Source organism: Embleya sp. NPDC025285 (genome assembly GCF_055558835.1).
Map to the genome: position 1 here is coordinate 1 of NZ_JBVHLU010000065.1, position 56,716 is coordinate 56,716.

General features: G+C 72.6%; 49 protein-coding genes (1 of these 49 cut by a window edge). 25 read left to right on the top strand and 24 right to left on the bottom strand.

Annotated features, from left to right (window positions below; all coding sequences use genetic code 11):
• Positions 1 to 301 precede the first annotated feature (301 nt).
• Entirely contained in the window at positions 302 to 1,885 is a 1,584-nt protein-coding gene (locus tag ACZ4FV_RS33895) for an MBL fold metallo-hydrolase (RefSeq protein WP_402230274.1), read from the bottom strand.
• A gap of 466 nt (positions 1,886 to 2,351) precedes the next feature.
• Between ACZ4FV_RS33895 and ACZ4FV_RS33900 the strand changes: the two genes are divergently transcribed.
• The gene (locus tag ACZ4FV_RS33900) at positions 2,352 to 4,091 is read left to right on the top strand and encodes a fatty acyl-AMP ligase (protein WP_465324056.1); all 1,740 of its coding nucleotides are present in this window, start codon (positions 2,352 to 2,354) and stop codon (positions 4,089 to 4,091) included.
• Between the two features lie 74 nt (positions 4,092 to 4,165).
• Positions 4,166 to 4,462 carry an acyl carrier protein gene (locus tag ACZ4FV_RS33905; protein WP_465324058.1) on the top strand — a complete coding sequence of 99 codons (297 nt, stop codon included), beginning with the start codon at positions 4,166 to 4,168 and terminating at the stop codon, positions 4,460 to 4,462.
• Positions 4,463 to 4,602: 140 nt separating this feature from the next.
• Here ACZ4FV_RS33905 and ACZ4FV_RS33910 read toward each other — a convergent pair whose 3' ends face one another.
• The 4 genes from ACZ4FV_RS33910 to ACZ4FV_RS33925 form a co-directional block, all read right to left on the bottom strand.
• The gene (locus tag ACZ4FV_RS33910) at positions 4,603 to 6,720 is read right to left on the bottom strand and encodes a radical SAM protein (protein ID WP_465324060.1); all 2,118 of its coding nucleotides are present in this window, start codon (positions 6,718 to 6,720) and stop codon (positions 4,603 to 4,605) included.
• A gap of 52 nt (positions 6,721 to 6,772) precedes the next feature.
• Complete coding sequence (locus tag ACZ4FV_RS33915; RefSeq protein WP_402230264.1) at positions 6,773 to 7,879, bottom strand: DUF8094 domain-containing protein; 1,107 nt, start codon at positions 7,877 to 7,879, stop codon at positions 6,773 to 6,775.
• Between the two features lie 210 nt (positions 7,880 to 8,089).
• Entirely contained in the window at positions 8,090 to 8,449 is a 360-nt protein-coding gene (locus ACZ4FV_RS33920) for a hypothetical protein (RefSeq protein ID WP_395868007.1), read from the bottom strand.
• A gap of 42 nt (positions 8,450 to 8,491) precedes the next feature.
• On the bottom strand, positions 8,492 to 8,881 hold the full coding sequence (locus tag ACZ4FV_RS33925) for a hypothetical protein (protein WP_395868009.1): 390 nt from the start codon (positions 8,879 to 8,881) through the stop codon (positions 8,492 to 8,494).
• A 469-nt stretch (positions 8,882 to 9,350) separates the two neighbouring features.
• On the opposite strand from ACZ4FV_RS33925, the gene ACZ4FV_RS33930 reads away from it, so the two are divergent.
• The 7 genes from ACZ4FV_RS33930 to ACZ4FV_RS33960 all read left to right on the top strand — a co-directional run bounded on the left by ACZ4FV_RS33930 (position 9,351) and on the right by ACZ4FV_RS33960 (position 21,907).
• Positions 9,351 to 11,654: a TOMM precursor leader peptide-binding protein gene (locus ACZ4FV_RS33930; RefSeq protein ID WP_395868011.1), complete on the top strand. Its 2,304-nt coding sequence runs from the start codon at positions 9,351 to 9,353 to the stop codon at positions 11,652 to 11,654.
• A 133-nt stretch (positions 11,655 to 11,787) separates the two neighbouring features.
• A complete protein-coding gene (locus ACZ4FV_RS33935) occupies positions 11,788 to 13,347 on the top strand; it encodes a SagB family peptide dehydrogenase (RefSeq protein ID WP_465324064.1) in 1,560 nt (519 codons plus the stop codon).
• Positions 13,331 to 14,146 (top strand): HlyD family efflux transporter periplasmic adaptor subunit, encoded by an 816-nt coding sequence (locus tag ACZ4FV_RS33940; RefSeq protein WP_395868014.1) that lies wholly within the window; start codon positions 13,331 to 13,333, stop codon positions 14,144 to 14,146. The genes ACZ4FV_RS33935 and ACZ4FV_RS33940 overlap by 17 nt, the downstream gene beginning before the upstream one ends.
• On the top strand, positions 14,143 to 16,413 hold the full coding sequence (locus ACZ4FV_RS33945; protein ID WP_395868016.1) for an NHLP family bacteriocin export ABC transporter peptidase/permease/ATPase subunit: 2,271 nt from the start codon (positions 14,143 to 14,145) through the stop codon (positions 16,411 to 16,413). The genes ACZ4FV_RS33940 and ACZ4FV_RS33945 overlap by 4 nt, the downstream gene beginning before the upstream one ends.
• Positions 16,414 to 16,566: 153 nt before the next feature.
• Complete coding sequence (locus ACZ4FV_RS33950; protein WP_465324067.1) at positions 16,567 to 19,593, top strand: NHLP bacteriocin export ABC transporter permease/ATPase subunit; 3,027 nt, start codon at positions 16,567 to 16,569, stop codon at positions 19,591 to 19,593.
• A gap of 59 nt (positions 19,594 to 19,652) precedes the next feature.
• Entirely contained in the window at positions 19,653 to 21,038 is a 1,386-nt protein-coding gene (locus ACZ4FV_RS33955) for a cytochrome P450 (RefSeq protein WP_402230257.1), read from the top strand.
• Positions 21,035 to 21,907, top strand: coding sequence for a class I SAM-dependent methyltransferase (locus ACZ4FV_RS33960; RefSeq protein WP_402230255.1), 873 nt, complete (start codon positions 21,035 to 21,037; stop codon positions 21,905 to 21,907). The genes ACZ4FV_RS33955 and ACZ4FV_RS33960 overlap by 4 nt, the downstream gene beginning before the upstream one ends.
• A gap of 56 nt (positions 21,908 to 21,963) precedes the next feature.
• Here the strand turns inward: ACZ4FV_RS33960 and ACZ4FV_RS33965 are convergent, their stop codons facing one another.
• Positions 21,964 to 24,870, bottom strand: a complete 2,907-nt coding sequence (locus tag ACZ4FV_RS33965) for a helix-turn-helix transcriptional regulator (protein WP_465324070.1) — start codon at positions 24,868 to 24,870, stop codon at positions 21,964 to 21,966.
• Positions 24,871 to 25,527: 657 nt separating this feature from the next.
• Here ACZ4FV_RS33965 and ACZ4FV_RS33970 point away from each other — a divergent pair.
• Together ACZ4FV_RS33970 and ACZ4FV_RS33975 are read left to right on the top strand one after the other, a co-directional pair.
• Entirely contained in the window at positions 25,528 to 25,761 is a 234-nt protein-coding gene (locus ACZ4FV_RS33970; protein ID WP_465324072.1) for a DUF397 domain-containing protein, read from the top strand.
• Positions 25,762 to 25,905: 144 nt separating this feature from the next.
• Positions 25,906 to 26,832 (top strand): Scr1 family TA system antitoxin-like transcriptional regulator, encoded by a 927-nt coding sequence (locus tag ACZ4FV_RS33975; protein ID WP_395868026.1) that lies wholly within the window; start codon positions 25,906 to 25,908, stop codon positions 26,830 to 26,832.
• 45 nt (positions 26,833 to 26,877) lie between these two features.
• Here ACZ4FV_RS33975 and ACZ4FV_RS33980 read toward each other — a convergent pair whose 3' ends face one another.
• The 3 genes from ACZ4FV_RS33980 to ACZ4FV_RS33990 form a co-directional block, all read right to left on the bottom strand.
• Positions 26,878 to 27,690: an SAM-dependent methyltransferase gene (locus ACZ4FV_RS33980; protein WP_395868028.1), complete on the bottom strand. Its 813-nt coding sequence runs from the start codon at positions 27,688 to 27,690 to the stop codon at positions 26,878 to 26,880.
• Between the two features lie 223 nt (positions 27,691 to 27,913).
• Complete coding sequence (locus tag ACZ4FV_RS33985) at positions 27,914 to 28,375, bottom strand: hypothetical protein (RefSeq protein ID WP_395868030.1); 462 nt, start codon at positions 28,373 to 28,375, stop codon at positions 27,914 to 27,916.
• A 61-nt stretch (positions 28,376 to 28,436) separates the two neighbouring features.
• Positions 28,437 to 29,573, bottom strand: coding sequence for a helix-turn-helix domain-containing protein (locus ACZ4FV_RS33990; RefSeq protein WP_465324075.1), 1,137 nt, complete (start codon positions 29,571 to 29,573; stop codon positions 28,437 to 28,439).
• A gap of 1,705 nt (positions 29,574 to 31,278) precedes the next feature.
• On the opposite strand from ACZ4FV_RS33990, the gene ACZ4FV_RS33995 reads away from it, so the two are divergent.
• Entirely contained in the window at positions 31,279 to 32,064 is a 786-nt protein-coding gene (locus tag ACZ4FV_RS33995) for an SAM-dependent methyltransferase (RefSeq protein WP_395868431.1), read from the top strand.
• Between the two features lie 72 nt (positions 32,065 to 32,136).
• Here ACZ4FV_RS33995 and ACZ4FV_RS34000 read toward each other — a convergent pair whose 3' ends face one another.
• The 7 genes from ACZ4FV_RS34000 to ACZ4FV_RS34030 form a co-directional block, all read right to left on the bottom strand.
• Positions 32,137 to 32,436 carry a hypothetical protein gene (locus tag ACZ4FV_RS34000; protein ID WP_402230243.1) on the bottom strand — a complete coding sequence of 100 codons (300 nt, stop codon included), beginning with the start codon at positions 32,434 to 32,436 and terminating at the stop codon, positions 32,137 to 32,139.
• A 189-nt stretch (positions 32,437 to 32,625) separates the two neighbouring features.
• Positions 32,626 to 34,920 (bottom strand): FtsX-like permease family protein, encoded by a 2,295-nt coding sequence (locus tag ACZ4FV_RS34005; protein WP_465324109.1) that lies wholly within the window; start codon positions 34,918 to 34,920, stop codon positions 32,626 to 32,628.
• 20 nt (positions 34,921 to 34,940) lie between these two features.
• Entirely contained in the window at positions 34,941 to 35,621 is a 681-nt protein-coding gene (locus tag ACZ4FV_RS34010; RefSeq protein WP_395868036.1) for an ABC transporter ATP-binding protein, read from the bottom strand.
• Complete coding sequence (locus tag ACZ4FV_RS34015) at positions 35,618 to 36,142, bottom strand: PadR family transcriptional regulator (protein ID WP_395868038.1); 525 nt, start codon at positions 36,140 to 36,142, stop codon at positions 35,618 to 35,620. The genes ACZ4FV_RS34010 and ACZ4FV_RS34015 overlap by 4 nt, the downstream gene beginning before the upstream one ends.
• A gap of 232 nt (positions 36,143 to 36,374) precedes the next feature.
• Positions 36,375 to 37,166: a S1 family peptidase gene (locus ACZ4FV_RS34020; protein WP_465324078.1), complete on the bottom strand. Its 792-nt coding sequence runs from the start codon at positions 37,164 to 37,166 to the stop codon at positions 36,375 to 36,377.
• 267 nt (positions 37,167 to 37,433) lie between these two features.
• The gene (locus tag ACZ4FV_RS34025; protein WP_395868042.1) at positions 37,434 to 37,751 is read right to left on the bottom strand and encodes a peptidylprolyl isomerase; all 318 of its coding nucleotides are present in this window, start codon (positions 37,749 to 37,751) and stop codon (positions 37,434 to 37,436) included.
• A gap of 148 nt (positions 37,752 to 37,899) precedes the next feature.
• Positions 37,900 to 38,856: an oxidoreductase gene (locus tag ACZ4FV_RS34030; protein ID WP_465324080.1), complete on the bottom strand. Its 957-nt coding sequence runs from the start codon at positions 38,854 to 38,856 to the stop codon at positions 37,900 to 37,902.
• Between the two features lie 64 nt (positions 38,857 to 38,920).
• On the opposite strand from ACZ4FV_RS34030, the gene ACZ4FV_RS34035 reads away from it, so the two are divergent.
• Positions 38,921 to 39,358, top strand: a complete 438-nt coding sequence (locus tag ACZ4FV_RS34035) for a MerR family transcriptional regulator (protein WP_465324082.1) — start codon at positions 38,921 to 38,923, stop codon at positions 39,356 to 39,358.
• A 66-nt stretch (positions 39,359 to 39,424) separates the two neighbouring features.
• On the opposite strand, the gene ACZ4FV_RS34040 is transcribed toward ACZ4FV_RS34035, so the two are convergent.
• Positions 39,425 to 40,120: a GntR family transcriptional regulator gene (locus ACZ4FV_RS34040; RefSeq protein ID WP_395868047.1), complete on the bottom strand. Its 696-nt coding sequence runs from the start codon at positions 40,118 to 40,120 to the stop codon at positions 39,425 to 39,427.
• Positions 40,121 to 40,313: 193 nt separating this feature from the next.
• On the opposite strand from ACZ4FV_RS34040, the gene ACZ4FV_RS34045 reads away from it, so the two are divergent.
• The 5 genes from ACZ4FV_RS34045 (at position 40,314) to ACZ4FV_RS34065 (ending at position 45,292) form a co-directional block, all read left to right on the top strand.
• The gene (locus ACZ4FV_RS34045) at positions 40,314 to 41,516 is read left to right on the top strand and encodes an amidohydrolase family protein (RefSeq protein WP_465324084.1); all 1,203 of its coding nucleotides are present in this window, start codon (positions 40,314 to 40,316) and stop codon (positions 41,514 to 41,516) included.
• A 190-nt stretch (positions 41,517 to 41,706) separates the two neighbouring features.
• The gene (locus ACZ4FV_RS34050; RefSeq protein WP_465324086.1) at positions 41,707 to 43,182 is read left to right on the top strand and encodes an APC family permease; all 1,476 of its coding nucleotides are present in this window, start codon (positions 41,707 to 41,709) and stop codon (positions 43,180 to 43,182) included.
• Between the two features lie 288 nt (positions 43,183 to 43,470).
• On the top strand, positions 43,471 to 43,929 hold the full coding sequence (locus ACZ4FV_RS34055) for a hypothetical protein (protein WP_402230229.1): 459 nt from the start codon (positions 43,471 to 43,473) through the stop codon (positions 43,927 to 43,929).
• Positions 43,930 to 43,934: 5 nt separating this feature from the next.
• Positions 43,935 to 44,495: a thiol-disulfide oxidoreductase DCC family protein gene (locus tag ACZ4FV_RS34060; RefSeq protein ID WP_395868055.1), complete on the top strand. Its 561-nt coding sequence runs from the start codon at positions 43,935 to 43,937 to the stop codon at positions 44,493 to 44,495.
• An 11-nt stretch (positions 44,496 to 44,506) separates the two neighbouring features.
• Positions 44,507 to 45,292 (top strand): TetR/AcrR family transcriptional regulator, encoded by a 786-nt coding sequence (locus tag ACZ4FV_RS34065; protein ID WP_395868057.1) that lies wholly within the window; start codon positions 44,507 to 44,509, stop codon positions 45,290 to 45,292.
• Here the strand turns inward: ACZ4FV_RS34065 and ACZ4FV_RS34070 are convergent.
• Positions 45,220 to 46,251: a GlxA family transcriptional regulator gene (locus ACZ4FV_RS34070; protein WP_395868059.1), complete on the bottom strand. Its 1,032-nt coding sequence runs from the start codon at positions 46,249 to 46,251 to the stop codon at positions 45,220 to 45,222. The two genes, ACZ4FV_RS34065 and ACZ4FV_RS34070, sit on opposite strands and share 73 nt — an antisense overlap.
• Before the next feature lie 91 nt (positions 46,252 to 46,342).
• Here ACZ4FV_RS34070 and ACZ4FV_RS34075 point away from each other — a divergent pair, with 91 nt between their 5' ends.
• The 4 genes from ACZ4FV_RS34075 to ACZ4FV_RS34090 all read left to right on the top strand — a co-directional run bounded on the left by ACZ4FV_RS34075 (position 46,343) and on the right by ACZ4FV_RS34090 (position 49,890).
• Entirely contained in the window at positions 46,343 to 47,065 is a 723-nt protein-coding gene (locus ACZ4FV_RS34075; RefSeq protein ID WP_465324090.1) for a DJ-1/PfpI family protein, read from the top strand.
• 242 nt (positions 47,066 to 47,307) lie between these two features.
• A complete protein-coding gene (locus ACZ4FV_RS34080) occupies positions 47,308 to 47,925 on the top strand; it encodes an HD domain-containing protein (RefSeq protein WP_402230222.1) in 618 nt (205 codons plus the stop codon).
• Between the two features lie 91 nt (positions 47,926 to 48,016).
• Positions 48,017 to 48,781 carry a nucleotidyltransferase domain-containing protein gene (locus ACZ4FV_RS34085; RefSeq protein WP_402230220.1) on the top strand — a complete coding sequence of 255 codons (765 nt, stop codon included), beginning with the start codon at positions 48,017 to 48,019 and terminating at the stop codon, positions 48,779 to 48,781.
• A gap of 314 nt (positions 48,782 to 49,095) precedes the next feature.
• Positions 49,096 to 49,890, top strand: a complete 795-nt coding sequence (locus ACZ4FV_RS34090; protein ID WP_395868067.1) for an SDR family NAD(P)-dependent oxidoreductase — start codon at positions 49,096 to 49,098, stop codon at positions 49,888 to 49,890.
• 289 nt (positions 49,891 to 50,179) lie between these two features.
• On the opposite strand, the gene ACZ4FV_RS34095 is transcribed toward ACZ4FV_RS34090, so the two are convergent.
• From ACZ4FV_RS34095 to ACZ4FV_RS34105, 3 genes are all read right to left on the bottom strand, one after another.
• The gene (locus ACZ4FV_RS34095; protein WP_395868069.1) at positions 50,180 to 50,392 is read right to left on the bottom strand and encodes a hypothetical protein; all 213 of its coding nucleotides are present in this window, start codon (positions 50,390 to 50,392) and stop codon (positions 50,180 to 50,182) included.
• A gap of 119 nt (positions 50,393 to 50,511) precedes the next feature.
• On the bottom strand, positions 50,512 to 51,132 hold the full coding sequence (locus ACZ4FV_RS34100) for a YigZ family protein (protein ID WP_402230215.1): 621 nt from the start codon (positions 51,130 to 51,132) through the stop codon (positions 50,512 to 50,514).
• 115 nt (positions 51,133 to 51,247) lie between these two features.
• Entirely contained in the window at positions 51,248 to 52,141 is an 894-nt protein-coding gene (locus ACZ4FV_RS34105; protein ID WP_465324094.1) for a LysR family transcriptional regulator, read from the bottom strand.
• Positions 52,142 to 52,300: 159 nt separating this feature from the next.
• Between ACZ4FV_RS34105 and ACZ4FV_RS34110 the strand changes: the two genes are divergently transcribed.
• Positions 52,301 to 53,575, top strand: coding sequence for an MFS transporter (locus tag ACZ4FV_RS34110; protein WP_402230211.1), 1,275 nt, complete (start codon positions 52,301 to 52,303; stop codon positions 53,573 to 53,575).
• Positions 53,576 to 53,674: 99 nt separating this feature from the next.
• Positions 53,675 to 54,088 (top strand): VOC family protein, encoded by a 414-nt coding sequence (locus ACZ4FV_RS34115; protein WP_465324097.1) that lies wholly within the window; start codon positions 53,675 to 53,677, stop codon positions 54,086 to 54,088.
• A gap of 30 nt (positions 54,089 to 54,118) precedes the next feature.
• On the opposite strand, the gene ACZ4FV_RS34120 is transcribed toward ACZ4FV_RS34115, so the two are convergent.
• Positions 54,119 to 54,805: a helix-turn-helix domain-containing protein gene (locus ACZ4FV_RS34120; protein WP_465324099.1), complete on the bottom strand. Its 687-nt coding sequence runs from the start codon at positions 54,803 to 54,805 to the stop codon at positions 54,119 to 54,121.
• 47 nt (positions 54,806 to 54,852) lie between these two features.
• On the opposite strand from ACZ4FV_RS34120, the gene ACZ4FV_RS34125 reads away from it, so the two are divergent.
• Positions 54,853 to 55,098: a hypothetical protein gene (locus ACZ4FV_RS34125; RefSeq protein WP_395868080.1), complete on the top strand. Its 246-nt coding sequence runs from the start codon at positions 54,853 to 54,855 to the stop codon at positions 55,096 to 55,098.
• Here the strand turns inward: ACZ4FV_RS34125 and ACZ4FV_RS34130 are convergent.
• Together ACZ4FV_RS34130 and tsaD are read right to left on the bottom strand one after the other, a co-directional pair.
• Positions 55,008 to 55,706: a GNAT family N-acetyltransferase gene (locus ACZ4FV_RS34130; protein WP_465324101.1), complete on the bottom strand. Its 699-nt coding sequence runs from the start codon at positions 55,704 to 55,706 to the stop codon at positions 55,008 to 55,010. The genes ACZ4FV_RS34125 and ACZ4FV_RS34130 overlap by 91 nt on opposite strands.
• On the bottom strand, positions 55,664 to 56,716 hold the 3' portion of the coding sequence (tsaD, locus tag ACZ4FV_RS34135; protein WP_395868084.1) for a tRNA (adenosine(37)-N6)-threonylcarbamoyltransferase complex transferase subunit TsaD. 21 nt of this gene lie beyond the right edge of the window; 1,053 of the gene's 1,074 nt are visible here — the last part of the coding sequence; its start codon lies off the right edge, out of view — the gene reads right to left on this strand; it ends in the stop codon at positions 55,664 to 55,666. Before tsaD ends, ACZ4FV_RS34130 begins: the two co-directional genes overlap by 43 nt.

Genomic DNA, 56,716 nt, shown 5'->3' on the forward strand with positions numbered 1-56,716 from the left:
CTACTACCGGGACGGATTCACCCCGGACGCGGTCCGCGGCCTCGGTTGGCCCGGCGGGGCGTCCGAGTTTGGCGCGTGGGGGGGCGGGGGGGTTCACACCCGCCTCTTGTTCCCCCTCCCCCACCAACCCCGCAACACCAACACTCCCCCCCCCCCCCCCTTCCCCCCCCCCCCCCCCCCCCCCCCCCCCCCCCCCCCCCCCCCCACCCCCCCTGTTGACCTTGTCCCCCCCCTCGTGTGTGCGGGTCGGCGCCGGGTCAGGACTCCCGCGCACGCGGGCGCCGGCCGGCACGCCGGGACGTCACCAGCGCCACTCCTGCTGCCCGAACAGGTGCCCGGCCTTGATCCCGTGGTCGGCACACCAGGTCAGGAACTCGTCCACCTGCTTGAGCTGGTAGGTGTCCTCGTTGTAAGTGGTGGCCATCACGTGACCCAGCCAGCTCTCCTCGCCCATGGCGTAGACGTACGCCTCGTTCGCCCCCAGCTCGGTCATGATCGCGGCGGCCTGCTCCGCGTTCGAGCCGGACAACTTGCGGGACTTGCTCATCTTGCGGGTCACCGGCTTGGTCAGCAGCGCCTGGTAGAGCCAGGTCAGCGGCGCGCCGTCGCACTCCATGCCCAGGAACGCGTAGTGCGCGGTGCCCAGGTGGTTGCGCACGTGCCGGTAGAGCTGCGGGTCGATCCCGGAGGAGTCCGCGCCCACGTACGCGGTGCGTCCGGCCAACTCCACCCAGTACGTCGACTTGCCGCGAATATCCAGGTCGCAGTGCTCGCCCAGGAACGGCGTGGCGACCACCTTGCCGCCCGGGAACGGCACCTCCTCGAAGTCGTCGACCTCGATCACGGGAAAGCCCATGTGCCGCAACATCAGCGCCATGGAGGGATCCTCGAGGTTGCCGCGCGAGGGGCGCGGGACCACGATCGCCCCGACCCGACCGCGCAGTTGCAGCAGCGTCTCCAGCACGATGTGGTCCTGGTGACCGTGGGTGATCAGCGCCAGGTCGATCCGGTCCGGCAGGTCGTCCAACGTGTACCGGTCGCCGGCGGAGCTGTCCGCGCTGATGAACGGGTCGGTCACGATGGCCGCTTCGGGGGTCTGCAGCACCAGGCACGCGTGCCCGAAGTAGCGGATCCGGCCGCCCGCCTCGATGTGCCGATCCTCGGACAGACTGGGCCGGTCGCTGAGCAGCGTGCCCAGTTGCACGGCCTGGGCGTCGTCGAGTTCGAGCGCCTCGCGCAGTCGACCGAGCGTGCTCGCCGTGGTGCGGGCCCGGAACAACTCCTCGAGACCGGAATGCCGGAAGGGGATGGGCAGTTCCAGCACGTCAGGTCCGGGCAGCCGGGGCGTGCTCAGGATGAACGGCCGTTCGGTGCCCGGCTCCAGCGAGAGCTGCACCGACTGCCGGGATTCGACGTACGCCTCGCTCGCGTAGGCCAGCGGCTCGATGAAGCGCACCGAGGCCTGGTTGTCGGTGTCGTAGGCCAACTCGACCAGGCCGCCCAGCTCGGGCGGGAGTTTGGGGTACAGCGGGGTCAGGTCGAACCCGGTGGCGTTGGCCCGCAGCAGCTCCTGCGCCTCGGCCACCGCCGCGGCCAGGCGCAGCATGTCCGCCCGTTCCCGCTTGATCGTCTCCAACAACTCCTTGACCTCGGCGGAGCGTTCCGCGCCGATGTTGACGAAGTAGCCGCCGCGCAGCGCCGGGTTGTCACTCGCGGCGATGTGCACCTGGGGCGATTGCACGTACGACTCCAGCATCGGCACCTGGAGGTAGGCCAGGTTCATCGCCGCCTGGATCGGCGCCACCGTGTGCAGCCAGGCGTAGAACCTGTCCACGAGTGGTTCGACGATGACCTTCGAGCGCAGGAAAACAGGTGTATCCGTCATCTGGGCACTCCGCTTCGAGGAGATCCGGGGAAATGGACGACCCTGGCGGGCAGACCAGGCAACCATGGCGTGCGTGCGCCGCGTCGTGCGCCGCTCACGGCGGCGCGACCGGCGCCATCGGCGGACATCCGACGTCGGCCCTGGACGAAGGCGCCCGGGCAGAAGGGTGATGCGGGCACCGCCGCTGCCATTTTCGGACCGGCCGGGCGGACGGACAACCACACCGCCTCGTACAGGCGTTCAACTGCGGCGGCGCACCGGTTGAACGCCCGGACCGGCCGGGCGCCCGGGGCCGCGGTGTACCCGCCGCCGCGGCCGGCCGGCCTGTCCGCCCCGTGACGGCGCCGGTAGTGTCCGGTGGCCATGGACCGGGGTGCCGGGGCGCTCGCTCGTGCCCTCGTCCGTTCCCGCAGCACGCACCTTCCCATGCCCGAGCACTTCCGCCCGGCCGCCGAAGGACACTCGCATGATCGATGACCTGGACCACGCGCCGGATCTGGTAACGCTGCTGCGCCGGCACGCGGCGGAGCGGCCGCAGGCCGAGGCGGTCGCCTTTCTCGCCGATCCGGACGATCCGGTGGGCGGATTGCGGCGCCGGAGCTACGCCGAGTTGGACCGCGAGGCCCGCGGTCGGGCCGCCTGGCTGCAACAGCACCTCGCGCCGGGCTCACGGGTGCTCCTGCTGCATCCCAACGGTCTCGAATTCGTCGCGGCCTTCCTGGGCTGCCTGTACGCCGGGATGATCGCCATCCCGGCTCCCCTGCCCGGGCGCTACCGGCATCAGCGGCAACGGCTCGTCGGGATCGCGGCGGACGCCGGGATCGGCGCCGTGCTGACCACGTGCGCCGACGCGGCCGAGGTGCGCGAGTGGCTCGCCGGCTCGGGAACAGCCGACGTCCCGGTCGTCGCCGGCGACGAACCGGGCCTGGCCGACGACGCGGACGCCTGGACACCGGTGCCGCTGGACCGATCCACGACCGCTCTGCTGCAATACACCTCGGGCTCCACCGGCAGTCCCAAGGGCGTGGTCGTGCGGCACGGCAACATCCTGCACAACGCCCACGCCGGGATGCGCGGCATGACCTGGCCCGAGGACATGCGGCTGGGCGGGTGGTTGCCGCTCTACCACGACATGGGACTCAACGCCCAGTTGTTGTGGGGTCTGCTGGCCGGCGGCAGCGCCGTGCAGATGCAGCCGAGCGCCTTCGTGCGACGCCCGTTGCGCTGGTTGCGGCTGATCGACGCGTACGGCGTCAACGTCTCGTTCGCGCCCAACTTCGCCTTCGAGCTGTGCCTGCGCAAGATCGGCGAGGCGGATGTGGCCGGTTTGGACCTGTCCCGCTGGGATGTGGCGGTGTGCGGCTCGGAGCCGATCGACCCGCGCGTGCTGGCCGCGTTCGCGCAGCGGTTCGCCCCGGCGGGCTTCCGGCCGCAGTCCCTGCTGCCCGGCTACGGCCTGGCCGAGGCCACGTTGTACGTGTCCGGGCGGCGCGGACGCACGCCGCTGACCACGCGCGTGGACCTGGGCGCGCTCGCCCGGGGCACGTTCGTGCCCGCGACGCGGGGTGGGGCCACGCGCGAGGTGATCAGTTGCGGCCCGCCCACCGAGGCGTGCGAGATCCGCGTGGTGGATCCGGACTCGCGCGAGGTGCTGCCCGAGGGCCGCCTGGGCGAGATCTGGGTGCGCGGTCCGGGCGTGGCGGACGGCTACTGGGGACACGGCGACGGCGGCGGTGTGTTCGGCGCGCGCACCGCACTCGGCGAGGACGGGGACTATCTGCGCACCGGCGACCTGGGAGTGCTCCACGACGGCGAGTTGTACGTACAGGGCCGCCTCAAGGACATGCTGATCGTGCACGGACGCAACGTGTATCCGCAGGACGTGGAGCAGGAGTTGCGCGTACATCATCCGGAACTGGGCCGGGTGGGCGTGGTGTTCGACACCGGCACCAACGGTTCGACCGCCGGGTCCGCCGAGGTCGTGGTCACCCACGAGGTGACCGGGGTACCCCGGGAGCGCCTGCCCGCGCTCGCGGCCGCGATGCGGCACACCGTGGGCCGCGAGTTCGGCGTGCGGGTGGGCACGGTGGCGCTGCTCAGCCCGGGCACCGTGTTGCGCACCACCAGCGGCAAGGTCCAGCGCTCGGCGATGCGCGAGTTGTTCCACGAGGGCAGGTTGGCCTCGCTCTACCGGGATCCGCAGTAGCCATCCGCGCCGGCGCGCCGGATCGGATCGGTCCGATCCCCGCGCCGCGCACCGCCGTGACCAAGGAGCCGCACATGCCCGCTTCTCCCGCGCACGTCCTGCGGGCCGAATTGCAGAGCTGGCTCTGCGGCTTTCTGGCCGAGGAGTTGAAACTCTCACGCGATGCGATCGATCCCGGCACGCCGATGACCGACTACGGCCTGGACTCGGTGGCCGCTTTGTCCGTGCTCGCCGAGACCGAGGAGCGCGTGGGTTTCGAGATCGAACCGGACGCGCTCTGGGAGTGCCCGACGGTCGCCGCGTTCACCGAGTCGTTGGTGGGCCGGATGGTGGCTGCGGACGCGACGGTCGGCGGCGACGGGCCACCGTGAACAACACGCCCAGCAACATGCCACCGACCACGCAGACCACCACGCCCGCCCGGGTGTCGAGCATGAAGGCCAGGACGATCGCGGTGGCGTAGAGCATCGGGGCGGCCACCCGCACGGTGCGATTCATGACTGCCTCGATCTCATCGGAGCGTGGAGGCCGGCAGCGGCCGGTCGGCGGATCGGGCGGTGGTCGCGCAGTCGTGGATCGGCCGGCCGCTGCCGTGCCACACGGACAGGGCGTACGCGCTGAACGGGTAGTGCATCCGGGCCTGCGGCACCGCGACCCGGCCCCGGACCGGACCGGGGTCCGTGTCGGCATCGGCGTCCACGCCGAAGCCGGCGTCCGTGTCGGCGGCGATCTCGTCGTCGGCCGGGGGGACGTCGCCGTGCTCGCGCAGGATTGCCCACAGCGCACCGGGCACCGCGAACTCGTGCGTCTCGGCCACCTTGTGGATGCCGGCCCGGAACACCGCGGCGGCGGCCAGGTCCAGTTCCGTCACCCGCTCCAGGTCCGCGCGCCCGGGCAGCCGGGCCGCCGCGACCGGGTCCGCGCCCAGACGCTCGTAGAGGAAGTCCACGGCCGCGTGCGCGTGTTGCCGGGCACGGTCGGGGTTGCGCACCATGCGATGCAGGATCGCCTGGTAGTGCACCTCCTCGTGGATCAACTCGTCGCCGAGTTCGGCGTACAGCGCCTCGCGCGGGAAACGCTCGGGTTCGCGCCACGAGCGGGTGTAGTCGCCGAACCAGTACGCGGCGATCGGGTCGGGGCCGCCCGTGCGCAGGTGTTCGCCCAGCGCCGCGACCAGGTCGACCGTGCGGGTGCCGGTGGTGTGCGCCAGCACGCGCAGGGTGCAGCGCAGCAGGCACTTGTGGAACAGCGTGAGCGGGATGCGCAGTTCCATGCCGCGCAGCCAGTCCTCGAAGTCCATCCGGGCGTGTCCGGTGACCACGTCGGCGATCAGGTCCGTGTTGCCCGGGTCGCACGGCATGCGTCGGGTGGTCAGCGCGTGCTCGTCGCGAAAGCGCGCGTGGGTGTAGTCGGTGTTGTTGAGCAGCAGCAGCGGGTAGACCACCGGTGATCCGCCCGCGGCGACCGCCTCCTCGACGCCGTCCAGGTGGGTGGCCAGCGATTCGCCGGGCAGGCCCCAGATCAGATCGGTGTAGGTCGGGATGCCCCGGTCGCGGAATTGCCGCTGCATGCGCCGGTAGTTGTCCACCCGGATGTTGGTGCGGTTGGCCAGTTGCAGCACCTCGGCGTCGAAGGACTGCGCGGACAGCGTGATCGCGCCGGTCAGGCCGGCCCGGTGCAGGATCGAGGCGATCTCCACGACGCGCCCGTTGGTGTTCTTGGCCCAGTTGGTCATCACCAGCAGCCGTTTGCGGTGCCGCGCGCACAGCTCCACCAGGTGCCGGGCGATCTCGGTGTCGCGCGGGAGGATGCCGAAGTTGGCGTCGGCGATGAACAGTTGGGTGCCGTTGCCGGCGTGGGTGACGATCCGGTCGAGTTCGGCTCGGATGCGCTCCAGCGAGTATTGGCGGACCTTGGAGTTGGTGGCGCCGCCCCAGTAGCAGAACGCGCACGAGTACGGACAACCCCGGTTGGTCTCGTAGACGATCATCCGGGACGCGGCCAGGTCCTGGTCCGACCACACGCCCGGGTCCAGCAGCGGGGAGGGGAGCGCGTCCAGGTCGCTCACCCGAGGCGCGTCGGCGGTGTCGATCGGGCGCCCGTTCGGCCCGGGCCGGCTGATCCCGGGGATCGCGGCCAACGCCGCGCCGAGCATCGGGTCGGCGAGCGGGGCGTCGGGATGCGCGAGGAAGGCCCGCAGCAGGTCCCGGAAGCGCAACTCGCCCTCGCCGTGCACGAGTACGTCCACCCAGGGCGCCTGGGCGAACAGCTCGCGCTGCTGGTGGGTGACGTCGTTGCCGCCGACCACGATCCGACAGCGCGGCCAGCGCTCCTTGACCCGCCGGGCCAGCTCCAGGGTGCGGGCCCGGTTCCAGAAGTAGACGGTGAAGGCCACCACGAGCGGGTCGTCGAGGCTGTCCAGCACGGTACGGGCGGCGCGCGCGTAGGCGCCGCCGCCTTGGAGGTGCACGTGCTTGTGGAAGCTCGTCGCGGCGGCCAGCCCGGGGTCGGCCTGGGCCGCCGCCTGGAGCTGGCCGAGCACGGCGCTGTAGCGGACGCCGGGCATCACGGTCAGCTCGACCAGGTGAACCTGGCGGCGACGGGCCGGTGCGGCGGGCGACGGCGACATCCGGGGAGCCTCCTGCTGGGGTCGGTGACGAAGCGGACGGGCCGACGGGTGCTCAGGTGACCGAGAGGGCGTAGTCGCCGTAGGCGATCAGTTGCACGCCGGTGCCCGGGGTGGCGGCCGGCGGGATGTGGCTGAGCGAGACCACCAGGCGGTCGACCACGTACTGCGGTGCGCGGGCCCCCTCGGGACTGCCCGCGAGCGCGGCCTCGCGGCTGCCCGCGTCCAGCGGTACGCCGTCCTTGCCGCCGGCGGCGGTCATCGTGTCCCGGACCTGGACGGCGGTGAAGGCGAGCACGCCGCCGTCGCGGGTGCGCAGCAGGAACGTCGGGTAGCGCGGCGCGTCGGTGGGGATCACCCGCTCCAGCAGGGCGCCCTTGGCGCGCAGCGCCTGCACTCCGGCGGTCCAGCCGCCGGTGAGCTGCCCGGTGAGCGTCTTGGTCGGCGACAGCGGCACCTTGGGGTCGCGCTTGCCCTGGGCGTAGTCCTGGTACGCGCGCCCCAGCGCGGCCGGATCGGCGAGCAGACCGGCGCTGTCGGCGACCGCCGGGGCGCCGCCGGTGGCGTCCTGCTCCAGTTCGGGGATCTCGGAGCGGTCGGTGACGAACGGGTAGTAGGCGACCTTCCACGGCGCGTCCTCGCGCTCCTGCACGAACAGCAGGTACTTGGGCGAGGGGGAGACCGTGTCGGACTGGAGCAGTTGGGTGATCGCGACGAAGAACTTCGGATAGCCGGTCAGTCGGGGGAAGACGAACCTGGGCTGCACGTATCCGGTCGTGGGCACCACGACCGCCTGGGTCTTGGCCACCTGGAGTCCGGCCTTGCTGCCGGTCGAGGCGGGGGGCATTTCGATCGCGTCCACCGCGGCCGGGTCCAGGCTCGCGTTGATCCGGGTGTTGGCCGCGGCGTACTCGTGCAGCAGCCGGGTGGCCTGTTCCACGCCCACCGGGGGTGCGGCGCCCTGGGGTGTGGCCGGTTTGGGGTCGGCGGGGGTGTCCCCGCAGCCGGCCAGCACGGCGCCGGCGACCAGCACGGCCGCCACCAGCGTGGCCAGTCGGCGGCGAACGCCCGAGGCCGCCCGGCGGGCGTCGCCGGGCGTGGAGGTGACGCGCACCGGAAGGGGGCGCGGTGCGCGCACATCCGGCGCGGCTGGTCCGGGCATCTCTCTCCGCCTCGGGTCGGTGGAACGGGGCGGTTCCGACGCCGCGGGAGGACGACTCCCGGGGCGCCGGAACCGGCTGTACGGACAGCGGTGGATCAGGCGGTCCCCCACGTGCCGCTCGGGTGCGGATGCGGGCGATCGCGTGCGGGTGCGGCCGATCGGCACTCGATCGGGCGCCGATCGGTGCTCACCCGACCGAGCGGGCGTCGATCAGGTGCTGGTGCAGCACGGCGAGCAGGAACAGCTGTACGCGTCGCCGCCGGCGACCGAGTCCAGGTCGGCCTCGGACAACTCGCGCGTCTCGAGCAACGGCGAGTCCAGTACCCACAGTTCGTATCGACCGGTCTTGGCGCCCTCCGCCCAGGCGTGCACCTGGGCCTCCAGGTCGGGCTCGCCACCGGCCTCACGGATGATGCTGACCGTGGCACCGGCGGGTAGCTCGAAGCCCATTTCCGCGAGGGCGGCTCGCGGGTCCGATTCCAAGCGGGCCGCGTAGTCGTCGTCCGACCACGCCGAGGTCAGCACCTTGGCGTAGAAGCCGACGAACGCGGCTCTTTCCCTGGGCTCCATGCGAGCCTTCCTCTCCGCGACGTCGGTCGGGTGCGCTGCGGATCAGGTGCAGCAGCAGCACGGAGAACAGCAGCAGCAGTACGTGGTGTCGTCGGGGTTCTGCGGCGAGTCCAGGCCGCCGCCGGCGACGGACTCGAGGTCGGCCTCGGAGAGCTCGCGCATCTCGATCTGCGGCGAGTTGGGCACCCGCAGCTCGTACGAGTTGGTCTCGGCGCCGCTCTCCCACAGCTCGACCTGGCTGTCCAGGTCCGGCTCGCCGCCGAGGTTGCGCACGATGCGCACCGTGGCGCCGGCGGGCAGTTCCAGGCCGTGCTCGGCCAGCGCGGAGCGCGGGTCGTTCTCGAGCCGGGCCGCGTACTCGTCGTCCGACCAGGCCGCGGTCAACACCTTCGTGTAGGACCTGACGAACGCGGCCCTGTCCCTGGGGTCCATCCGAATCTCCTTCATGGGGTCCGACTTCGGGTCGTGCAGCAAATTCCGCGCCGATTCGAATCGGTCCGGAATAACGACGTCCCACCTGCTCGGCGCCTGTTCACGCCCGGTTTCGGATCGACGTCGGCTGCGATACCGGAAGCATGCGGAGGCGGCCGGTGGCCCGTCAATGCCCGAATTCATAATTACCGGATCCCATGATTAGGGCGCCCCTCCCCCACACCTCGACCCTCACCTCCCGCAGGTCAAAGCGCCGGTCCGGGAAGCTAATCGAGACACCCCCCAACGTTAGGCGGCACCCCCCGATAGGGATCCGAGGGGCACCCCCATGCCCGAGTGCACGACCACCGGAGAAACAGCGGAGAATCGCCGAAACGACCTTGTCCGGGCGTATCGGCGGCGGCTAAGAATTACCGGCAGCAGCCGTCGACGCCGCTCGTGGAATTTCGACTACGCCGGGAGAGAATTCGTGGACCTGCCTCGTCTCAAGGCACATCTCGTCGCTCGCGCCTTCGGTCCCGACCGGGTCTTCCTCGTCTGCGAGGACGGCCACTACCTCGTGCAGGGCAAGGCGGTCACCGCCGTGTTGCCGTATCTCGACGGCACGCACACCATCGCGGAGATCACCGAGAAGCTGGCCGAACGCTTCACCATGGGTGAAGTCGTCTTCGCCGTCTCCAAGTTCCAGCGCTTCGGACACCTGGTGGACGGCGCGGTGGGCGAGGACAGGGCCACCGCCGCGGCCTGGGAGGGCCTGGGACTGGACGCCGCGACGGCGCTGCGCCGGCTCGGCGAGGCGCGGATCGAGGTGGCCGCGCTGGGCGCGGTGGACGCCGCCGCCGTGGTCGCCGCGCTGCGCGAGATCGGCGCGACGGTGACCCCGGTGACCCCGGCCGAGGTCGGCGCCGGGGCGAGTGAGGGACGGCGCGGACCGGACCTGACGGTGGTGCTCACCGACGACTACCTCGACCCCCGACTGGACGCGATGGACGCCCGGTTGCGCGCCGAGGCACTGCCGTGGCTGCTCGCCAAGCCCACTGGGGCCGAGGTGTGGACCGGCCCCTACCTGGTCCCCGGGAAGACCGGCTGCTGGCACTGCCTGGCCCACCGGCTGGCCGGCAACCAGCAGGTGGAAACCTTCCTGCGGCGGCGCGACGACGGCACCGTCGCGGACGAGCCGATCCGCACGTCGCTGGCCGCCACCGCGTGGTCGGTGGGCCTGTCCGCGCACCTGGTCGCCGCGGCCGCCGCCGAACTGCTGGCCGCCGGGCGCTCCGACCACGAGGGCGTCCTGGTCTCCCTGCACGTTGCCGGCCGGCGCCTGGAACAACATCGCCTGATCCGCCAACCCCAGTGTCCGGCCTGCGGCGACCCCACGCTCCTGCTCGACCGCGACCCCAGAATCGAACTCGCGGACCAGCCGGTGGTGTTCGACGACGAGGGTGGCCACCGCACGATGCGCCCGGACGACACGTTCAAGCGCCTGGAGAAGCACATCAGCCGGCTGCTGGGCGCGATCAGCTCGCTGCGCCTGCTCAACGACGTCGACAACGGCGTCACCTTCAGCTACTCGGCGAGCCACAATTTCGCCGTCCCCGGGCACAACATCGCGATGTTGCGGCGCAACCTGCGCGGGCAGAGCGGCGGCAAGGGCCGCAGTGACGTCCAGGCGCGGGTCAGCGGGGTCTGCGAGGCGATCGAGCGCTACTCGGGCGTATGGCGCGCGGACCGCACCACCGAGCCGGGCTCGTTCGCCGAACTGGGCCCGGACCTGGCCGTGCACCCCTACGACCTGTTGTTGTACTCCGACAACCAGTACGAGACGCGCGAGAGGTGGAACCGCGAATCGGCCGGGCGGCTGCACCTGGTGCCCGAGCGCTTCGACGAGGACCGGCGCCTGCAGTGGTCCCGCGCGTGGTCGCTGACCGGGGACCGGCCCCGCCTGGTGCCGGCCGGCTACTCCTGGTTCGGCCACCCCGACCTGCACGAGCACTTCTTCTGCTTCAGCGACGGCAACGGCAACGCCTCCGGGAACACCCTCGAAGAGGCGATCATGCAGGGCCTGTTCGAGAGCTGCGAGCGGGACGCGGTCGGCCTGTGGTGGTACAACCGGGCGCTGCGCCCCGGTTTCGACCTGGACTCGCTGCGCGAGCCGTACGTGGACACCCTGCGCGAGTTCTACGCCGGGATGCAGCGCACGCTGGAGGTCGTCGACATCACCACCGACCTGGGTGTGCCCACGTTCGCCGCGGTCTCGCGGCGCACCGACCACCCGGTGGAGGACATCCTGCTGGGCTTCGGCGCGCACCTGGACGTACGGATCGCGGTGCTGCGCGCGCTCACCGAGGTCAACCAGTTCCTCCCGGCGGTGATCAACCGCAACCCGGACGGCACCACCAAGTACTGGGAGGACGATCCGCACACCCTGGCCTGGCTGCACACCGCCACCGCCGAGCGCGAGCCGTGGGCGCTGCCCGCGCCGCACCTGCCGGCCACCACCCTGGCCGGCTACGGCACCCTGCACAGCGGGGACATCGCGCGCGACATCCGCAACACGGTGGACCGGCTGCGCGCGGTCGACCTGGAGGTGATCGTGCTCGACCAGTCGCTGCCCGACCTGGAGTTGCACGTGGCCAAGGTGATGGTGCCGGGGCTGCGGCACTTCTGGCGGCGCCTGGGTCCGGGCCGGATGTACGACACGCCGGTGCGGCTCGGCTGGCTCGACGCGCCCACCCCCGAGGCCGAGCTCAACCCGTACAGCGTCTTCTTCTGAGCACCCGGGCGGCCCGGGGGCGCGGCCTCGTCCCGCGCCCCGGGGCCGGCCGGCTCCGGCCTCGCGCCCCGGACCGGCCGCACCGCCCGCCCCGGCGCGGCCCTCGTACGGCCCGACCTGCCCCGGAGGTTCCATGACCAGCCTCGGCACCCCGCCCGCGGCGGCGGTCGCCACACCCACCGAGTCCGCGCCGGTGGAACGCATCGCCCTGCATCCCGGCGCCCGGGTGAGCACCGCCGCGGACGGCGCGACGCTGCTCTTCCTCGGCCCGCGCGGGCTGGCACTGGGCGTGCTCACGCCGGGCGTCGCGGCGGCCGTCACGCTGCTCGCCGCCCATCCGTGCGTCGAGGACGACCTGCATCAGGTGGTCATCGCGCGCGAGGGCGAGGCGGCGCTGCTCAAGCTGCCCACGCTGCTGCGCCGGCTGCGCACCGGCGGCTGGCTGAGCATCCGCCTGGAGGCGGCCGGCCGGCCCCTGCTGACGTTGCGTCCGCTCGCGCCGCCGGCGCCGCAGGCCGCGCGCGGCACCGCCGCCGTGGACCGGACCCGGCTGCGGTTGTCCCGCTTCGCGGTGCTGCGCCGCGACGGCGAACACACCGTCCTGGAGTCGCCGTTGGCCCCGGTCGCCGCCGACCTGCTCGACCCGGCGCTGGCCGCGCTGCTCGCCGGCCTGCCACACCGGCCCGCCGAATCACCACCGGGCGTCGGCCGGGCGCTGGACCTGCTGGCCCGACACGGCCTGCTGGTGGATCCCGAGACCGAGGACGCCGATCCGGACCGGGCCCAGTGGTCGCCGCACGAGTTGTGGTTCCACGGCCGCACCCGCGCCGGGCGCCACGACCTGCCGTACGGCGGCACCTACTGGCGGGCCGCCTCGGCGCCGCCGCTGCCCGCGGTGCGCCCGGCGTTCCCCGGCGACGCGATCGACCTGCCGCGCCCGGACCTGGACGCGGTGCGCCGCACGGACCCCACCCTCACCGAGGTACTGGAGGGCCGCCGCTCGATCCGCGCGCACGACGACGCGGCGCCGCTGACCCTGGACCAACTCGGCGAGTTCCTGTACCGCACGGCCCGCAACCGGGCGATCTTCCACGAGGAGCGCCAGGAGATCGGCGACCGCCCCTACCCCTCGGGCGGGCGCTGCCACGAGTTGGAGCTGTACCCGCTGATCAACAACGTCGAGGGCATCGAGCCCGGGCTCTACCACTACGACCCGCGGGAGCATCGCCTCGAACGCGTCGCCGAGCCCGGCCCGGCGGTGCACCGGCTGTCCGAGGTGGCCCGCGCCACGTCCTTGATGACCGCGCCGCCGCAGGTGGTGCTGGTGGTGAGCGCGCGCTTCGGCCGGGTGATGTGGAAGTACCAGACGATGGGCTACGCGCTCGTGCTCAAGCACGTGGGCGTGCTCTACCAGACCATGTACCTGGTGGCGACCGCGATGGGCCTGGCCGCGTGCGGGCTCGGCGGCGGCGACTCCGACATGTTCGCGCTGGCCACCGGCAACCGGTGGGAACACGAGGGCAGCGTCGGCGAGTTCCTGCTCGGCACGGTCGGCCCCGAGCCGCACCGGGTCGAACCCGATCACGTCGAATCCGATCACCTCGACCCGGATCGCGTCGAGCCGCACCGGGTCGAGCCGCACCACCCCGAGCGCGCGGGCCCGATGGGAGGCCGCGATGCACTTTCGTCGTGAGGCCCTGGAGGCGCTGAAGGCACCCGAGGAACTGGACGCGCCGATCCGCCTGGCTCGCCCCCGCGCGTGGGCCCTGCTGCTGGCCCTGGCCCTGCTGGTCGGCTGCGCCGCCGGGTGGTCGGCGACCGGCACCCTCCCCCGCAAGGTGAAGGTGCCCGGCATCCTGACCCACCCATTGGGCGTCTCGCGGGTGCAGAGCCCGCAGACCGGCCTGGTGTCCAACCTGTTCGTGGACTCGGCGACGCTGGTGCCCAAGGGCACCCCGGTGTTGTCCGTGGTCGACCAGCAGGGTGCCACCCAGATCGTCCGCGCGCCGTTCGCCGGCCGGGTGATCGGCGTCCTGGTCTCCAGCGGCCAGTACATCTCGGTGGGCACCACGTTCATGACCGTCGAGCGCACCGACGCCAACGACGACCGACTGCTGGCCACGCTGTTCGTCTCGCCGCGCAGTGCCGGCATGTTGCGCCCGGGCACCCAGGTGGACGTGTCCGTCCAGTCCGCGCCCTCCCAGGCGTTCGGACTGCTGCGCGGCCGGATCACCGCGATCGACCAGTTCCCCTACACCGCCCAACAGGTGACCGACTTCCTCGGCGGCGACCAACAGGCCGCGGCCCGATTGTTGTCCGCCGGCGGCGCGGTCCGGGTCACCGTCGACCTGGAGACCGATCCGCGCACACTCAGCGGCTATCGGTGGACCAACAAGTCCGGTCCGCCGTTCCGGATCGACTCGCAGACCCCCATCACCGGCTTCGCCCGCCTGCCGGGCGAGCGCCCGCTCGATTGGCTGCTTCCTGGATGACCACCACCTCGCCCCCGCCGGCCGGGGCACCGACCGGACCTCCCGCCCCGGCCGAGCCCGGAAGACGCCGCCGCGAGTCCGGCGAACGCCGGACGTCGGTCCGCACCCCCACGGTCATCCAGTTGGAGGCCGTCGAATGCGGCGCCGCCGCGCTGGCCATGGTGCTCGCCCACTTCGGGCGTCACGTGCCGCTGGAGGAACTGCGCCACGCGTGCGGCGTCTCCCGGGACGGCGCCAAGGCGGCGAACCTGCTGCGCGCCGCGCGCGCGTACGGTCTGACCGCGCGCGGCATGCAGATGGAGACCGCCGCGCTGCTCCGCGGCCGGCCGCCGGCCATCCTGTTCTGGAAGTTCAACCACTTCGTGGTCTACGAGGGCCCGGCCCGCCGGCTCGGCCGACCGGTGATGCGCCTCAACGACCCGGCGCAGGGCCGCCGGGTGGTCACCCTCGAGGAGTTCGACGCCGCGTTCACCGGCATCGTGCTCACCTTCGAGCCCGGCCCGGACTTCCGCCGCGGCGGGCACTCGCCCCGACTGCTCGCCGACCTGCGGGCGCGCTACCGCAGCAGCGGCGGCGCGCTGCTGCTCGCGCTGCTGGCCAGCCTGCTGCTGATCCTGCCCGGGCTGGCCGCGCCCGCCTTCACCCGGGTGTACATCGACCGGGTCCTCACCGGCGGCGACCACTCGTTCCTGCCCGCGCTGCTCGCCTCGATGGGGCTGGCGGCGGCGGTCACGGTCGGGTTGACCATGCTGCAACAGGCCCACCTGTTGCGCGTCGAGTCCGCGTCCTCGATCCGCAGCTCGGTACGCGTGGTGCGCCATCTGCTGCGTCTGCCCGTGGTGTTCTTCACCCAGCGCAGTCCCGCCGAGATCGGCAAACGGGTCTCCTCGAATGCCACGATCGCGCAGATCCTGTCCCGCGACGTGGCCACCACCGCGGTCAGCACGCTCCTGGTGCTGGTCTACGCGGGCCTGTTGTGGACCTACGACGCGCAGCTCACCGTGGTCGGGGTGGGCGTGGCGATGCTCAACATCGTGGTGCTCAAGCTGGTCTCGCGGATGCGCACGGACACCGTGGCCCGGCTGCGCGCGGACCGCTCCGGCCTGGTCGCCGCCTCGTACAACGGCCTGCAACTGATCGAGACGCTCAAGGCATCCGGCGCCGAGGGCGACTACTTCAAGCGCTGGGCCGGGTTCCAGGCCCGGGTGGTGTCCGGACAGCAGACGCTGGGCGCGCCCACCTCGATCCTGGCCGTGGTCCCGCCGCTGCTGGCCGCGGTGGACAGCGGCCTGCTGTTGTGGATCGGCGGACTGCGGGCGATCGACGGGCACATGTCGATCGGCCTGCTGGTCGCCTTCCAGACACTGGTCAACTCGTTCAGCCGACCGGTGGCCCAACTCGCCAACCTCGGGCCGCGCCTGCAGGACGTGACCGCCGACCTGCACCGGCTCAAGGACATCGAGAAGTTCCCGCCCGCACCGGAGTTCCTGGAGGACGAACAGGCCCGCCGGGCCCGGTTCGGGAACGGGCACGACACCACCCCGGTGCTCGCCGGTCGGGTCGAGCTCTCCCATGTCACCTTCGGCTACAGCCCGTTGGGCAAACCGCTCCTGGACGACTTCTCGCTGCGGGTGGGCCCGGGCGAGCGGGTCGCGCTGGTCGGCGGTTCGGGCAGCGGCAAATCGACGGTGAGCCGGTTGATCGCCGGCCTGTACGAGCCGTGGACCGGCGAGTTGCTCTTCGACGGCCGGCCGCGACGGGACTATCCGCGCGATGTGATGGGCACCGCGGTCGCGTTCGTGGACCAGGACATCTTCCTCTTCGAGGGCACCGTGCGCGACAACGTCACCCTGTGGGACGACTCGATCCCGGACGAGGCGGTGGTGGCCGCGCTGCGCGACGCGGCCGTGTACGACGTGGTCGCGGCCCGCCCGGGCACCATCCACAGCCCGATGGCCGAGGGCGGCAAGAACTTCTCCGGCGGCCAGCGGCAGCGCCTGGAGATCGCCCGCGCGCTGGTCCGCAATCCCAGTGTGCTGGTCCTGGACGAGGCCACCAGCGCGCTGGACGCGCAGACCGAGGCGACCATCGACGACAACCTGCGTCGGCGGGGCTGTGCGTGCGTGATCATCGCGCACCGCCTGTCCACGGTGCGCGACAGCGACGAGATCGTCGTGCTCGAACAGGGCCGGGTCGCGCAACGCGGCAGCCACCACGCGCTGGCGGCCGTCGCCGGGCCGTACGCCGAACTCATCCGCGACCAGTAGGCGCCGGCCGAGGCGCGGTTCCGCCGGCGCCTCGGCCGACCCATCGCCTTCGACGCCGTGCCCGTCACGGTCGCCGGCAACGTCCCCGGCACCGGACGCCATCACCCGCACGCCTTGCCCGCCGCCCGCGAACCGCCCGATGGAGGAAGCAGGATGACCGAGCCCCCGCAGGGCTTCGAACCCGCCGAGCCGCCCGACGACACCCCGTTGGACCTGCGCGCGCTGGGTGACCGGCTGGGGCCCGACGTCGCCGGTGCCTTCCCGCTCGTCGGCGCGCACGAGGTGTGGTTCGTCACCGCCGGCATGGTGGACGTGTTCGCCACCACCGAGGAGGAGGGCGGTCGCTGGCAGTTCCTGTGCCGGGTGGGCGCCGGGACCGCGTTGTGCGGGGTGCCGGCGGGCGGCACCGCGATGCTGGGCAAACCGCTGCCCGGCGGGGCCGTGCGCACCGCCGCGCTCACCGACGTGCTCACCGCCGCCGCCGGGGACGACGCGTTCGCGGGCTGCTTCGCGGCCTGCCTGGACCGCGGCCTGGGCGCGCTGGCCGACGCGGTCCGAATGGGCCTGCCACCGCGTACCTTCACCGCCCTGGAGGCCGGGGACGGCGCGGAGATGCCCGCCGGCGGCTCGGCCCGCTCGGTCGAGGGCACCTTGTGGGTGCGGGTGCTCTCCGGCTCCGTTGCCATCGGCGGGCCGAACGAGGACGCCGTCGAGCCCGACGAGCGTGGACCGGGTGGCGCGATCCGACCCGCCGCGGAGGACGCCGGCGATGCCGAGGCGGTGCCCACCGTCGGGTTCGGCGGCCGGCTCGCGATCGGCGCGGCCGACTGGCTGTACTCCGCCGGCGGCGCGTTCGTGCACGCGGTCCGCACCCGCGACGTGCTCTCGGAGGCGGTGTTCGCCACCGACCTGGCCCGCCATCAGCACACCCTGATGCAGCGCGTGGACGAACGGCTGCGCGGCCGACGCGGCAACGCGGGTCGGGAACTGGACGCCCGGCGGCTGGTCGACGCGGACGCGCTGCGCCGTTCCTCGCGCGCGTTGGGCGCGGTGCTCGACCCGTATCGGCCGGCCCACCGGCCCGGCCTGGACGCGGCCGATCAGGACGACTACCTCGCGGTGGCCCGGGTGGTCGGACAGGCGGGCGGTGTCCGGGTCACCCGCTCGGGCACCTCGGAGGCCTCCGACGCGCGACTGCACCCGCTGGAGCGGATCGCCGTCTCCTCCGGGTTCCGGGTGCGCGACGTGCAGTTGGTGGACCGCTGGTGGCGCACCGACTCGGGCCCGCTGGTCGGCCATGTGCGCGCGGTGGACAACGATCCGGACACCCGCCGCCCGGTCGCGCTGGTGTGGCGGCGGCGGCGCTATCACGTGCTCGACTCCTCCGGCGCCGACTGGAGGCCGGTGACCCGGGCGCTGGCGGACACGCTGGAGCGCCGCGCGACGATGTTCTACCCGCCGCTGCCCGAGCAGCCCGGCGGCCGGGGCGCGCTGCTGCGCTTCGGCGTCCGGGGCAGCGCACGCGATCTGCTCGTGCTGCTCGCCTGCGGGTTGGCGGCGGCCCTGCTCGGTCTGCTGGTGCCCGTGCTGACCGGCAAGGTGCTCGGCGTGTTCGTGCCGCAGAGCGATCGGGTCCTGGTCTCCCAGATGTGCGTGGTCCTGATCGCGTCCGCCCTGCTGGCCGCGGCCTTCTCCGCGGTGCAGAACCTGTCCCTGCTGCGGATCGAGGGCCGGTTCGAGGCGTCCGCGCAGGCGGCCGTGTGGGATCGGCTGCTCCGGCTGCCCACCGGGTTCTTCGCCTCCGTCTCCTCCGGCTCGCTCAGCAGCGCCGCGATGGGCATCAGCGGATTGCGCGAGATCCTCAGCGGGGTCACCGCGTTGTTCGTCCCCGCGTTCCTGGTCTTCACGGTCGATCTGGGTTTGCTGTTCTTCTACAGCGTGCCGCTCGCACTGGTGGCCTGCCTGCTCGCGCTGCTGGGCGGCGCGGTCTGCGCGGTCGCCGGACTGCGCCAGATGCGCTGGCAGCGCGAACTCGTGGCCGAGGAACACCTGTTGTCCGGCCGTATGTTCCAACTTCTTTCCGGTTTGCCCAAGTTGCGTGTCGCAGCGGCCGAGGACCGGGCGTTCGCGTTCTGGGCGATGGCCTTCGCCCGCGGCCGCATGCTGACCGTACGCACCCGCCGCCTGCAGAACCTGGTCACGGTGTTCAACTCGGCCTACCTGCTCGCCTGCACGCTCGTGCTGTTCGCGATGGTCTCGGGTCCGGCCTCCGGGCAACTGGACGTCGGCGACTTCCTGTCCTTCAACGTCGCGTTCACCCTGATGCTCGGCTCGATGTTGCAGATGACCGCGAGCGTGACCATGGTGGCCGCGGCGGTGCCGCTGTACGAGGGCGTGCAGCCGGTGCTGCGGGCGCTGCCCGAGGTCCTGGAGTCCAAGCAGCCGCCCGGTGATCTGTACGGCGGCATCGAGGTCAGCCGGTTGTCGTTCAGCTACCACCGGGACAGCCCGCCGGTACTGGAGGACGTGAACCTGCGGGCCCGTCCCGGCGAGTTCGTGGCCATCGTCGGGCCGACCGGCTGCGGCAAGTCGACCCTGCTGCGGTTGTTGATCGGCTTCGAGGAGCCGACCACCGGTTCGGTGCTCTACGACGGGCAGGACCTGGCGTCGCTGGATGTGGCGGCCGTGCGCCGCCAATTCGGCGTGGTGTTGCAGAACGGCCAACTGTTCGCGGGCAGCGTGCTGCACAACATCTGCGGGCTGCGCGACTACACCCTCGACGAGGCATGGGAGGCCGCCGAGATGGCCGGTCTGGACGACGACCTGGGCCATATGCCGATGGGCATGCACACCGTCCTCAACGACGGTGCGGTGACCCTGTCCGCCGGCCAGCGGCAGCGCCTGATGATCGCCCGGGCACTGATCGGCCGACCGCGCATCCTGTTCTTCGACGAGGCGACCAGCGCGCTGGACAACCGCACACAGGAGGTGGTCACCCAGAGCACCCGCCGGCTCAACGCCACCCGGATCATCATCGCGCACCGGCTGTCCACGGTGATGCAGGCCGACCGCATCATCGTGCTCGACGCCGGGCGGGTGGTGCAGCAGGGACCGCCGGACCAGTTGCTGGCCGACGAGGACGGGCTGTTCCACCGGCTGGTGCAACGTCAGATGGCCTAGTTCGTGGCCGATTTCGCGTCCGTCGCCGGTATCCGCAGGCCGGCTCCAGGAGGTTCCTCGTGTCCGAATCCCCCGTCCGCCGGCGTCCACCCGGGCCCGCCGACGAACTCGACCTGGCCGGCATCCGGGACGACCCGCTGGCCTTCCTCACCGAACTCGCCGCCGAATACGGCGACCTGTGCAGCCATCGCACCCGGGGCGAGGTGGTGTGGTTCGTCAATCGCCCCGATCTGGTCCGGCACGTCCTCAAGGACAACTACACCGCGTGGACGAAGGCGGGCACGCCCGACGACTTCATGCTCACTCCGCTGCTCGGCACCGGGCTGCTGACCAGCGACGGGCCGACCTGGGAGCGGCAACGGCGTTTGTGCGCGCCGGCGTTCCGAGCCCGGCAGGTGGAGGCGTTCGACACCCTGATGACCGACGCCGCCACGGATCTCGCCGACGCGTGGAGCGAGGCCGCGCGGGCCGGTCGCCCGGTGCGGGTGGACCACGACTTCACCGCGCTGACCCTGCGGATCGTCGCGGACGCGCTGCTGGGCGCGGATCTGGCCGCGGCCGGGCCCGGATTCGGGCGTGCCGTCGACGACATCAACCGCTTCATCGGCCACTTCGACGGCGAGCCGAACGCGTCGGTCGTGGACGACGTCGCGTTCCGCCGGCTGCGCGAGTCGTACCTGGCCGCGCAAACCTTCCTGGAGCGGGTGGTCGGGATGCTGGTGGCCGCACGCCGTTACACCGGACCGCCGTCGGATCGCCCCGCCGACCTGTTGGACGCGATGCTCGCCGCGCGCGACGCGCACGGGGACGCGTTCAGTGATCGCGAGTTGCACGATCAGGTGCTGACCATGGTGATGGCCGGGCACGAGACCACGGCCAAGGCGCTGAGTTGGACGGTGCATCTGCTGGACCGCCGGCCGGAGTACGCGGCGGCGGTCCGGGCGGAGTTGGCCGAGGTGCTCGGTGGCCGAGCGCCCCGGGCCCAGGACCTGCCGCGCCTGGATCTGACCCGGCGCTGCCTGGAGGAGGCGATCCGCTTGTATCCCCCGGTGTGGCTGATCTCCCGGCGGGCGAACACGGAGGACGTCCTCGACGGACTCACGGTGCCCGCGGGCACGCTGGTGTGCATCAGTCCGTGGACCCTGCACCGGCACCCGCGCGTCTGGGACGCACCCGAGGAGTTCCGGCCCGCCCGCTTCACCGCGACCGCGCGGCAGGGGCGACCCGCGCACGCGTACGTGCCCTTCGGCGGCGGGCCCCGGGTGTGCATCGGCCAGTCGTTCGCGACCACGGAGGCGATCCTGGTACTGGCCACCATCCTGCAACGGCTGGAACTGCGCGGCGTGGTCGGCCATCCGGTGGTGCCGGAGGCACTGGTGACGCTGCGCCCGCGGGACGGGCTGCTGATGACGCCGCACCTGCTCGCGGACGGCGGCGCGCGGTGAGCGGCGCGATCCACCCCGGCGGCAGCTACCGGCCGCAGGCCGAGTGGGGCGGGGTGCCGGCCGAGGTGCGCCGGCTGGAGACCCAGGCGGAGTTGAGCTGGGCACACGAGTGGCGGGTGCTCGCCGAGTGGGCGCCGACCTCGGGCGGGGCGGTGCTGGACGCGGGCTGCGGCACGGGAGCGGTCACCCGGCGGCTGCGGGCGCGACTGGTCGACCCCGGCACGCGGGTGGTGGGGTTGGACGCGGACGAGCGACTGTTGGCGGTGGCTCGGGTGCAGGGGTCGGACGACGGGATTCGCTACGTGGCGGGCGACCTGGCCCGCCCCCCGTTGCCGGCGGCGGGGTTCGATCTGGTGCTGGCTCGGTACGTCTTCCAGCATCTGGCCGACCCGGTCGGGGCCGCGCGGTCCCTCGCGAGCCTGGTGCGGCCGGGCGGACGGCTGGCCGTCGTCGACGTGGACGCCGGGCTGTGGGGCTGCGCCGACCCGGACATGTCGGCCTTCTCCGCCGAGGCCTACCGGGCGCTGGGTTCGGCCCAGGCGGCGGACGGCGGGGACCGGTTGGTGGCGCGCAGGCTGCCGCGGATCCTGCGGGCGGCGGGCCTGGAGGAGATCACCGTACGGCCGTTCGCCTACACCAGCGACGAGGTCGGCGGCGTCGGCGCGCTCGGGCCGCAGTTGTCCCCGGAACGGTTGCTCCCGCTGGTCGAGCGGGGCGTCCTGGGGTTGGGCGTGTACGCCAGGGCGATGGCGGCGTGGGAGCGGTTCGTCGCGCTGGACGGGTTCACCATGCTGCTGGGCTTCGCGGTGGGTGGGCGGGTGCCCCGGGCCGGGCACACCGCGTCTCGCCCGCGCCGAAGCGCGCCATAGGCGCGGTTCGGCGCGGGCGAGACGCGGGTCGGGCCGGCCCGGGTCGGCGTCGGCGGCTACTTCGAGGCCAGCCGGGTGGACAGCGCGGAGCGGCCGGAGATGCCCAGCTTGCGGTAGACGTGCGTCAGGTGCACCTCCACCGTGCCGCGCGTGACGCACAGGAACTCGGCGATGGCACGGTTGGTGTGCCCGGCGGCGGCGAGTTCGGCGATCTGGCGTTCGGAGGGGGTCAGCGAACCGGGACCGGACAGGCTGGTGCGGCGCAGTCGGCCGCCGCAGGCCAGCAGGTCCTTGTGCGCCCGCTCGACCAGCAGGTCCCAACCGCACTCCTGGGCCAGGCCCATCCCGCGCCGCAACGACTGCCGGGCCGCCGCCGGTTGCCCGGCCAGCGCGTACATCCGGCCCGACTCCACCAGGGACTCGGCCAGTTGCAGACGGGCGCCGGAGTGTTCGAGGACGGCGACCGACTCCTCCAGGAGTCGGGCCGCGGCGCGCGGGGGTTCGATCCGTGCCCGGTTGCGCAGGGCCTCACCGATGGTGGCCGCGGCGCCCCAGCGCCGCGCGATGTCCAGACCCTCGTCCAGCAGCGGCACCGCTTCGGCGCACCGGTCCAGTTCGGTCAGCGCCAGTGCCGCGCCACCTCGCCAGTCGCTCAACGCCGGGTTGACGATGCCCAGCTCGGCCAGTCGCCGGCCGCATTCGAGATAGTCGGTCAGTGCTCCTCGGATGTCCCCCATCGCGTGCCGACATCGCCCGCGCACGCCCAGCGCGGTGGCCCGGGCCCGGGGTACGCCCAGGGATCCACGCAACATCGCGGTGGCTGCGTCGTGTTGGCCCAGGATTACCCGGATGCGCGCCAACTGCACGCGGGTCAGTTGGGCGAGGGCGGACAGTTCGGGGCCGCGCGCGAGTCGGCTCGCGGTGCGCGCCTCGGACAGCGCCTCGGGCAGGTTCCCGGCCCGCAGCGCGATGTCCGCGCACAGGCAGTGCGCGACCACGGCGGGCAGGCCGATCCGCGAGTGCGCGGGCCCGATCGGGATGGTCGCGGTCAGGCCCGCCGCCCACGCCCGGGCCTCGTCGAGCCGTCCGGCCCAGGCCAACACCACGACACTGCGCAGCAGGAGCAGGGCCGAGGCGCTGCCGCGCGGCGCTTCCCCGGAGAGCGCGCGTTCGATCAGGTCCAGCGCCACCGAGCTGGGTTCGGCCCGGCACGCACTGTCCGAGGCCAACGCGGCGAGCAGTTCGCGCTCGCCGGCGGTGACTCCGGTGACTCGTGTGAAGTCCACCGGCGAATCCGTGCCGTGCGGCAGTTCGCGTGTGGGCCGGCCGCCGTGCGGTGCCCCCTGGTGGACGACGGCGCGCAGGCGCAGCCGCACGTCGGGGTCGGGGCAGTCCTGCTCGGCCAGTTCGCCCAGTCGCGACGCGGTGCTGCGGGCCGGGCGCATCACCGACTCCACGCAGTCCCCCTGGCGCAGCACGTGCGCGTGGCACAACTCCAGGACCGCCTCGGCGCGTTCGGCCGGGTCGGTCAGCAGTCGCAGCGCCTCCTCCAGGTGCCGCGCGGCGGCCTCGGGCGCGGTCGGCACCTCGGCCCGTCCGAGCAACACGAGTAGACGGGCCCGGTGTTCGGGGGCCGGGTCGTCGCGCAGGGCCCGCCGGGCGTACTCGGCGCAGCGCAGCGTCGCGCCCGCCTCCAGCGCGGTGCGGCCCGCCTCGTGCAGCACCGCACCCGCCCACGCGTGGTCGTCGAGGTCCAGCGTGTCGATCCGCAGCAGGTGTTCGGCGACGCGTACGGGGGGTGCGCCATAGTCGCCGAGGCGCCGGGCGGCACGCAGGTGTCGGTCGCGCAGCAGCTTCTCCGGGATGGTGTCGTGGACGGCGTCCCGCAGTTCGGGGGTACGGAACATCAGCCGGCTGCCGACCGGGGCGCGGCGCAGCGCGCCGATCCGGACCAGTTCGGCCAGCGGGCCGTCCAGCCGGTCCGGACCGGTGCCCAGCAGGTCGGCGACGATGTCCAGGTCGGCGCCGTCGCCGAACAACGCGGCGGTCTGGGCCAGCGCGCGGACCCGCTCGGATTGTCGGGCCAGCCGGGTGGTCACCGCCGCGGCCTCGATCCGGGCGGCGATGCGGCGGATGTGATCGGCCCGGGTGAGCCGGGGCCTGCCGTCGACGTGGATCCCGGAGCGGGTGGGCCCGAGTTCCGGGGGCAGCCCGGCCTGGAGTTGGGTGTCGACCAGCCGGGCCAGGTATTCGGGCACGCCGCCGGTGACCTGGTGGCACAGCCGTACGAACGGTTCGTCGGGGGCTCGGCCGCCGTAGGCCCGTTGCACGAGTTCGCGGGCGCTGTGCACGGACAGCGGGCGCAGCGTGGTCTCGTGGCACGCGGCCTGCGCGCCGATGTCCTCGAGCGCGTCGCGCGCGGGCAGGTCGTCGTCGACGCGTACGCCGAGCACCACCAGCAGCGGCAGTCGGGACAGTCGGCGGACCAGGTGCGCGAACCACCGCAGCGAGGCGTCGTCCATCCACTGCGCGTGGTCGACGACGATCACTCGGGGGCAGCGCCGCACCGCGGGCAGCAGCGCCTCGTAGAGCTCGTCGAACAGCTGCCGGTCGTTGTCGGGGACGGCGTGCGGCAGGGCCCGGCGCAGTTCGTCGAAGCGAGAGTCGCCGGGGGTGTCGGCGGCGTCGTCGAGGCCGGTGAGCAGCTGGCGCAGCGCGGCGAAAGGCTGGTCCGCGTCGCGGTGTTGGCACGAGACCAGGATCGGCGCGGCGCCGGCGCGGCGTTGTCGGTCGGTGAACTCGACGAGCAGTTCACGGCACCACATGCCGGACGGGGTTCTGATGATCACGGCTCGCCCGCCGGCGCCGGTACGAGAAGCGCGTGCGTACGCGAGTAGATCGGAAAGTTCGGATACCCGCTCCGGTTCCACTGAAGCGTCCCTTCCCCCGGGCGCGGCCCCCACCGCGGCGCTGTGCGGGGAAAGTGGGCACAGCGTTGCTCGTCGGGGACGCCGCCGGCGGCTCCCCGCGGGGCCGGAGCGGTGTGTCTCGTTCCGGGACGTGGGAGGACGTCCCGCCTGTCCAGCCGTGCGTGGGTGGTTCCGGTCGTGCCGCGCGGCCCCTCCCCGTCGGGTTCCGCGGTCGCGGAACCGCGGTGTGGGGCACGCCGATCAGCTGTGTCACACCATCAGCGGGTTCCTTGTTACGCCATTGCGGCGGCGGGCCACAAGTCCCGATTGCCAACTGCGCGCAAGGATCTTGTGACCGTGTGTTGAACAAATCCCAAGTTCGCTCCGGGCGCCGGTCAACCCTCTGATTTCGGCCGGATCTCTCTCCCGGAGACCGGTTTCGAGGGGTCGGGTCGGTTGCCGCGGGCGCCCCGGGTTACGGCGCCGGTCGTTCGGGGGGCGGGGGCGATCGGGCGGGATCGGGTGCGACTTCGGGAGGTCTGCGCCGACCCGGATCGGGCACTCTTTCGAGGGACTTCCGGGTCGGTTTCCCGTGACGGGACGTTCACTCGGTCCCATGATGCAAATGCAGGTGGTTTTGCGAGACGGCTGTCGCGTCCGTGATCGCGCCGTGCGGGTCGCGATCGGGCGGGATCGGAAAGGGTGATGAGGATGCGTGCCGGCAACGGGGATCCGGCGGACTCGTTCGGGTCCGTGACGTGGGTGAAGAGCAGCGCGAGCACGGCCGAGGGCAACTGTGTCGAACTCGCCGTGCTGCCCGAGGGGGAGGTCGCGGTGCGCGATTCGCTGCGCGCGCGGGGACCGGCTCTGGTCTACGCGCGGGCGGAGATCGCCGCGTTCGTCGCGGGTGCCAAGAACGGCGGGATCGATTCCCCGATCGACTGATCCGGGCGGGGTCCGGGCGAGGCGCGGGCGGTGCGGGCGAGGTTGGGGAAGGTCCGGGCCCGGGCTCGGCCGTGGGATCGACGGACAGGCGGGTTTCGACTCGCGATAATGGCGTGCGTCGACACGTCCATTCCTGGAGCCCGTATGTCCGCCGACCGCCCGGCCCGCGCCCCGTCGATCGCACCCGTGGTGTCACTGACCCAGCAGAGCAATCCGGCCGCGGCCGTGAAGGTGCTCGGGGCCACGCTGCGCAAGTTGCGCCTGGACAACGGCAAGGGACTCAAGGACGCGGCCGAGGCGATCCGGGCCTCGATGTCCAAGATCAGCCGTCTGGAGCGGGGCGAGAGCCCGCCACGCGCCCGGGACGTCTTCGACCTGGTCCACTTCTACGGGGTGCGGGACGAGGAATCCCTCTCCGAGATAGAGGAGTTGCTCAAGAAGGCGCTGGAGCGGGCGTGGTGGAGCCATTACAGCGACGTGATGCCGGGCTGGTTGGCGCGGTTGATCGGCATGGAGGACTCGGCCACCAAGATCGACACCTATGAGGTGCACGTGGTCCCGGGCCTGTTGCAGGTGCCCTCGTACACCCGCGCGATCGTACGCACCGGGCTGCCGCGCGCCGACGACGAGGAGGTCGAGCGACGGATCGATCTGCGCTGCCGGCGCCAGGCGTTGCTCGCGGACGAGCGCCGACCGGACCTGACCGCGCTGCTGGACGAGGGCATCCTGCGTCGCCCGGTCGGCGGCCCGGAGGTGATGGCCGAGCAGATGCGCCACCTGCTGGCGGAGTCGGGGCGGGATCGCATCAACATCCGCGTCGTACGCTTCGACCGCGCCGCCAGCATCACGCCGCCGTCGCCGATGACGTATCTGCGCTTCGCGTCGGGCGGCCCCAGCGAGATGATCTACCTGGAACAGGCCAATAGCGCCACGTACTTGAGCAGGCGCGCGGACATCGACGCCTATCGGGAGATCCTGCTGCGACTGTGGGCCGCCGCCGAGGACCGCCTGTCCAGCGAACGCATGCTGCGCGACGCCGAACGGCGGTTCGCGGCGGGCCGGACCGACTGACCCGTGCGCCGGTGTCCCGGTGCTCGGCGGGCGGTGTGGGTGCGGTCAGGGAATCCGGGCCAGGCCGCCGTACTCGATCCACTCATCGGTCTCCTGGCGCGCGGTGACATGCGAGTCGGGTCGCCACGTGGAGACCTCGACCAGGCCCGGTTCCATAATCGTCAGCCCGGCGAAGTACGCGTCCACCTGTGCGGGTTCACGCACCCGTCCCCAGTTGCCGCCGGTCGCCTCGGCCATGAAGTCGCTGACCCCGTCCCGGATCTCCGCGTCCTCACTGACCAGTTGGCAGATCACCATGAAGCTGCCCGAGGGCAGCCGTTCGGCGACCCGACGGATCATCGCGGCGGGCTCTGCCGCATCGGGCAGACAGTGCAGCACCGACACGAACAACGCGGCCACCGGCTCGTCGAGTCGGATCAGCCGCCGGACGTCGGGGTGGTCGAAGATGCCGGCGGTGTCGGTCATGTCCGCCTGGATCACCGCGGTGTTGTCGTTCTCCTCCAGCAACATCCGGCCGTGCGCCAACACGATCGGGTCGTTGTCGACGTACACCACCCGGGAACCGGGATCGACGCCCTGGGCCACCTGGTGCACGTTCTCCCGCGTCGGCAACCCGGATCCGTGGTCGAGAAACTGGCGAATCCCGTACTCGGCGGCCAGCACCCGTACCACCCGCTGTAGGAACGCCCGGTTGTTGCGGGCAAGTTCGCGGGTACTGGGGACGATCTTGAGCAGTTCCTCACAGGCCACCCGATCGGCGGGGTAGTTGTCCGTACCGCCGAGATACCAGTCGTACATCCGAGCCGCACTGGGCGTGTCCACGTCGATCTCGAAAACGTGCTTCTCCGCGTCCCCCACCAGACCCCCTCGATTCCGCACCCGCCCGGGCACACCGCCACCGTCCCGGCTGCCCCCGGCCATGCTAGGCGCGCACCCGGCCCCCGGACAGCCACTCCTTCGAGAAGCCCCGCGCACGACCCGCTTGTGATGGCGACGCGATACGCCCCGCCCGCCGTCGAGCGCCGCCGAAACCATCCACCGGACGACGTCCGTCGCGGCCCGACGCGGTCGGCATCCTCCGTCACGATGGGCCGTGGCTCGCTTCGGGGTCGCGTTCGAGGGTTTTGACCATGGCGGTGGGCAGGGTGCGTTCGGCCGCGACCAGGTGTGCCGCCACCTCGGGTGGGTCGGTGCCCATCAGGTCGGCGGTCGCGGTGAGCGTCAGGCCCAGCCGATAGTGGAGCAGCACCGCGTCCGCCTGAGGACCAGGGAGCGCGTCGTGCAGGGTGTCCCGCGCGGGGACGGGCATCGGGCCGGGAGCGCGGGTGACCGCCCGGCCGAGGATCCGCCACGCACCGGCGGTCGGGTTCGGTCCGCGCAGGATGTCCGCCCAGTTGACGGCCAGTTCCGCGACCGCCGATTGCACGGCTCGATCCCCGCGGACCCGGTCACCCACCCGCAGGCGGGCGTATTGCGCCCAACGGGCCCGGTAGAGCAGGCAGAACGCGGCGAAGTCGAGCGGAGCACGGGACCGCCCGACCACGCCTGCACGTGCGCCTACTCCGGCGGGCGTGACGAGACCGACGGGCCGGGTCGCACGCGGGTCACCGGACATCGGCAACACCGGGACCGGCGTCCACACCCGGGTCGGCGCCCGCGAGTGCCGTGAAGGGGAGTCCACCGGGTGGGAATCCGGTGTCGCCGAGGCGGGTCAGGACGCCGTAGTGCACGTGGGTCCACAACCGACGGATCACGTCCGGGTGCGCGCCCAGGCGTACGACCAGGAGTTCGGCGGTGCCGCGATCCGGAATCAGCTCGCCGGCCAGGATGCGCCCCACCGAGTCGGGGGTGAGCGGCGCGCCGCCGATCCGGTCCGACGCGGGTCGCCCGGCGGCCAGCCACAGGCCGCGCAACATCTGCGCCAACAGCATTGCCAGGTCCCGAAGTTCCCGCCGGATGTGGTGGTCGATCCCACGCGAGCACTCCCACAGCGCACGCAACTCGTGGGCCTCGCCGCCCAGTTTTCCGGCCAGCGTCTCCACCACCGGCCACGACGGCCAGACCTCGCCGGCCAGGATCCGGTCCAGGAAGCCCTCGCTGATCCCCGCCTGCCAGGCCAGTTCCGCGACGGTCACGCCGTCGGCACGGCGCAGTTCACGCAACGCGGCGGCCAACCGCTCGCCCGCGTGCTGCGACGACGAGAGGTCCTCGTCGCCGCCGGCGTCCGCGCCGGGGTCCGCGCGGGCGCCCAGCCGCGCGGCCAATTGCGCGGACCACTCCGGACGCGGCCGCGTCGCCGAGTTCGGACGTTCCTCCCCCACCACCGCCCGATAGCGCCGGGTCTCGCCGCTGAGCCGATCCGCGTAGGCGAGCCGCACCCGCAGCGGCTCACGCGTGCGCTCGGCCTCCTCCAGCGCGCACGCCACCCGGCGCAGGATCGCCACGATTCCCGTCTCCAGAGCGCGAGGATCGACCCGACCGGCGTGCTCGGTGGATTCGGTGGATTCGGTGGATTCGACGGCCCTGGCGGCCCGCACCCGAGCAGCCTGCTCGCCCGCCTCGACCCGCACCGACATCCCACGCACCTGCGCCTGCGCCTGCGCCCGCGCCCGTTCGCGCGCCCGCTGCGCCCGTTGCCGACAGGTCGGGTCGCAGTACAGCCGCTTGCGGCCGGTCACCTTGCGCTGTGCGAATCGTCGACCGCACGCCGCGCACCGGGTGATGCCCCTCCGGGCGTTCATCCCCTGTTTCTCCCCTCCGGCTTCGACCGAGGCGGCGACCGCGAGCCCGGAAACGTCCCGGCTCGCGATACGCACGCGCCTCACGAACGACCCCCGGGCGCCCGATCCGGGCGCGACACGCGTAACGCCCGCGACCCCCGCGACCCCCGCACGGCTCGCGATCCCCCCGTCCCCGCACCCCGCCTCGTCGATCCTCGGACTTCGCATCGTTCCCCCCGGGCAAAAGCACGGAATGGTACTTTCGGGAATCGCCGGAGGCGGCCCGAAAACCCTCCGCCGGATAACTCGATCAACATCTTCGATTCCTTGATCGTTGTTCCCGATGACCCCGGACGGGTGACCGCCATCCGGGGTCATTCGACGTTTCGGAAGCTACTCCCAGAATTTCCCGGGCACCAACGAATCCGCAGAAATGCAAATGCACGGACACGGCCCCGGGCATCCGAAACGATCGAGGACGTCCTGCCGATCCGCCGGCAGCGACCGCCGAACCGTCGAGAACCACAGGCCCGGAAACATAAAAGTACAGGCGACGCCAAAATTCGATCGGAAATCGGCAAAGCGTCCGATCGGCCCGATTTTCGCGCCTACCCCCGAGCGGACCCGCGCGCATGGCGAATCCACCCTCCCGAGTGATACGCATGCAATTGCATATGCAAAGCAGCGACCTCCGCTCCATTCGGGAATTCCGACAATCCCGACACCGACCCCACCCGCCGCACCCCCACGCCCACTCCGGCGCACAGACAACCCGTCGCCACCCGCCCGCGCACGCGCCCCGGACCGGAATTCCTCCGAGGGTGCGTTCGTATTCGTCGTTGCCGACCACGCTCACCGGCAGCCCGCGCACCCGACGTACTGCCCGGCAGCCCGCGCACCCGACTCGGTGCCCGGCGGCCCGCGCACCCGACTCCGCGCTCGGCCCCGCACGCACCGGACTCCGTGCCCCGCCCGCGTGCCCCGGATCGCCAGGCCCGGGCCGTGAGCGTGATCGACCCGTCCGCCCGGGTCGGCACCGCCGTGCACAGCGCCTCCCGCAGCCGGTCCCGGGCGGGCGGCGAGCGCGCGGCCACATAGCCGGGCGCGGGTCCCTGTCCGGCCAGAAACGGCTCCCACAGCTCGTCGAAGCCGGCGAACCCCGTCAGCACCTCCGGCGACCACGAACCCGGCCGGCGCCGGCACCCCGGCCCGAGCCCGCGCCACGAACCCGGCCGACCGGTCCAGCCCGAGCACCCACCGGGGCCGGCACCGGTCCACCACGGTCGCGGTCAACGCGCCCGTACCGCAGCCCGCGTCCACCCGGCGCAGCCCCGCGTCCGCGTCGAGCCATGTCACGAACTCGGCCGCGACCGCCCTGCTCCACCGCCCCATGGACCGCTCGTACGCGTCGCCGAGCGCCCGGGTGTCGAACCGCCGTTCGGTCATCCCTCCACCATCGCCAACCCGCCGCGCCCCGGCCACAGCGGCGCCGATCGGCACGATGGCGAGGCGCGCACGCGCCGGTCCACCCGAGCCCGACACGCCCGGTCACCGAAGCGAACCGAACGGTCGGCGCCTGGCACAATGGTTCGGGAATCGGTTCGATCGCGCCGGTCGGTGCCGCCCTTGGTTGGAAACGCGCCCGCCGAACGGCGAACAGGCGCCGGGTGCACGGCGCACAGGGAAGAGGAACCACCCCGTGAGCGAGAGTCGACCCGACGAGGGCATGCCGACATCGAGTCAGGACGTGGCGCACAACGCCCGGGTCTGGAACCACTGGCTGGGCGGCAAGGACAATTACCCGATCGACCGCAAGGTCGGCGACCACGTCACCGACATGTTCCCCTCGATCGGCGAAGTCGCCCGAGCCGATCGGGTCTTCCTGGGCCGCGCGGTGCGATTCCTGGCCGGCGAGGCGGGCGTGGACCAGTTCCTGGACATCGGGACCGGGCTGCCCACCGCCGACAACACGCACGAGGTCGCCCAGCGGGTCGACCCCGCCGCGCGGATCGTGTACGTGGACAACGATCCCCTGGTGCTGGCGCATGCCCGAGCCCTGCTCACCAGCACCCCCGAAGGCGCCACGGACTACATCGACGCCGACGCGCACCACCCGGACGCGATCATCGCGACCGCGAAGGCGACGCTGGACTTCGAGCGACCGATCGCGGTGATGCTCCTGGGCAGCCTCAACTTCATCCTGGACACCGACACGGCCGTGGACATCGTGCACCGGCTCATGGCGGCGGTGCCCTCCGGGAGCTACCTCGTGGTGACCCACCCGACCACGGAACTCGGCGGCGAGGGCAACGTCGAGGCGATGCGGTTCTGGAACGAGAACGCGAAACCACCGATCACCGCCCGCAGCCGCGCCGAATTCACCCGGTTCTTCGAGGGTCTGGAACTGCTCGAACCGGGCATCGTGACCTGTTCCCGCTGGCGCACCGATGCCCCCGCCGACGAACTGCCGCCGGTCGTACCGCAGTTCGGCGCGGTCGCCCGCAAGACCTGACACCCGCCGAGCCCGGCCCACCGCCCCCGGGCGGCCGCGCCACAACGCGCGCCCCATGCCCCGGGGGCGCGCTCACGCTCTCGGTGGCGCCCGATGCCGACCCGAACCGCGCCGGCACTGCGCCGGGTTGCCCAGATACGCCGCCATCGCGGTGAACAGGCCGACCGACGCGCCCCGGCTCGGCGGCGGCTCCGGGTCCGTCGCGGCGCGCCCGGGCACCGTCATCCGCACCCGGCACGAGCCGAACCCCGGGTCCTCCTCGGCCGAGACGATCCGATCGGCCGCCACCAGGTCGCCGGTCTCGCGCAGCCGCACGCAGACCCGGGCGACCGCCGTGACCGGCCCGACCAACACGACCTCCATCTCGTCCATGTCTGTGACAACGAACGCACCCTCGGCAGGTTTCGCCTGAACGGGTGCACGATGCTCGGCATATCTCCACAGCGGCCCCTGAATACCCCGCCGGTGCGGTGGCAGGACACCACCCACGACACGGCGATGCCGGACTCGGAAATCCGAACCCGGCACCACCACCATCCACCGACCGGAGCCTGGGTACCGCTACTCCGTACGCAGTCCATCCGGTCGCATCAGCCGCCACAGCGGCGGCAGGCTCAACGCCGTGACCAGCAACACCACGCCCGCGCCGATCCCGGTCATCGCCGCCATGCCGGACCAGTCCACGGTGAACGGCCGACCCACCATCCCGAGCAGCGCGGCACCCAGCCCCACACCGGTGGCCACCGCGAGCATCAGCCCCAGGACCACCGGGATCGCCGACTGGTACAGGATCGACCAGCTCAGCGTGCTGCGCCTGGTGCCGAACGCGACCAGCACCGACAACAATTTCCGCCGCTCCCGCAGTTGCTCCAGCATGGTCACCAGCAGACTCGCGCCGATCAGCGCCAGCACCACCGCCGTGCCGATGAACAGCGCCGTGCGCACGTTGGCGAACCGCCGCGATTCCTCGATCGAGGACAGATCGTAGACCGAGGACAGCGGGTCGACCCGGGCCGCGGCGTTGCGGACCAGGTCCCGGGCGTCCGGAGCCGCCGGGTCGATTCGGATGTCCATCGAGAGGGTCAGGCGCTTGGTCGCGGCCGCCGGCACCGCGCTCGGCGTCGCCAGCACGCCGTCGTACGAACGTCCGCGCGGGTCGGCCCGCCCCGGAACCGTCGCCGCGGCCGCCGGAATCCGCCACGGCGTGCGGGCCGACCGTTCCGAGTTCGGGCCGTACGACGGATCGACGATCACCTGCTGCCCGGCGGCCACCTGCATCTCGCCGAACGGGTTCGCGCGGGCCTCGATGACGAACGTGTCGCCTTCGGCGCATCGATCGATTCGGGCCAGCTCGCGCAGCGCGTCGCAGTTCCCGATGGTCAACGAGGTCGAGCCGGCCGGGTCCTCCGCCCGATCGCCGATCCGGGTGCTCGCGTACCCGAAGGCGGACCGCACACCCTTGCTCTCCCGGATCGCCCGGGTGATCTCGGCGACCTTGTCGCTGCCCGCCCGCACATCGGACGACATCGACATCTGCGCCCGCTCGGTGTCCTGGCCGGTCTCCTTGACGTAGTCCTGATCGACGCCGAGGAAGAGCATCTGCAATGCGATGGCGCCCGCCACCGCGACCGCGATGCCGTTGACCGACCGTGCGGCCAGGCCACTGCCCAGTTGTAGCCGGCGCACCGCGAGTTGCCACGGCACCCGACCGGCGCCGAGCCGGAACACCACTGCCTCGACCAGCCACGGCAGCAGCGCGGTGACACCGACCAGCAGGAGCACCGTCCCGGCGACCACCTGCAGTTCGTTGAACTCGCCGCGATCGGCGCCTCGGCGGATCATCGGGAACAGCAGCGCCACGCCCGCGAGCGGCAGCAACAACCGCCACCACACCCGGCGCCGGATCGGCGTACTGGTACGCACCACGCCGAGCGGCTCGATCACCACGGAACGCAGTGCGAACAACGTCACCGCGACGGCGGCGGCCGGCACCGCGAGCGCCACCAGGACCGCGAGCGGCACGCTCGGATCCAGGTCGCTCGGGAAGATGCTCAAGTCGAACGCCGCCGCGACATCGGTCAGTTGCCGACCGATCAGGAAGAAGCCGAGCCCGAGGAGCAGCCCGAACAGCGAGCCCGCGAACGCCTCACCGGCCGCGATCCAGCGGGTGGTCCGGGAATCCGCGCCCACCAGCCGCAGCGCCGCGAGCCGTCGGTCGCGCCGTTCGCCGCCGAACCGCACAGCCGTGGCGATCAGTACGGCGACCGGCATCAGCAGCACCACGAACATCACCAGGACGAGCAGAAGCAGTCTGGCGTCCAGCTTCTCCGCCGGGATCGAGTTGCCGAATTCGGTGATCCGCAGCGTCGACATGGAGTCCGCGGCGAGCGCGTCGCTGCCGAGGTAGTAGACCAGTTCGTCCGGACCGATCAGGCCCCGGTCGGCGATCCGGCCCACCGTGCGGTAGGGGAAGCGCTCCTTGAGCAACCGCCCCCGGTCCGAGCCGAGCAGTTCGGCCAGGGCGGGCGAGACGACCATCTCGCCCGGGCCGGGCAGCTTGCGCAGTCCCGGCGGGATCGGCGCGTCCGGGCCTTCCGCGCGCAGGATCCGGCCGCGGATGTCCTCACCCTTGTAGGCGGTGTCCGCCATCCCGATCAGCAGGGTGTTCGCGCCGGCTTCGGCCGCCCGGCCCGCGTGCTCGTCCCGGGCCCGCCCGCGGTCGTCCCGGGCGCCCAGCGCGCCGGGGATCGCGGTGGTCAGCAGCAACAGCGCCACACCCAGCCCGACCCCGATCGCGGTCAGCAGCGTACGGGTCCAGCCCTCCCGGCCGCCGGTGACCGCGAATCCGGCGCCCATGCCCAGGTCGCGCAACACCTTCACGCGGCACGCGCCATGTCTCGGGACCGGCCGTCGCGGACCACGATCTCGCGGTCGGAGTAGGCGGCGATCCGGGACTCGTGGGTGACCAGCACGATCGCCGCGTCGGTGGTGCGGGCCGCCTCGATCAACATCTGCATGACACGTTCGCCGTTGAGCGAGTCCAGCGCACCGGTCGGCTCGTCCGCGAACACCACCCGCGGGCGGATCACCAGGGCGCGGGCCACCGCGATCCGCTGACCCTGCCCGCCGGAGATCTCACCGGGTCGTTTGCCCGCGAGGTCGGCGACCTCCAGGCGCTCCATCCACTCGCGGGCTCTCGCCTCGGCCTCCTTGCGCTTGACCGCGTTCAGCCGCAGCGGCAGCGCGACGTTCTCCAGGCAGGTCAACTCGGGTACCAACTGGCCGAACTGGAAGACGAAACCGAAGTCGCCGCGGCGCAGCGCGCTGCGTTGCCCGTCCGTCATGGCGGTCACGTCGCGGCCGTCGTAGCGAATGGCGCCGGAATCGGGCCGGACGATGCCGGCCAGACAGTGCAGCAGCGTGGATTTGCCCGATCCGGACGGACCCATGATGGCCACGACCTCGCCCGCGCGGATGGTGAACTCCGCGCCGGCCAGCGCGGGCGTCGCACCATACGTCTTGTGCAGATCCTGGCCACTGAGCAGGGCGTCGGTCACGTGCGGATCTCCTGGGTGAGTTCGCCGAGGCGTGCGGTGGTCAGTTCCAGCCACCGCAGGTCCGCCTCGAGGTGGAACAGCGCGTGGTCGCAGATCAGTCGGTCGCTGAGGTCGCCGTCGATCTTGCGCCGGGTGAGGTCGCGCATCATGCGCAGGTGCTCGGCGCGTTGGGTGTCCAGGATCTCGTTGGCGTCCCGGCCGGTGAGCAGCGCGAGCACGACCTTCGTGTAGAGCGTCGACTGGAGGTAGGGCTCGGGCTTCTCGGGTTGGCCGAGCCACTGCTCGACGTCGGTGACCCCGGCGTCGGTGATCGAGTAGCGCTTGCGCTCGGGGCCACCGCTGGTCTCGAGGCCGTCTATCTCCACGAGCCCGTTCTTCAGCAGCCGCGACATGGTCGAGTAGACCTGGCCGTAGGCGAGCGAACGGTCGCGCCCGAAGCGCTCGTCGAAGCTGCGCTTGAGGTCGTAGCCATGGCGGGGGCCGGACTCCAGGAGCCCGAGCAGGGTGTGTCCGATTGACATGCGGAGCACTATACACAGCAGGTATACCTAGTGTGTATAGCGAGGTCGACCCGCGCGGGACCGGGCTGATGGAGGGCACCAGGGTGGGTGTACGGACGGGCGTACGACGGGATCGACGAGGGCGCGCCGCCCGATCGGCGACGCGCCCTCGTCCTCACGAATGCGGTTGTTCGGCCGAACCCACCTGCTCAGCCGAGACGGATCACGCGCTGTTCCGGACTCCCGGAACCACTCAGAGGCCGAGCCCCTTGGTCACGGCGCTCGCCCGGGTGAACACCGACTCGGGCTGCTCGCCCGTGCAGTACTTGTTGCCGGTGGACACGATCCCGATCAGTTTCCCCTTCTCCACCAGCGGCCCGCCGGAGTCGCCGCGGCAGATGCTGGTGCCGGGGTTGTCGGCCGGCGCCTGGCCGCACACCCGGGTGGCCGGGCTGTCCTCGGGGAACGTGTAGGGCTCGCACTGCGCCAGCGGCGAGAGCACCAGGGTGGTCCGCTTGAGTCGCGTGGTCGTCGCGCCGCCATCGGTCTTGCCCCACCCGTAGACGGTCGCCTTGTTGCCGACCTTGTAGAGCGCGCCGTCCTTCGCGCCGGCGATCGGCAGGGGCTTTTGGCTCAGCGAGCGGTCCAGTTCGAGCACGGCCGCGTCGTAGGTGAGCGTGCCCTCCTCGAACTTCGGGTGCACCTTGGTCTTCGTCACCTTGCGGGTCTGTCCGCCCGTGCCGGACAGGTCCAGACGTCCGGCGACCACCGTGATGGCGGTCGGGTCCTCCAGCCCGTTCACACAGTGCGCCGCGGTGAGCACCTTCTTCGGGGCCACCAGCGTTCCGCCGCACAACTGTTGGCCGTCGGCGGTGAACAGGGCCACGGCGTACGGCGCGGCACCGGCGGGCGCGTCGGTGCCGAAGCGCACGGCCGAGGCGGGCGCCGCGCAGACGCCGATCGCGGCGAGCGCGACGGCCGCAGCGCCGAACACCTTCCTCGACGTGCGTCGGTGAGTGTCCTGCGTCTGCCGAGTACGAGTCATCTCGCGGTCCCTTTCGATCGGACGGCCGTGCCACGGGGTCCCGACGGAACCGACGGCCCTACCCTTTGCACGCACGCGGTCGCCCTGCGGATGCATCCCCTTTCGCGCCCGCCCCCGCCCGCACGCGAAGAGCGCTTGCACCAATCGGACCCGCCCGGCCCACGCCCGGAACCGTCCGACGCCCGCATCCGAACCCGCCCGGCACCGCGATCGACCCGCCCGGCGCTCGCGCCCGGCCCGGCCGCGCGCGGGGCACGCGCCGCTCGGTCAGTCCTCGTCGACGAAGCGGGCCGGGCGGGTGCCCGCGAGCTTGATGATGTGGAAGCCGTACTGGGACGCGACCAGATCGCTCAGTTGACCGGGACGCAGTCGCACCAACGCCTCGGCGAACGCGTCGGCGTAGTCGTCCTCCTGTCCCCAACCCAGATCGCCGCCGTTGGCGGCGGACAGCGGGTCCTTGGAACGTTTCCGGGCGATCTCGCCGAACCGGCCCGGGTCCCGGGCGAGTTCCTCGAGGATCGCCCGCCCCTCGCTCTCGGTCTCCACCGCGATATGCAGGGCGTGGTATTCCAGCGCGTCGGACAAGGTCGCTCCCGGGGTCGTCGCCACCCGGCGCGCTCGGGCCGAGCGCGGTCACCGAGTTGTCGATCATGTGGATGATAAGGCCGCCACACGACCGGGCGGGACCGACCGGAACGCGCCACGCCGGCCCCGCGCGACCGGGTCTCCGCGGTCAGCCGAACGCGTCCACTCCGGTGAGTCCGGCCGACATCCGCCACAGGCGGGCCGCCCGCTGCGGGTCCGCGGCCCAGGGCTTGACCCCGCCCATCAGCATGTCGTCGCCGGTCGCGGGCTCGGCGATGTCGCAATCCTGGAGGTAGGCGCCGCCGTGCCCGTCGAGCAGTGCCGAGGTGGCCGCCCAAACGGTGGTGGCCGCGCCCTGGGCGGGTGTCTTGAAGCCGGCGGCCGGTGCGCCGGAGGGGGTGATCCAACCCTGTGCGAGCTGCTCCTCGCGGGGGATGTGCCGTTGCAGCGGGGTCAGGATGCTGCCCGGGTGCAGGGCGAAGGCGTGCACACCCCGACCCGCGCCGAGCTCGTCCAGGTGCCGGGCGAAGAGCGCGTTCGCGGTCTTGGACTGCCCGTACGCGACCCATCGGTCGTAGCCGTCGCGAAAGTGCGGGTCGGCCCAGCGGATGTCGGAGAGGAAGTGTCCCGAGGAGGCCACCGACACCACCCGGGCGCGGCCCGGCGTCAGAGCCGGAAGCAGCCGGTTGACCAGGGCGAAGTGGCCGAGGTGGTTGATCGCGAAGTGGGCCTCCCAGCCCGGCCCGACCAGGGTCTTGGGCCAGGCCATCACACCCGCGTTGCAGATGATCAGGTCGAGCGGGCAGCCGGTGGCCAGGAGCCCGTCGGCGAAGACGCGGATGCTCTCCTGGTCCGCGAGGTCGAGGGCGTGCACCCGGGTGCCGGGTAGGTCGCCCAGCGCGGCCCGGGCCGGATCGACCCTGCGGGCGGGCACGATCACGTGCGCGCCCGCCGCGACCAGCGCGCGGGTGGTCTCCAGGCCCAGTCCCGAGTATCCGCCGGTGACCAGCGCGGTCGTGTCGGACAGGTCGATGCCGGCCAGGACGTCGTGGGTGCTGCTGTGGGCGCCGAAGCCGGAGCCGATCCGGCGTTGTGTGATGATCATGTACGCGACGCTAGAAGCTGGAGTGCGGTCTAGGTCAACGTCCGGCCGAGGTAGCCTCGTCGGCATGACCGGGGCTGTCGGTGGGACCGAGGACACGGATCGCCTGTCCATCGGCGAGGTCGCCGAGGCGACCGGGCTGAGCGTGCACGCGCTGCGTTTCTTCGAGCGCGAGGGCGTCATGCTGCGCCCGATCCCGCGCTCCGCCGGCGGCCGGCGGGTATACGAACGCGCGGATGTGGACTGGCTGTTGTTGTGCAATCGGCTGCGCGACTCGGGGTTGCCGATCGCCCGGCTCAAGGAGTTCGCCGCGCTGGTGCGCTCGGGCCCGGGCAACGAGCCGCAGCGACTGGCCCTGTTGCGCGAACACGAGGAGACCGTGCGGGCCCGGGTCGCCGACCTGAACGCGAGCCTGGACGTCATCCACGGCAAGGTGGTCGCGTACGAGGGGCACGTGCGCGCCGGTACCGCGGCCGGGGTGTGGGCCCCGACGCCGGAGCGCTGACGGCGGCGGACGCCCGGAACGTCCGGCTGCCGCCGACGGTGCGGGCGTAGCCGGTCGGGGCGGCGCTCAGGGCGTCCGGTCGGCGTCGGCGAGGGCGGCCATGGTGATCCGGCGGTTGGCGACCACGTGGTCGTGGGCCAGCCGCCGCGCCCGATCCGCGTCGCCGGCCCGGATCGCCGCGTACATCGCCTCGTGTTCGCGGCACATCACCGGATGGTCCTCCGGCTGCGCGGTGAGCCGGAACAACCAGCGCAGTCGGCCGTTCAGCGGCTCCATGATGGCGACCAGCATCGGGTTGCCGGACAGCGCGACGATCTCCGCGTGGAAGGCCGCGTTCGACGCGGCGATCTCGCCCGCCGCCCCCGCCTCGCCCGCCCGCCGCGCGGCGGCGAGCAAGGCGCCCAGCCGATCCCGGCCGGCAGGGTCGGCCCGCTCGGCGGCCAGGCCCGCGGCCAACTCCTCCAGGCTTTCCCGGATGTCGAAGAAGTGCGCGAGGTCCGGACCCAGCAGTCGGGCGACCACCGCGCCCCGGCGCGGGTGCCCGGTCACGAAGCCCTCGGCCTGCAGACGCTGCACGGCCTCGCGCACCGGTACCCGGGAGACCTCCAACTCGGCGGCGATCTCGCGTTCGACCAGCCGGCGGCCGGGTTCGAGGTCGCCCTCGATGATGCGTTCGCGCAGTTCCTCGTACACCTGATCGCGCAGCGAGCGGTCGGCCGCGCCGATGCTCGGCCGAGGTCGGGCCGGCCCGTTGTCCTCCATGCCCCGCACTTCCCTCCTCGGCCCGTCCGGCCTCGTCCGGCGAACGGCCGGTCGTCGATCGTCGGCTCCGCAGATCATCGCAGTGTGTGCCCGGAGTCGAATCGAGACCCGCGAAACTCTTGTCTGGTATTCGGTATACCAGCTACGTTGAGCAACCTCCGCTCTCCGAGAAGAGGTCGCCTTGTCCGATCCATTGTCCGTAACATCCCGTCCCGACCTGCTTGTCGACGCGACGCTGCCCGATGGAACCCGAGCCGACCTCACCCTTCGTGACGGCCGCATCGCCGCCGTGACGCCTGCGGTCGAGCGCTTCGGCCCACCTCCCACAGGCGCGCTCGGCCTGGCCGGGGCGCTCGTGCTGCCCGCGTTCGTGGACGGGCACATCCACCTGGACAAGACCTTCCTGGGCGCCGACTGGCAACCACACGTGACGGGCGGCACGATCCGCGAGCGGGTCGCCGCCGAGCACGCGCTGCGCGAACGGGTGCGGGTGCCGGTCGGCGAGCGGGCCGAGCACTTGGTCCGCCGGGTCGTCGCACTGGGCACCGGGCACCTGCGCTCACACGTGGACGTGGATCCGTGGCTGGGTCTGACCGGCCTGCACGCGCTGGTCGAACTGCGCGAGCGCTGCCGGGATCTGCTGTCGATGCAGCTCGTGGCGTTCCCGCAGAGCGGCATCGTCACCGCCCCGGGAGTGGCCGACCTGCTCGACGCGGCGCTGCGCGAGGGCGCCGACCTGATCGGCGGCCTGGACCCGCTCGGCTTCGACGGCGACGTGGCCGGCCACCTGGACGTGGTCTTCGGACTCGCCGAACGGCACGGCGCGGGCATCGACCTGCACCTGCACGACGGCGGCGAGCCGGGCGCGGCGCAGCTGCGCGAGATCGCCGCGCGCACCGCCGCGCTCGGCCTGGCCGACACCGTCACGGTCAGCCACGCGTACTGTCTGGGCGCGTTGGCCCCCGCCGAGTTCGCCCGCACCGCCGACGCCCTCGCGGCGGCCGGCGTGTCGATCCTGACCAACGGCCCGAGCGGCCCGATGCCGCCGGTGCTCGCGCTGCGCGAGCGCGGTGTGCGGGTGTTCGCCGGTTCGGACAACATCCGCGACGCGTGGTGGCCGTACGGCACCGGGGACATGCTCGAACGCGCGACGATCGTCGGCCTGCGCCAGGACCTGTGCACCGACGCCGAACTCGCCGTCGCCGCCGACCTGGTCACCGACGCCGCCGCCGCGGCGCTCGGCCTGGCCGACTACGGGCTGCGGGTCGGCGCGCGCGCCGACCTGGTGGTGGTCGAGGCGACCTCGACGCAGGCCGCCGTCGCCGCACACCCCGCCCGCCGACTGGTGCTGCACGGCGGCCGGGTGGTCGCCACCGACGGCCGACTCGCAGGCTGACCACACCGCACCGACCGGCGCCACCCCACTCGCCCGACCACGGGCCCAGCCGCCCCACGCAGCCGACTCTCGACCATTCCCGACCACGGGCCCACCCACCCCTGCGTCCGGTCGCCGACCTCCCGACCACCGGCTCGACCCGTCCCGTCGAGCCGGTCGCACCCCTCCCCCGCCCCGGAGAAGAACCCTCATGACCATCCGTCAGGAAACCGCCGCGCCCTCCGTCGCGGCCCCCGTCGACCCCGGCAACACGCTCGCGAACGCCCGCATCGGCACCGCGGACCTGGTCTTCTTCGTGGTCGCGGCAGCCGCGCCGCTGACCGCGATGGCCGGCGTCGCACCCGCCGCGATCGGCATGGGCGGCCTGGCCGCGCCGTTGGGCTACCTGCTCTCGGGCCTGCTGCTCGCGCTGTTCGCCGCCGGTTTCACCGCGATGAGCCGCTACGTCCGCAACGCGGGCGCGTTCTACGCGTACATCGCCCGGGGCCTGGGCAAGGCCGTCGGCGTGGGCGCCGCGTACGTCGCCGTCGTGTCGTACAACCTGATCGAGATCGGCATGGTCTCGTGCTTCGGCTACTTCGCCTCGACCGGCGTCGAGGACCTGACCGGGTTCGCGCTGCCGTGGTGGGTCTGGGCGCTGGGCTGTGTCGCGGGTGTCGCCCTGCTGGGCTGGTTGCGGGTGACGTTGAGCGCGAAGGTGCTCGGCATCGCGCTCGCCCTGGAGGTACTGGTCCTGCTGGTGCTGGAGATCGGCGTACTGGGCGATCGGGGCGGATCCACCTTCGATCCGGGCGTGTTCGACCCCACCCACCTGTCCGGGGACGGCGTCGCGGGCATGTTCGTGCTGGCCATCGGCGCGTTCACCGGATTCGAGGCGACCGCGATCTACGCCGAGGAGGCACGCGAGCCGGAGCGGACCGTGCCGCGTGCCACCTACATCGCGGTCGGCTTCCTCGCGCTGTTCTACGCGTTCACCGTGTGGGTGGTGATGGGCGCGTTCGGCGGCGAGGAGTCGGTCGCGGTGGCCAACGGCGAGGGCGGCGCGGACCTGGTGTTCACCGCGGGCGGCGAGTTCGTCGGGGCCTGGCTGGCCGACTCGATGCACGTGCTGATCATCACCAGCGCGTTCGCCGCCACCCTCGCCTTCCACAACGCCGCGACGCGGTACATGTACGCGCTCGGCCGCGAGGGGCTGTTGCCGCGCGGACTGGGCCGGGTCGACCGGCGGACCGGCTCGCCCGGGCGCGCGGTCGTGGTGCAGAGCGCGATCGGGCTCGCCGTGGTGGTGGTCGGCGCGCTCGCCGACGTCGACCCGTACACGGTCACCTTCCTGTGGCCCAACGGCGTGGGCGTCCTGGGCGTGATGGCCATGCAGGCCCTCGCGGCGTTCGCGGTGTTCGGCTTCTTCCGCCGCGACCGGCGCGGGCTCTCCCGCTTCCGGGTGGTACTGGCGCCGCTCGCGGCGGGCGCGGGCCTGGTCCTGCTCACCGTCCTCGCGGTCGCGCACTTCGACCTGCTCACCGGCGCGGCCGACGGCGTGAACGCGGCGCTGCTGGTCCCGCTGCCGATCGTGTTCTGCGCGGGCCTGCTGATGGCCCGACACATCCGCCGCGCCGACCCCGAGCGCTACGCCCTGCTGACCACAACCGACGTCGAACGGGACTGAACCCCGGCCCACCGCGCGCCGCGTCACGCCCTCGACCCCACCCGGTTCGGCAGAGGTGACTGCACGCAGGTACTCGGCGCGGGTCTCCGCCGTCACTCCACTCCCGCCGGCCCCGAACACCCGTCGATCCCACCGCACTCGCGGTGTGTTCGGCGGGTTTCGTGGTTTCCGCCCGAAGTGTTCGCCACTCCATCCGGCACCTGGCCACGGCGACTTGAACGTGTTCAAAAACAGGTCTACAGTCACGCTCGTCGGCCAGTTTGAACACGTTCAAAAAGGAGCCGGTCAATGGACATGACCGTTGTCACGTACGTCATCTACCTGGTCATCAGCGTCGGACTCACCGTCTGGGTGGCCCGAACCCTCAGCCGCAGCGGGCAGGTCTTCCTCCAGGACGTCCTGCGCGGACGCGAGGAACTCGCCGCCGCCGTCAACCACCTCCTGGTGGTCGGCTTCTACCTCGTCAACCTCGGCTTCGTCGCGCTCTACCTCAAGGGCGGCGGCACCATCGACACCGCCCGCGACTCGGTCGAGGCGCTGTCGGTCAAACTCGGCACCGTGCTGCTGGTCCTGGGTGTGCTGCACCTGCTGAACGTCTACGTGCTCAACCGCATCCGGCAGCGCGGTCTGGCGGACGAGGCCTACGGCACCGACGGCGGCGCCCGGCGGGCACGGAAGGTCTCCGGCCGGGACTTCGGCCCGCCGGTGCACCCGCAGAGCACGACCCGACCCGCACCCGGGGTCTGATCCCGATGATCGCCCTTCCCGAGCACCCCACCGAGAACCTTCCCGAGAACACCGTGCCGGGCCGATCGGAGGGGACGGCCCGGCACGGCACCCCCACCCCCGAGCCGCTCACCCCCGAGCCGCCCACCCCGATCCGCCGCCTCACCGTCCTGTACGACGCCGACTGCCCGTTGTGCACGGCGCTCTCGGACTGGATCGCCCGGCAGCCCACCCTGCTCGCCGTCGACCTGCTTCCGGCCGGCTCGCCCCGGGCCCGCAACCGCTACCCCGAACTCGACCACGTCGCGACCATGCGCGAACTGACCGTCGTCGGCAGTGCCGGCGAGGTGTGGACCGGCCCGGCCGCGTGGATCACCGTGGCGTGGGCACTGCGCGCCTACCGCGGCCTGTCCTACCGGCTCGCCACGCCGATGGGCATGCCGATGGCCCGGGCCGCCGTACTGGCCGCGGCCCGGATCCGTGCGGTCACCCGGCGGGGGCCGGTCCCCCCGTATCCGTACGAGGATCCCTACCGCGAACCGTGGACGGTGGTCGCGTGTGGCGACCAGTGCGAATTCGAGCACTAACCTTGCCTGTCGTGGAGCACGTGGAAGGCACCGACGCATCGAACCCGGCCGACAAGAGCGAGCGGCCGGACCGGGGCGGTCGGCCCGGCAAGAGCGAGCAGACGCGGTCTCTGATCCTGGAGACCGCGCTGCGGCTCTTCCGCGAGCGCGGCTACGACAAGACGACCATGCGGGCCATCGCCCAGGAGTCCGGCGTCTCGGTCGGCAACGCCTACTACTACTTCGGCTCCAAGGAACACCTGATCCACGGCTTCTACGACCAGGTCACCCACGAACACGTCGACCGTTGCCGGCGGGACCTGCGCGGAGTCCGCGACTTCGGCGACCGGCTCCAGGTGGTGCTGTCCGCGTGGTTGGACGTCGCCGAGCCGTACCACGCGTTCGCGGTGCAGTTCTTCCGTAACGCCGCGGACCCGGAGAGCCCGCTCAGCCCGTTCTCCGCGGAGTCGTATCCGATCCGCGAACAGGTCACCGGGCTGTTCGCCGACGTCCTGCGCGGCTCCTCGCTCCGGATCGACGACGAACTCGCCGAGCTGCTGCCCGAATTGTTGTGGCTGCACCTGATGGGCATCGTGCTCTTCTGGGTCTACGACCGCTCCCCCGAGTGCGCCAAGTCACGCGCGTTCGTCGCGCGCACCACCCCGATGGTGGAGCGGGTGATCTCGCTGTCCCGGTACAAGGTCTTCCGGCCGCTGGTGCGCGACGCGGAACGGCTGATTCGCGACTACATCGTGCCCGAGGGCGTCGCGGCGGCGGACACCGGCGGCCCGTCCGGATCGCCGGCGGATCGCCGATAGGCCGACGGCGAGCACGCGTACAGGTCGGCGAAGGCCAGCCGCAACGTCTCCGTGGTACCGAACCCGCAACGGCGCGCGATCGCGCTCAGCGGCAGCCGAGTGGACACCAGCAGCCGGGCCGCGGCCTCGGTGCGGGCCACTCGCACGTGCCGGCCCGGCGAGGTGCCCAACTGGGCGTGGAAGAGCCGGGTCAGGTGCCGCGCGCCGATGCCCACCTCGCGGGCCAGCGCCGGGGTGCTCAGGTCGGCGTCCAGGTTGCCGGTCACGTACGCGGTCGCCCGCCGCACCAGCGGGTGTTCGGGCGGCGGCGCGGCCACGAACATGGACACCTGGGCCTGGTTGCCGGGTCGCTGGAGGTAGGTGACCAGGCCGCGCGCGGTGTGCCGGGCCAGGTCCGGCCCGTGGTCCTCCTCGATGAAGGACAGCGTCAGGTCGAGCGCCGCGGTCACCCCGGCCGATGTGGAGATCCGGCCGTCGCGGATGAACAGCGGAGCCGCGTCCACCGTGACCGCGGGCCGGTCGGCGGCCAGTTGCCGGGCGTACGCCCAGTGTGTGGTGGCTCGTCGGCCGTCCAGCAGCCCGGTCGCGGCCAGCACCGAGGCACCCGTGCACACCGACGCCACCCGCCGCGCCTCCCGGGCCGCCCGGCGCAGGTGGCCGACGAAGCGTTCGTCCTCGGCGGCCCGCTCGTGACCGTACCCGCCGCAGATCAGCAGCGTGTCCACCGCGCCGACCACGTGTTCGAGGGGGATGTGCGGGGTCAACTCGAAGCCGCCCGAGCACGCGATCGGCCGGCCGCCGAGCCCGGCCAGGCGGACGTCGTAGGGCGGGTCGGCGCCGAGCGTGTTCGCGGTGATCAGCGTCTCGGTGACGCAGGCGATGTCCAGGAGCGCGGAGTTGGGGTAGCCGACCACGATCACCCGGCGCGCGGCCGGGCGCGGGGTCGGGTGAGTGTCCATGGCCCGGAAACCTAGTGTCCGAAGGACGGGGATCGCAAGGATTCGGACATCGTCCTCGTCACGGCCGGCGCGGGCACGCGAAGGTCGTCACATGACCGCATCCACCGCGCACGATCCCGCCGCTCCCCCTCCCAGGACCATCGCGTTCGTGTTGTACGAGGGCCTGACCCTGCTCGACCTGGTCGGTCCGCTCGAGGTGTTCACCGCCCTGGCCCGGTTCGGGCTCGGCTTCGAGGTGAGCGTGGTCGCCGCGAACACCGACCCGGTGTCCACCGGCACTCCGCTCCGGGTGGCCGCCGATCGCACCTTCGCCGAGGTGCCCGCGCCGTATCTGCTGTGTGTTCCCGGCGGGGAGGAGGCGACGCTGCTGGCCCTCGCCGATGCCCCGCTGCTCGACTACGTGCGCACCGCGTCGGCCGCCGCCGCCTGGACCACCTCGGTGTGCTCGGGTTCGCTGATCCTGGGCGAGGCCGGCGTGTTGACCGGGCGCCGGGCGACCACGCACTGGATGTTCCGCGACCGGCTGACCGCCTTCGGCGCGCAACCGGTGGCCGAGCGCTGGGTCGAGGACGGCGACGTGGTCACCGCGGCGGGTGTGTCCGCCGGGATCGACATGGCGCTGCACGTGGTCGAGAAAATCGCCGGCGCGGACGTCGCGCGCGCGATCCAGTTGGGTATCGAGTACGACCCGGAGCCACCGCAGGGGCCGATCGACTGGGCCGGCGCGGACGTCGCCGCGTTGGCACCGATGGCGACCGCGATGGTCGAGAACGCGCTGGCGGATCACCCGGCGCTGCTGGCCAAGTTGCGCTGATGCGGGGGCCGCGCGACGGTCGCGGCGGCGCGGGCCGGCGTGGGCTGCGGCTCCCGCGGACCCGGGGCGATCCTCGGCGCGACCGCGTTGCATATCGTGGGGGCGTCCGCGATCACCGCCGACCGCGCGCACCGCCGACCCGCTGTCGGCCGGCAGTCGTCGACCGTCGGCTGTCGGCCGCCGCGCCCGCGCGACGGTCGGGCGATCCGGACGCCGCCCGACCGTTCGACCGAGGAGTTGCCTTGTCCGGTGTCCCGCTGTTCCCGCCCACCGACGCGCACCTGGCCGCGCAGATCGGCTTCATCCTGGAGATCGACCGACTCAAGGGTGTGGTCCGGCGCAACCTGGTCGCGGACGCCTCGCGCCGCGAGAACACCGCCGAGCACTCGTGGCACCTGGCCATGCTGGCCGGCACGCTGGCCGAGCACGCCGCGACCGAGGTCGACGTCGCGCGGGTGACCCGGATGTTGTTGATCCACGACCTGGTCGAGATCGACGCGGGCGACACGTTCTACTACGACTCGGTCGCCGAGGTGGACCAGTCCGAGCGCGAACAAAAGGGCGCGGACCGGATCTTCGGTCTGCTGCCCGCCGCGCAGGGGGCGGAACTGCGCGCCCTGTGGGAGGAGTTCGAGGCCCGCGAGACCCCGGACGCGCGCTTCGCCAAGGCCATCGACCGGTTCCAGCCGTGCCTGCTCAACTTCCACACCGAGGGCGGCACGTGGCGCGAGTACGACCTGACCCGCACCCAGGTGCTTGCCAAGCAGGGCAGCACGATCGCGGACGGCTCGCCGTCGTTGTGGGCCTACACCCTGGAACTGATCGACGAGGCGGTCACCCGCGGCTACCTGCGGCCCTGACCGCGCCGGGCCAGGGGCGGGTCCTGTCGGCCCCGCCGGGCCAGGCGCGCGGGTCGAAGGGCCCGCGCGCGGCGCGTTGTAGCCTGCGATCATGACCAGTGACGCATCCTTCACCACCCACGTCACCGAACGGCTCGCGGCGCTGCCCGGCGTCGCGGCGGTCGCGCTCGGCGGGTCGCGCGCCCAGGGCACCCACCGCCCGGACAGCGACTGGGACTTCTCGGTCTACTACCGGGACGGATTCACCCCGGACGCGGTCCGCGGCCTCGGTTGGCCCGGCGAGGTGTCCGAGTTCGGCGCGTGGGGCGGCGGGGTGTTCAACGGCGGCGCCTGGCTCACCGTCCAGGACCGGGCGGTCGATCTGCACTATCGCGAACTCGCGGACGTGGAACTTCGGTTGGCCCAGGCGCGGGAGGGCCGGTTCGAGGTCGAGCGGCTGCTGTTCCACCTGGCGGGCGTGCCGACCTACCTGGTGGTGGCCGAACTCGCGGTCAACCGGGTGCTGTTCGGCGACCTGCCGCGCCCCTCCTACCCGGAGGCGCTGCGCCGCACCGGACACACCAGGTGGGGCGACGACGCGCGGCTGACCCTCGCGTACGCCGACGGGGCGCACGCCGGCCACGGCCATGTCACCGACGTCGCGGGCGCGATCGGGCGCGCGGCGTGCGAGGCGGCACACGCGGTGTCGGCCGGTCGCGGCGAGTGGGTGACCAACGAAAAGACCCTGCTGGATCGCGCGGGCCTGCGCGGCGTCGACGAGATCGTGTCCCGGCTGACCCCCACGACACTGTCCACCGCGATCGCCGAGACCGGCGCCCTCCTCGACAACGCCCTGAAGGCGAGCCGACCCGCCTGACCCGGTCGGCTGCCACCGACCGTCCTCCGCGCGTCGCCGGCCGCCGACGTCGCCTCGGCCCGCCGCACATTCGGTCATCGCCCGAATCCGTGCCGCCGCCGTCCGTCCGCCGAACAGCGCGTCGCGGCAGGGCCGTTCACCGATCTCGACGCCGTCCCGGCCGCCCTGGCGCCCGGCCGCACTGCCGCCCTGCCGCGCTTTTCGCGCCCCGGCCGGCGAGCCGATGAAGGCGCCGGGAGGCCCAGCCCGCCCCGCCGAAACACCGCGGCGGATTTCCGCCAGACCTGAGCTATCCGCGCAACAATGATTGAGCCATGAACTTGAACCTGAAGAACAAGGTCGTCGTGGTCACCGGTGGCAGCAAGGGCATCGGCCTGGCGATCGTGCGCGGCTTCGCCGAGGAGGGCGCCCGAGTCGTCGCCGGCAGCCGCACCATATCCACCGAACTGATGGCGCTGCGCGGGGAGTTCGACGTACTTCCGGTGGCCGTGGACCTGGCTCACCCGGATGGTCCGGCCGAGCTGGTGCAGGCTGCCGTCGACGCCCACGGCGGGGTCGACGTACTGATCAACAACGTCGGGACCGGTGCGCCGACGCCCTCGATCATCGGGGTCGAGGACGCCGAGTGGCAGCGCATCTTCGAGATCAACCTGTTCAGCGCGGTGCGCGCGACCAGGGCCGCGATGCCGTCCATCGTCACCCGGGGCGGCGGCGCGGTGATCACCATCAGCTCGCTGAACAGTCACCTCCCGTCCTCGTCGCTCGTGCACTACTCGGCATCGAAGGCCGCGCTGAGCTCGTACTCGAAGTCGCTCGCCGAGGAGTTCGGCCCGCAGGGTGTGCGGGTGAACACCGTCTCGCCCGGTCCGGTGCGCACGCCGCTGTGGACCGACCCGGGGCAGTTCGCCGACATGATGGCCGCGTCCGCCGGGACCACCGCGCAGGTGTTCATGGACGAGGTGCTTCCGCAGGCGATGGGTGTGCTCACCGGTCGCGTCTCCGAGCCGCGGGAAATCGCCGACGTCGTGCTGTTCCTGGCCTCCGAGCGGGCCGCGAACATCATGGGCGTGGACTATGTCGTGGACGGCGGCATGCACAAGGCGATCTGACCCCTCGGGTGCGGCCGGGGACCGGAGAATCGGTCCCCGGTCGCACTACCGCCCTCATCCCACGCGGACCCGGGTCGAGCCGGCGACGCGCTCACCATGCGGGCAGGTTCCGCCGACGACCCCTGGAGGACCATCCGACTCGCACCGCCGTCCCCCGACCCCGACGCGCGGACCTTCGCCGGACCACTCTGCTGCTCGCCGTAGCGCCACGGGTCCGCGGGTGCGTCTCACCCGCTTCGTCGTCGGACCCGCCGACGCGGGGTTGCCCGAGACCCCTGACCCGGCGCGATCAGCCGTTGCCCGTCGGTGGGACCGTCACGCCGTATTCCCGTGCGGCGTGCAACGCGTCCTCCAATTCGTCCAACGCGGGGGACAACGCGTTCGTGTCGTGCGTGGCGCTGGCCTCGGACAACACCGCGCGAGCCCGAATCACCCGCTCGCGAACGGCCCGGTCGACCTTCGCTTGGTCGGTCGCCGACCTCTCGTCGTATCCAGCCGTCATCACTTCCTCATTTCCCGCAGCCCCGTGCGAGCACCCCATACACCCCTTGGTGTTCCGACCTGGGGCGCGTTTCAACCGGGCCGGCGCACACCGGCGTGAGAAGTCCGTCAGGAAATGTTTCAGGAGGCGTCCACCTCGACGAACGTGCGCCCCGTCTCGCGGGCGCTCGCCCGGCCGCCGGTCAGGTCGGTCAACCGCGCGGTGAAGCGCTCCCGATCCGGCTCCGGCACGCACACGTCGATCGCCACCTCGGCCCCGTACCGGATGTCGCGCACCTCGTGGCCGAGCCCGCGCAGGTCGTTCTCCAACCGGCCGGCGTGCGCGTGGTCGACGTCCACCGTCAGCACCAGCATCGGTCGCAACTCGACCACCCCGACCGTGTCCACCGCCTCGGTCACCGCCGAGCCGTACGCCCGGATCAGGCCGCCGGCGCCGAGCATGATGCCGCCGAAGTATCGGGTCACCACGGCGACCGTCTCGGTGAGCTCGCGGCGCCGGAGCACCTGGAGCATCGGCGCACCCGCCGTACCGGACGGTTCGCCGTCGTCGTATCCCTTCTCCTGGCCGCCCGCGATCCACGCCGAGCAGTTGTGCCGCGCGGAGGGGTGCAGCGCCCGGCGCCGGGCCAGGAATGCCTGCGCCTGGGCGTCGTCGGCCACCCGCGCGACGGCGCACAGAAAGCGCGAGCGCCGAACCTCGACCTCGACCTCACCTTCGGACTTGATCGTGAGCAGCGGCATGACCAGGTCCTTCGGCAGGCATCGGTGAACGCCCCCACGGTATGGCCCGTCGCCACGGGCGCTCGCCATAGGGCGTGTCTTCAAAGCCCCGCGGGGATCGAAGACACGCCCAGGGTCAGGCCGCCATCGGCGGCCGGCTCGACACGGCGACGAAGGAGCGCAGCAGGTTCGTCTCGTGCCCGGCCCGCCAGGTGAGCGTGACCGCCGACTCGGCCAGGCCGGTGACCGGCACGAACGCGACGTCGGGGCGCCCGTTGTAGCCGGCGAACTGCGCACAGAACAGCAGCGCTCCCCGCTCGGCGGCGATCAGCGACAACACCTCCTGGAGGGTGCCGGCGACCGGTCCGCGGGGAATCGGGCGACCACCCGGGGTCACCGTCGGCGACTGGAGTTCACGCCAGCGCGCCGGGGCCGGCCCGGCGATGTCCACGAGCGCGCACTCGGCCAACTCCTCGGCGTCCACGTGCTCGCGCCGCGCGAACGGGTGCCGGGTGGAGACCCCGAGCACGAGCGGGTCGGCGGCGATCACCGGGCCGGTGCGCAGCGCGGGGTCGACCACCGGCAGGGTCACGAAGGCCGCGTCGATCTCGCCGCGCAGCACCGCGCTAAACGGATCCGACAGCGGCGTCTCGACCAGGTCGGCGCGGGCCTGCGGATGTCCGGCGCGGAAGTCGCCGACCAGGTCCAGGAGGGTGCCGTAGGGCGTGCCGACGAAGCCGATCCGCAGCACACCCTCGATGCCCCGGGCTCGGGAGCGGGCGCGCTCGACCGCGTCGGTGAGTTCGGCGTACGCGGGCCGCATCTCGGCCAGGAACAGTGCGCCCTGCGACGTGAGCTCGACCCGACGGCTGCTGCGCTCGAACAGCCGGGCGCCGATCCGATCCTCCAGTTGCCGCAGCAGTTGGCTGACCCGGGCCTGCGACGTGTAGAGCCGGGCGGCGGTGCGGGTGAAGTGCAGTTCCTCGCTCAACACGACGAAACACTCCAACTCGCGGAACTCCACGCTCATCCGCGCTCTCCTCCCCCTCGGGTACGGGTCGACCGGGCCAGTACGCGATGCCCGCTCGGACCCGGCACCGGACTTCGACCTGCGAGCATAAGCGAGGCTTGTGCACGCATGCGATCTTGGCCGTTGTTCGGTCCCGGCCCGGTGACCAGGGTTGACGCCATGTCCAACCCAGTCGTCGACACCGCTTCGTCCCCTTCGTCAATCGCAGATCCCGGGTCCGCCGCCGATCCCGAGGCCTCTGCTCCCGGGTCCGCCGCCGAATCCGGGTCGGCCGCCGAGAGGGCCGGCGCCCGGTCCTGGCTCGCCGTCGCGGCCGTCTCCGTCGGTACCTTCGCGGTGGTCAGCACCGAGATGCTCCCGGTCGGCCTGCTCACCCCGATCTCGCACGGCCTGCACGTGTCCGACGGCACCACCGGGCTGGCCATGACGCTGGCCGCGGTGGTCGCGGGCGTCGCCGCGCCGATCGTGCTCGTCGCCGCCGGTCGGGTGGATCGGCGGATCGTGCTGGCCGTGATGATGTTCGTGCTGCTGGCCGCCAACACGATCAGCGCGCTGGCGCCGAACTTCGCCACCCTGCTGGTCGCCCGGGTCCTGGTGGGCGCCGGCCTCGGCGGCTTCTGGGCGATCGGCGCGAGCCTGCCGGTCCGCCTGGTACCCGCCCGATCGGTCGGCCGGGCCGCCGCGATGATCTTCGGCGGGGTGTCGGTGGCCTCGGTGGTCGGTGTGCCGATCGGCACGATGATCGGCGAATGGGCCGGTTGGCGCGTCGCGTTCGCCGCCATGGCCGGGCTCGCCGCGGTGGTCCTTGCCGCGCTGTTGCTGCTGCTCCCGCCGCTGCCCGCCGAACGGGCCGTGCGACCGAGCGAGCTGCGGGCGCTGCTGGGCCGCGGTCCCGTACTCCTGGGCGCCGCGGGGCTGATCCTGGTGATCGCCGGGCACTTCGGCGCGTACACCTACATCCGGCCCGTCCTGGAGCGGGTCGGCGACCTGGGTCCGGGGCCGATCGGCGGGCTGCTGTTCGGGTACGGCGTGGCCGGTGTGGTCGGCAACTTCGTGGCCGGCGCGTACACCGGACGCGCCCCGCACGGCACGCTCGCGGTCGCGGCCGGGCTGCTCGGCGTCTCGGTCGTGCTGCTCGCGCTGACCCGGACATGGACGCCGGGCACGGTGGCCGCGATGCTCGCGTGGGGGCTCGCGTACGGCGCGGTGCCGGTGGGGTTGCAGGCGTGGTTGTCGCGCTCGGCGCCGGACGCCCCCGAGGCGGCGTCGGCGGTGTTCGTGACCGGCTTCCAGGTCGCCATCGCGCTCGGTTCGCTGCTCGGCGGCGTCGCGGTGGACGCGGTGGCCACGTCCGCCGTGTTGTGGTTCGGCGGCGCCCTGGCCGCGGCGACCGGGTTGCTGGCCGTGACGGCGGCTCGTCGGGCACGGGCCTGAACTCGTCCGGACGCGTCACGCGAACACGTTCGGGTCCGTCGCGCGAACACGTCCGATTCGTTCAAGATCCCGGCCGCCGGCGCCGGCTAGCGTGAGGGCATGACTTCTCGCGCGTTGCGTTTCCACTTCATCGGCCTCGTGGTCGCCGACATGCCCGCGTCGCTCGCGTTCTACCGCGCGCTCGGCCTGGACATCCCCGCCGGGGACGACGCGCTGCCGCACGTCGAGGTGACCTTGCCCGGCGGGCCGTTGCTGGTCCTGGACACGGTCGGAACGGTCCGCTCGTTCGACCCCGAGTGGACCGCGCCGACCGGCGGTCATCGGGCCGCGCTGGCCTTCATGTGCGCCGATCCGGCCGCGGTGGACAAGCTGTACGGCGAACTGGTCGCGGCCGGACACACCGGCCACCTGCCGCCGTGGGACGCGTTCTGGGGCCAGCGGTACGCGGTCGTGCACGACCCGGACGGAAACGGCGTCGATCTGATGGCACCCCTGCCGGACGCCGCACAGTAGCCGGCCGGGCAGCGGGGCGAGCGTCGGGGTTCAATCCAGCAGGGTGCGCAGCGGGACGCCGGCCAGCGCCTTGACGTCCCGCGCGAAGTGGGCCTGGTCGGCGTAGCCGGTGACGGCCGCGACCCTGGCGGCCGGGACGCCCCGTCGGGCCAGGTCCAGCGCGCGGTCCAGGCGCAGCACCCGGGCCAGCGTCTTGGGCCCGTAGCCGAACGCGGCGAGCGAGCGGCGGTGCAGTTGACGCTCGCTCAGGTTGACCCCGGCCGCGACCGTGGCGACGTCCGCGCCGGCCCGCAGTTCGCCGACCACGGTGCCTGCGAACCGTGCCGTGTCGGCGTCGTGCTCGCGCAGCCGCGAGGCGGCCACGTGTTCCAGGACGGCGGCCGGGTCGGCGGCGGCGGAGATTCGCTCGGCCAACTCCCGTGCGTCGCGCTCGCCCCACACATCGGCCAGCGGGACCCGCCGGTCGCGCAGCGCGTCGGCGGGCGTCCCGAACAGCGCGGGCCCGAACCCGGGGGCGCAGCGCACCGCCGCGTGGCGCGCGCCCGGGCTGTCCTGGACCAGGTGCGCGGCGGTGTCGGGTCCGGCCACGATCAACTCGTCGCCGGACCAGATCAGGTCCATGCACCCGTCCGGCAGCACGCGACCGGATCCGGCCGTCTCGACCGTGCGGGTCCACACGATCAGCGGTGCCAGCCGGGAACGACGTTCGACATACACGTCCCCAGTATCCCCGGGTCGGGTGGCGGTACCGTTGGGGTGTCAGCGTGCACGTCCGAACCGGGCAGGGGCTCATGGGCAACGAAGAGCAGCGTGGACATCCGTCGGTGGAGGAGACTCCCGACAAGGCCGCCGATCGCACCGCCGAGGCGGCTCGCGCCGAGCGCTGGGGCAAGCTGCCCGAGCGGGTGGCACCGGCCGATCAGGTCGAGGAACTCCCGGCCGATCCGCCCAACGACCCCGAGTTCGGCCGCGACGCGAACAACGACTGGTTGCTGCGCTCCGCGCCCTGACCCTGCGGCACCGCCGCATCGTGCGCCGGGTGCCGGGGGTGCAGCAGCACCACCGTGCCCGGCCACTCGGCCGAGGCGATCCGCCGCCAACCCTGGCGCGCGTAGAAGCGCAGGGCCGGTTCCGCCTGCGTGGAGGTGAGCAACCAGGAGCGGCCGTCGACGGCGTCGGCGGTCACCGCTTCCAGCAGCGCGGCGGCGGCTCCGGTGCCCCGGGCCGCGCCGGAGACCGCGAGTTCGTCCACCTCCAGCGCGCCGCAGAGCCACGCCCGGGTCCGCTCCGGACCCAGCGCCTCGGCGACCCGGTCGTACGAGCGGCCGGTGGGCATCGGTGTCGTGGTGGTCCACGCGGTGCAGAACCCGAGCACGGCGCCGGTGGATTCGGCCACCGCGACGACGCCGACGAAGCCGGGCCGGCCGGCGTCCGCCGCCAGCCGCCGCAGGTACTCGTCGGCCTGCTCCGGCCCCTCGTCCCACGGCGGTTCGGCGAAGGCCTCGGCGTAGACGGCGCGGATGCCCTCCGCGTACCGGGTGAGCTCGGCGGCGGTGAATCGGCGGATCTCCGGGGTCATCCGGCCGCTCGCGCGGGTGTCGCCACGGGGTGCAGGCACGCGTACTCCAGGGGTGCGGACGGGTCGATCGACACGTCGAGCGGGGCCGGCGCGACGCCGGCGCGGATCAGCAGGTCGCCGACGGCGGCGATCATCGCGCCGTTGTCGGTGCACAGGCGCGGCGGCGGCACCCGCAGCGTGATGCCCGCGGCGGCGCAGCGCTCGGCCGCGAGCGAGCGCACCCGGGAGTTGGCCGCGACGCCGCCGACCACGACGAGGGTGCGCACGTCGTGTGCGACACAGGCCGCGACGGCCTTTCGGGTCAGCACGTCGGCCACCGCCTCCTGGAGCGCGGCGGCGCCGTCGGCGACCGGCAACTCGGCGCCCGCGGCGCGCGAGCGCTCGGCCCAGCGGGCGGCGGCGGACTTGAGGCCGGAGAAGGAGAACGCGTACGGGTCGTCACGCGGTCCGGTGAGCCCGCGCGGGAAGGCGACGGCGCGCGGGTCGCCGTCGCGCGCGGCGGCATCGATCGCCGGCCCGCCCGGGTAGGGCAGGCCGAACACCCGGGCCACCTTGTCGAAGCACTCCCCCGCCGCGTCGTCGAGCGTGTCGCCGAGGTGGGTGATCGGGTCGCGGGCGAGGTCGCGCACGAGCAGCAGCGAGGTGTGGCCGCCGGAGACGATCAGCACGACACACGGGTCCGGCAGCGCGCCGTGTTCGAGGGTGTCGGCGGCGACGTGTCCGGCCAGGTGATGCACGCCGTACAGGGGCACGTCCAGCGCGAGTGCGAAGCCCTTCGCGGCGGCCACGCCGACCTGGAGCGCGGTGGCCAGACCGGGGCCGGTGGTCACCGCGACCGCGCCGATGTCGCGCCGGCGCAGCCCGGCCGCGTCCAGCGCGGCGCGCACCGTCGGGGTGACCGCGTGCACGTGCGCGCGGGCCGCGATCTCCGGTACGACGCCGCCGAATCGGGCGTGTTCGGCCATGCTGGTGGCCACCGCGTGGCCGAGCAGCCGGCCGTCCCGGACCAGGCCGACTCCGGTCTCGTCGCAGGACGATTCGATGCCGAG

Coding starts and splice junctions, on each gene's coding strand:
- ACZ4FV_RS33895 (WP_402230274.1), bottom strand. CDS start 1,885: ATGACGGATACACCTGTTTTCCTGCGCTCGAAGGTCATCGTCGAACCA.
- ACZ4FV_RS33900 (WP_465324056.1), top strand. CDS start 2,352: ATGATCGATGACCTGGACCACGCGCCGGATCTGGTAACGCTGCTGCGC.
- ACZ4FV_RS33905 (WP_465324058.1), top strand. CDS start 4,166: ATGCCCGCTTCTCCCGCGCACGTCCTGCGGGCCGAATTGCAGAGCTGG.
- ACZ4FV_RS33910 (WP_465324060.1), bottom strand. CDS start 6,720: ATGTCGCCGTCGCCCGCCGCACCGGCCCGTCGCCGCCAGGTTCACCTG.
- ACZ4FV_RS33915 (WP_402230264.1), bottom strand. CDS start 7,879: ATGCCCGGACCAGCCGCGCCGGATGTGCGCGCACCGCGCCCCCTTCCG.
- ACZ4FV_RS33920 (WP_395868007.1), bottom strand. CDS start 8,449: ATGGAGCCCAGGGAAAGAGCCGCGTTCGTCGGCTTCTACGCCAAGGTG.
- ACZ4FV_RS33925 (WP_395868009.1), bottom strand. CDS start 8,881: ATGGACCCCAGGGACAGGGCCGCGTTCGTCAGGTCCTACACGAAGGTG.
- ACZ4FV_RS33935 (WP_465324064.1), top strand. CDS start 11,788: ATGACCAGCCTCGGCACCCCGCCCGCGGCGGCGGTCGCCACACCCACC.
- ACZ4FV_RS33940 (WP_395868014.1), top strand. CDS start 13,331: ATGCACTTTCGTCGTGAGGCCCTGGAGGCGCTGAAGGCACCCGAGGAA.
- ACZ4FV_RS33945 (WP_395868016.1), top strand. CDS start 14,143: ATGACCACCACCTCGCCCCCGCCGGCCGGGGCACCGACCGGACCTCCC.
- ACZ4FV_RS33950 (WP_465324067.1), top strand. CDS start 16,567: ATGACCGAGCCCCCGCAGGGCTTCGAACCCGCCGAGCCGCCCGACGAC.
- ACZ4FV_RS33970 (WP_465324072.1), top strand. CDS start 25,528: ATGCGTGCCGGCAACGGGGATCCGGCGGACTCGTTCGGGTCCGTGACG.
- ACZ4FV_RS33975 (WP_395868026.1), top strand. CDS start 25,906: ATGTCCGCCGACCGCCCGGCCCGCGCCCCGTCGATCGCACCCGTGGTG.
- ACZ4FV_RS33990 (WP_465324075.1), bottom strand. CDS start 29,573: ATGAACGCCCGGAGGGGCATCACCCGGTGCGCGGCGTGCGGTCGACGA.
- ACZ4FV_RS33995 (WP_395868431.1), top strand. CDS start 31,279: ATGCCGACATCGAGTCAGGACGTGGCGCACAACGCCCGGGTCTGGAAC.
- ACZ4FV_RS34000 (WP_402230243.1), bottom strand. CDS start 32,436: ATGGACGAGATGGAGGTCGTGTTGGTCGGGCCGGTCACGGCGGTCGCC.
- ACZ4FV_RS34005 (WP_465324109.1), bottom strand. CDS start 34,920: ATGGGCGCCGGATTCGCGGTCACCGGCGGCCGGGAGGGCTGGACCCGT.
- ACZ4FV_RS34015 (WP_395868038.1), bottom strand. CDS start 36,142: ATGTCAATCGGACACACCCTGCTCGGGCTCCTGGAGTCCGGCCCCCGC.
- ACZ4FV_RS34020 (WP_465324078.1), bottom strand. CDS start 37,166: ATGACTCGTACTCGGCAGACGCAGGACACTCACCGACGCACGTCGAGG.
- ACZ4FV_RS34030 (WP_465324080.1), bottom strand. CDS start 38,856: ATGATCATCACACAACGCCGGATCGGCTCCGGCTTCGGCGCCCACAGC.
- ACZ4FV_RS34035 (WP_465324082.1), top strand. CDS start 38,921: ATGACCGGGGCTGTCGGTGGGACCGAGGACACGGATCGCCTGTCCATC.
- ACZ4FV_RS34040 (WP_395868047.1), bottom strand. CDS start 40,120: ATGGAGGACAACGGGCCGGCCCGACCTCGGCCGAGCATCGGCGCGGCC.
- ACZ4FV_RS34050 (WP_465324086.1), top strand. CDS start 41,707: ATGACCATCCGTCAGGAAACCGCCGCGCCCTCCGTCGCGGCCCCCGTC.
- ACZ4FV_RS34055 (WP_402230229.1), top strand. CDS start 43,471: ATGGACATGACCGTTGTCACGTACGTCATCTACCTGGTCATCAGCGTC.
- ACZ4FV_RS34060 (WP_395868055.1), top strand. CDS start 43,935: ATGATCGCCCTTCCCGAGCACCCCACCGAGAACCTTCCCGAGAACACC.
- ACZ4FV_RS34070 (WP_395868059.1), bottom strand. CDS start 46,251: ATGGACACTCACCCGACCCCGCGCCCGGCCGCGCGCCGGGTGATCGTG.
- ACZ4FV_RS34075 (WP_465324090.1), top strand. CDS start 46,343: ATGACCGCATCCACCGCGCACGATCCCGCCGCTCCCCCTCCCAGGACC.
- ACZ4FV_RS34085 (WP_402230220.1), top strand. CDS start 48,017: ATGACCAGTGACGCATCCTTCACCACCCACGTCACCGAACGGCTCGCG.
- ACZ4FV_RS34090 (WP_395868067.1), top strand. CDS start 49,096: ATGAACTTGAACCTGAAGAACAAGGTCGTCGTGGTCACCGGTGGCAGC.
- ACZ4FV_RS34095 (WP_395868069.1), bottom strand. CDS start 50,392: ATGACGGCTGGATACGACGAGAGGTCGGCGACCGACCAAGCGAAGGTC.
- ACZ4FV_RS34100 (WP_402230215.1), bottom strand. CDS start 51,132: ATGCCGCTGCTCACGATCAAGTCCGAAGGTGAGGTCGAGGTCGAGGTT.
- ACZ4FV_RS34105 (WP_465324094.1), bottom strand. CDS start 52,141: ATGAGCGTGGAGTTCCGCGAGTTGGAGTGTTTCGTCGTGTTGAGCGAG.
- ACZ4FV_RS34110 (WP_402230211.1), top strand. CDS start 52,301: ATGTCCAACCCAGTCGTCGACACCGCTTCGTCCCCTTCGTCAATCGCA.
- ACZ4FV_RS34115 (WP_465324097.1), top strand. CDS start 53,675: ATGACTTCTCGCGCGTTGCGTTTCCACTTCATCGGCCTCGTGGTCGCC.